40 protein-coding genes (2 of these 40 only partly in view) are annotated in these 57,671 nt (G+C 47.1%); 30 read left to right on the top strand and 10 right to left on the bottom strand.

The window, feature by feature from the left end; all coding sequences use genetic code 11:
• From HMPREF1536_RS08505 to HMPREF1536_RS08465, 9 genes are all read left to right on the top strand, one after another.
• On the top strand, nt 1–358 hold the 3' portion of the coding sequence (locus HMPREF1536_RS08505; protein WP_052349783.1) for a sulfatase family protein. The gene continues 1,091 nt to the left of window position 1, outside the view; 358 of the gene's 1,449 nt are visible here — the last part of the coding sequence; its start codon lies beyond the left edge, outside the window; the stop codon is at nt 356–358.
• Between the two features lie 10 nt (nt 359–368).
• Nucleotides 369–1,586: a glycoside hydrolase family protein gene (locus HMPREF1536_RS08500; RefSeq protein WP_044191474.1), complete on the top strand. Its 1,218-nt coding sequence runs from the start codon at nt 369–371 to the stop codon at nt 1,584–1,586.
• 3 nt (nt 1,587–1,589) lie between these two features.
• Entirely contained in the window at nt 1,590–3,926 is a 2,337-nt protein-coding gene (locus HMPREF1536_RS08495; protein ID WP_028726613.1) for a glycoside hydrolase family 20 protein, read from the top strand.
• An 11-nt stretch (nt 3,927–3,937) separates the two neighbouring features.
• Nucleotides 3,938–5,452 carry a sulfatase family protein gene (locus tag HMPREF1536_RS08490; protein WP_081693260.1) on the top strand — a complete coding sequence of 505 codons (1,515 nt, stop codon included), beginning with the start codon at nt 3,938–3,940 and terminating at the stop codon, nt 5,450–5,452.
• A 50-nt stretch (nt 5,453–5,502) separates the two neighbouring features.
• Nucleotides 5,503–6,921, top strand: a complete 1,419-nt coding sequence (locus HMPREF1536_RS08485; RefSeq protein ID WP_028726611.1) for a sulfatase family protein — start codon at nt 5,503–5,505, stop codon at nt 6,919–6,921.
• Nucleotides 6,922–6,925: 4 nt separating this feature from the next.
• Nucleotides 6,926–8,512 (top strand): sulfatase family protein, encoded by a 1,587-nt coding sequence (locus tag HMPREF1536_RS08480; protein ID WP_028726610.1) that lies wholly within the window; start codon nt 6,926–6,928, stop codon nt 8,510–8,512.
• A gap of 29 nt (nt 8,513–8,541) precedes the next feature.
• Nucleotides 8,542–9,852 (top strand): sulfatase family protein, encoded by a 1,311-nt coding sequence (locus tag HMPREF1536_RS08475; RefSeq protein WP_028726609.1) that lies wholly within the window; start codon nt 8,542–8,544, stop codon nt 9,850–9,852.
• Between the two features lie 109 nt (nt 9,853–9,961).
• Nucleotides 9,962–11,494, top strand: a complete 1,533-nt coding sequence (locus tag HMPREF1536_RS08470; RefSeq protein ID WP_028726608.1) for a sulfatase family protein — start codon at nt 9,962–9,964, stop codon at nt 11,492–11,494.
• Between the two features lie 38 nt (nt 11,495–11,532).
• On the top strand, nt 11,533–13,002 hold the full coding sequence (locus HMPREF1536_RS08465; protein WP_028726607.1) for a sulfatase: 1,470 nt from the start codon (nt 11,533–11,535) through the stop codon (nt 13,000–13,002).
• Here HMPREF1536_RS08465 and HMPREF1536_RS08460 read toward each other — a convergent pair.
• Entirely contained in the window at nt 12,982–13,557 is a 576-nt protein-coding gene (locus HMPREF1536_RS08460) for an RNA polymerase sigma-70 factor (RefSeq protein WP_028726606.1), read from the bottom strand. The two genes, HMPREF1536_RS08465 and HMPREF1536_RS08460, sit on opposite strands and share 21 nt — an antisense overlap.
• Before the next feature lie 140 nt (nt 13,558–13,697).
• Here HMPREF1536_RS08460 and HMPREF1536_RS08455 point away from each other — a divergent pair, with 140 nt between their 5' ends.
• From HMPREF1536_RS08455 to HMPREF1536_RS08415, 9 genes are all read left to right on the top strand, one after another.
• Nucleotides 13,698–14,714: a FecR family protein gene (locus HMPREF1536_RS08455; protein ID WP_028726605.1), complete on the top strand. Its 1,017-nt coding sequence runs from the start codon at nt 13,698–13,700 to the stop codon at nt 14,712–14,714.
• A gap of 149 nt (nt 14,715–14,863) precedes the next feature.
• Nucleotides 14,864–18,187 carry a TonB-dependent receptor gene (locus tag HMPREF1536_RS08450; RefSeq protein ID WP_081693259.1) on the top strand — a complete coding sequence of 1,108 codons (3,324 nt, stop codon included), beginning with the start codon at nt 14,864–14,866 and terminating at the stop codon, nt 18,185–18,187.
• 12 nt (nt 18,188–18,199) lie between these two features.
• Nucleotides 18,200–19,654 (top strand): RagB/SusD family nutrient uptake outer membrane protein, encoded by a 1,455-nt coding sequence (locus HMPREF1536_RS08445; RefSeq protein WP_028726603.1) that lies wholly within the window; start codon nt 18,200–18,202, stop codon nt 19,652–19,654.
• Between the two features lie 212 nt (nt 19,655–19,866).
• A complete protein-coding gene (locus tag HMPREF1536_RS27850; protein ID WP_181988988.1) occupies nt 19,867–21,894 on the top strand; it encodes a glycoside hydrolase family protein in 2,028 nt (675 codons plus the stop codon).
• A gap of 8 nt (nt 21,895–21,902) precedes the next feature.
• The gene (locus tag HMPREF1536_RS08435) at nt 21,903–22,838 is read left to right on the top strand and encodes an endonuclease/exonuclease/phosphatase family protein (protein WP_157395704.1); all 936 of its coding nucleotides are present in this window, start codon (nt 21,903–21,905) and stop codon (nt 22,836–22,838) included.
• Nucleotides 22,835–24,319, top strand: coding sequence for a sulfatase (locus tag HMPREF1536_RS08430; RefSeq protein ID WP_028726601.1), 1,485 nt, complete (start codon nt 22,835–22,837; stop codon nt 24,317–24,319). Before HMPREF1536_RS08435 ends, HMPREF1536_RS08430 begins: the two co-directional genes overlap by 4 nt.
• A 43-nt stretch (nt 24,320–24,362) precedes the next feature.
• Nucleotides 24,363–25,754 carry an alpha-L-fucosidase gene (locus HMPREF1536_RS08425; RefSeq protein WP_081693258.1) on the top strand — a complete coding sequence of 464 codons (1,392 nt, stop codon included), beginning with the start codon at nt 24,363–24,365 and terminating at the stop codon, nt 25,752–25,754.
• Between the two features lie 30 nt (nt 25,755–25,784).
• Nucleotides 25,785–27,371 carry a sulfatase gene (locus tag HMPREF1536_RS08420; RefSeq protein WP_087880976.1) on the top strand — a complete coding sequence of 529 codons (1,587 nt, stop codon included), beginning with the start codon at nt 25,785–25,787 and terminating at the stop codon, nt 27,369–27,371.
• A 10-nt stretch (nt 27,372–27,381) separates the two neighbouring features.
• Nucleotides 27,382–28,245 carry a sialate O-acetylesterase gene (locus HMPREF1536_RS08415; RefSeq protein ID WP_028726598.1) on the top strand — a complete coding sequence of 288 codons (864 nt, stop codon included), beginning with the start codon at nt 27,382–27,384 and terminating at the stop codon, nt 28,243–28,245.
• Nucleotides 28,246–28,259: 14 nt separating this feature from the next.
• Here the strand turns inward: HMPREF1536_RS08415 and HMPREF1536_RS08410 are convergent, their stop codons facing one another.
• The gene (locus tag HMPREF1536_RS08410; protein ID WP_028726597.1) at nt 28,260–29,147 is read right to left on the bottom strand and encodes an AraC family transcriptional regulator; all 888 of its coding nucleotides are present in this window, start codon (nt 29,145–29,147) and stop codon (nt 28,260–28,262) included.
• A 69-nt stretch (nt 29,148–29,216) separates the two neighbouring features.
• On the opposite strand from HMPREF1536_RS08410, the gene HMPREF1536_RS26580 reads away from it, so the two are divergent.
• From HMPREF1536_RS26580 to HMPREF1536_RS28350, 8 genes are all read left to right on the top strand, one after another.
• Complete coding sequence (locus HMPREF1536_RS26580; RefSeq protein ID WP_081693257.1) at nt 29,217–30,065, top strand: LytR/AlgR family response regulator transcription factor; 849 nt, start codon at nt 29,217–29,219, stop codon at nt 30,063–30,065.
• Between the two features lie 134 nt (nt 30,066–30,199).
• A complete protein-coding gene (locus HMPREF1536_RS08400) occupies nt 30,200–30,559 on the top strand; it encodes a hypothetical protein (RefSeq protein ID WP_028726595.1) in 360 nt (119 codons plus the stop codon).
• Nucleotides 30,560–30,699: 140 nt separating this feature from the next.
• Entirely contained in the window at nt 30,700–32,073 is a 1,374-nt protein-coding gene (locus HMPREF1536_RS08395; RefSeq protein WP_028726594.1) for a sugar porter family MFS transporter, read from the top strand.
• Between the two features lie 10 nt (nt 32,074–32,083).
• Nucleotides 32,084–35,374 (top strand): DUF5107 domain-containing protein, encoded by a 3,291-nt coding sequence (locus tag HMPREF1536_RS08390; RefSeq protein WP_028726593.1) that lies wholly within the window; start codon nt 32,084–32,086, stop codon nt 35,372–35,374.
• A gap of 11 nt (nt 35,375–35,385) precedes the next feature.
• Entirely contained in the window at nt 35,386–38,178 is a 2,793-nt protein-coding gene (locus HMPREF1536_RS08385) for a glycoside hydrolase family 2 protein (RefSeq protein ID WP_044191466.1), read from the top strand.
• Nucleotides 38,179–38,196: 18 nt separating this feature from the next.
• Nucleotides 38,197–40,341 (top strand): alpha-galactosidase, encoded by a 2,145-nt coding sequence (locus HMPREF1536_RS08380; RefSeq protein WP_028726591.1) that lies wholly within the window; start codon nt 38,197–38,199, stop codon nt 40,339–40,341.
• Between the two features lie 15 nt (nt 40,342–40,356).
• Nucleotides 40,357–41,454: an aldose epimerase family protein gene (locus HMPREF1536_RS08375; protein WP_225607973.1), complete on the top strand. Its 1,098-nt coding sequence runs from the start codon at nt 40,357–40,359 to the stop codon at nt 41,452–41,454.
• A gap of 385 nt (nt 41,455–41,839) precedes the next feature.
• Nucleotides 41,840–41,965, top strand: a complete 126-nt coding sequence (locus HMPREF1536_RS28350; RefSeq protein ID WP_259323224.1) for a hypothetical protein — start codon at nt 41,840–41,842, stop codon at nt 41,963–41,965.
• A gap of 112 nt (nt 41,966–42,077) precedes the next feature.
• Here the strand turns inward: HMPREF1536_RS28350 and HMPREF1536_RS08370 are convergent, their stop codons facing one another.
• A complete protein-coding gene (locus HMPREF1536_RS08370; RefSeq protein ID WP_028726589.1) occupies nt 42,078–43,247 on the bottom strand; it encodes a C1 family peptidase in 1,170 nt (389 codons plus the stop codon).
• 31 nt (nt 43,248–43,278) lie between these two features.
• Nucleotides 43,279–44,889, bottom strand: coding sequence for a dipeptidase (locus HMPREF1536_RS08365; protein WP_028726588.1), 1,611 nt, complete (start codon nt 44,887–44,889; stop codon nt 43,279–43,281).
• 107 nt (nt 44,890–44,996) lie between these two features.
• Between HMPREF1536_RS08365 and HMPREF1536_RS08360 the strand changes: the two genes are divergently transcribed.
• Nucleotides 44,997–46,571 carry a beta-N-acetylhexosaminidase gene (locus HMPREF1536_RS08360; RefSeq protein WP_044191465.1) on the top strand — a complete coding sequence of 525 codons (1,575 nt, stop codon included), beginning with the start codon at nt 44,997–44,999 and terminating at the stop codon, nt 46,569–46,571.
• 60 nt (nt 46,572–46,631) lie between these two features.
• On the opposite strand, the gene HMPREF1536_RS08355 is transcribed toward HMPREF1536_RS08360, so the two are convergent.
• The 4 genes from HMPREF1536_RS08355 to HMPREF1536_RS08340 form a co-directional block, all read right to left on the bottom strand.
• Nucleotides 46,632–48,431 carry a DEAD/DEAH box helicase gene (locus HMPREF1536_RS08355; protein WP_044191517.1) on the bottom strand — a complete coding sequence of 600 codons (1,800 nt, stop codon included), beginning with the start codon at nt 48,429–48,431 and terminating at the stop codon, nt 46,632–46,634.
• A gap of 123 nt (nt 48,432–48,554) precedes the next feature.
• Nucleotides 48,555–49,631, bottom strand: coding sequence for a tyrosine-protein phosphatase (locus tag HMPREF1536_RS08350; RefSeq protein WP_044191463.1), 1,077 nt, complete (start codon nt 49,629–49,631; stop codon nt 48,555–48,557).
• Nucleotides 49,632–49,689: 58 nt separating this feature from the next.
• The gene (locus HMPREF1536_RS08345) at nt 49,690–50,613 is read right to left on the bottom strand and encodes a carbohydrate kinase family protein (protein WP_028726584.1); all 924 of its coding nucleotides are present in this window, start codon (nt 50,611–50,613) and stop codon (nt 49,690–49,692) included.
• 21 nt (nt 50,614–50,634) lie between these two features.
• Complete coding sequence (locus HMPREF1536_RS08340; RefSeq protein ID WP_028726583.1) at nt 50,635–51,246, bottom strand: SIS domain-containing protein; 612 nt, start codon at nt 51,244–51,246, stop codon at nt 50,635–50,637.
• Between the two features lie 193 nt (nt 51,247–51,439).
• On the opposite strand from HMPREF1536_RS08340, the gene HMPREF1536_RS08335 reads away from it, so the two are divergent.
• Entirely contained in the window at nt 51,440–52,660 is a 1,221-nt protein-coding gene (locus HMPREF1536_RS08335) for a M16 family metallopeptidase (RefSeq protein WP_028726582.1), read from the top strand.
• A 34-nt stretch (nt 52,661–52,694) separates the two neighbouring features.
• Here the strand turns inward: HMPREF1536_RS08335 and HMPREF1536_RS08330 are convergent, their stop codons facing one another.
• Complete coding sequence (locus HMPREF1536_RS08330; RefSeq protein ID WP_028726581.1) at nt 52,695–54,095, bottom strand: alanine/glycine:cation symporter family protein; 1,401 nt, start codon at nt 54,093–54,095, stop codon at nt 52,695–52,697.
• 198 nt (nt 54,096–54,293) lie between these two features.
• Here HMPREF1536_RS08330 and HMPREF1536_RS08325 point away from each other — a divergent pair, with 198 nt between their 5' ends.
• Nucleotides 54,294–56,621 carry a TonB-dependent receptor gene (locus HMPREF1536_RS08325; protein WP_028726580.1) on the top strand — a complete coding sequence of 776 codons (2,328 nt, stop codon included), beginning with the start codon at nt 54,294–54,296 and terminating at the stop codon, nt 56,619–56,621.
• A gap of 40 nt (nt 56,622–56,661) precedes the next feature.
• Nucleotides 56,662–57,168, top strand: coding sequence for a flavin reductase family protein (locus HMPREF1536_RS08320; RefSeq protein ID WP_028726579.1), 507 nt, complete (start codon nt 56,662–56,664; stop codon nt 57,166–57,168).
• Between the two features lie 2 nt (nt 57,169–57,170).
• Here the strand turns inward: HMPREF1536_RS08320 and HMPREF1536_RS08315 are convergent, their stop codons facing one another.
• A protein-coding gene (locus HMPREF1536_RS08315) for an AAA family ATPase (protein ID WP_028726578.1) crosses the window boundary here: on the bottom strand, nt 57,171–57,671 show its 3' portion. It continues 267 nt past the right edge of the window; the window shows 501 of its 768 coding nt (coding positions 268–768); its start codon lies off the right edge, out of view — the gene reads right to left on this strand; its stop codon occupies nt 57,171–57,173.

The following is a 57,671-nucleotide window of genomic DNA, read 5'->3' as shown; positions in this document are numbered from 1 at the left end:
GACCGGAATAGCTTATCCCACCGGACGCGAGTTGGATGGTGAGTCTTTCTGGTCGTTGATAACAGGAAAGGCACAGGCTAAAAAGAAAGAGCTGGTATTCTGTTCGGGACACCAGGGGGCTGTGATAGAAGGGAACTATAAATTATACTATTCGGAAGGTCAATATGAATTGTACGATATAGAAGATGATCCGTATGAGAAGCATAGCCTGGCGGAACAGTTACCTGATATCACCAAACGATTACGTAAAGTTTTGTTGGCACAACTGGAAAGTTACGAAAGCTCGTTTTCCGGAAAAGAATACGGCCGTGAGTCTTATGACAAAGTAGGGCAGGACTGGTGGAATATAACGAAGTAACAATATAAATATGTATAAACAATTAATAGGTATTAGTATTATCACCTTGCTTGTCGGTTGCCGGGAAGCAAATGTACCCCATTGCAGTTATGAGGCATCGTCGGTCGACATCGGGATTGTTCAAAAGGGAGAAAGCCTGATCGGCAAAGGTCCTGCCGCATTCAGTGTCGACGGACATTTTATGTGGGGCGCTTCCGTCCTGAAATCAGAAGAAGACGGGAAATATTATATGGTTTATTCGGCGCCTGAAGCCGGAGAGTATCCGTTCAATAACGCCTGGGTGTATGGTTCCAAGATGGGACTGGCTGTATCTGATCGCCCTGACGCCGGTTTCAGGCAACTGGGCTTCTTCCTGAATGCGGACGGTTTTATGCCCGACACCTCTTCCTGGGATGCACAGACCGTTATGAACCCGCATCTCCGCCGCTTCGGCAATAAATACTACCTCTATTATGTAGGAGGCAAAGACGCCGGCGACCTGCCTGTAAAATCGAAGGCCGACACATTAGACCAGCGAAGCCGCATCCAGCAGATGCTCCGGATCGGTGTCCTCGAGTTCGATTCGTTCGACAAATTACTGAAAGGCGAGTTCGTGAAAAGCAAAACCCCACTGCTCTCGCCCCGAACAAGGGTTAAACCTAACGATATAGTCGACCCGTCTCCCGAAGGAACCCAGCCGAAGCCGGACAACATCATCGTGGTAAACCCATCGGTGGTCTATCGTCCGTCCGACAGGAAATACCTCCTTTACTTCAAAGGAAATATGTACGATCCGCATTGGCGCGGAGTACATGGAGTTGCGCTCGGCGACTCGCCGGCAGGGCCTTTCGTTCCGCTGGATACCGTCGTGTTCGACTTGCCTTCGACCGACGGACAGAAACTTTCAGCCGAAGATCCCTACGTTTGGTATAACCGGAAAGACCATCTTTTCTATGCCGTATTCAAAGACTTTACCGGACATTTTACGCAGTCGGGCCCCTGCCTGGCCATCATGTATTCAGAAGACGGCATCGATTGGAAGCTACCCGAAAACTCCCTGTTCATGAAGAAAGAACTGGTTTTGACCTCGGGTGATACAGTGAAGGTTCACCGCCTCGAACGTCCGCAGCTGTTCCTGGATGAAAACGACGACCCGCAGGTATTATATTCCGCTTGTTCCATCGGAGACGTGAACAAGAAATACGACGGAAGCTCGTTTAACGTACAGATACCATTAAAGAAAAAGTAAACTATGGATATACGAATAAAAGTACTTGCACTTCTCTCTGCGGTCGTTTTGCTTATAATAAGTTGTTCACCGCAAAAGCCTGCCTCGGGCAATTACGAAGTTGTCCCCCTGCCTAAACAGATCGCTATAAAACAGGGAAATCCGTTTCTCCTGACCGGTAAAACGTCCATTGTCTACCCATTGGGAGATTCCGCCCTGTCTCATAATGCCCAGCTTCTATCCGGCTATATCGAAGAAGCTACCGGTTTCCGCTTACAGGTTAAAGAAGAAGGCGGTGCATCGGGAAAGCTTATCCGCCTGTTGACGGATAAACAGATAAAAGAGAAAGAAGGATATCGACTGGTAGTGACAGAGAATACGGTTGAAGTAGCCGGTTCCACCCCTGCAGGTATATTTTATGGGATGCAAACCCTGCGTAAGTCCTTACCCGTTTGCGACCGGATACCGATAGAACTGCCGGCAGCCGCAGTTAACGACCATCCTCGTTTCGCTTACCGCGGCATGATGCTCGATGTCGGACGCCATTTCTTTACCGTCGACTCCGTGAAACGCTTTATCGATATGCTTGCCCTGCATAATGTCAATACGATGCATTGGCATCTGACCGACGACCAGGGATGGCGTATCGAGATAAAGAAATACCCACGCCTGACAGAGGTCGGTTCGATCCGTAAAGAGACCGTTATCGGACGGAATACCGACGGATATGACGGCAAACCTTATGGAGGCTTTTACACACAGGACGAAATACGTGATGTGATCGCCTATGCCGCCGAGCGGTATATCACGATCATTCCCGAGATAGATTTACCCGGGCACATGAGTGCGGCACTTGCCTCTTACCCGGAATTGGGATGTACCGGAGGCCCCTACGAGGTCGGTACCCGTTGGGGAGTAAAAGACGATGTGCTGTGTGCCGGCAACAACCAAACACTGTCGTTTGTGGAAGATGTATTGGCAGAGGTAATCGACCTGTTCCCTTCCGAATATATCCATGTGGGAGGAGACGAATGTCCGAAGGTACGTTGGGAGAAATGCCCGAAATGCCAGGTCCGCATTAAAGCCGAAGGGTTGAAAGCCGACAAGAAGCACACGGCCGAGAACCGTTTACAGAGCTATGTCATGACCCGTATCGAACGTTTCGTGAACAGCAAAGGACGGCAAATCATCGGTTGGGACGAGATACTGGAAGGAGGTCTTGCCCCGCAGGCAACCGTCATGAGCTGGCGCGGCATGGGAGGCGGTATCGAAGCCGCCCGGCAAAAGCACCCGGTCATTATGAGTCCGAACGGCTTTGTCTACTTCGACTTCTACCAGACCGACCGTGTGGAAGAAGAACCCCTCGCCAACGGCGGTTACCTGCCTGTCGAGAAGGTTTATTCTTTCGAACCCGTCCCGGCCGACCAGCTGACTGCGGAAGAGCAAAAATACATCGTCGGTGCACAGGCCAACCTGTGGAGCGAATACATGACCACCTACAAGCAGGTCGAATACATGACTCTGCCCCGTATGGCAGCCTTGGCGGAAGTACAATGGCTGAACCCGGGGCAGAAGGACTTCAGCGGGTTTATGTCTCGCCTATTCCGTTTTGTGAAGCTATACGACCGCATAGGATACAACTATGCCCGCCATATCGAGGATGTGCAAGCCGCCTTTACACCTGTGCCGGAAGAAGGAAGCCTGAAAGCCGAATTGACAGCGCCGGGTAGCGATTACCGGATTGTCTATACGGTAGACGGAAGCGACCCCGCCTCAGGTAGCACGACATACGAAGCTCCCCTGAAACTGGCACCCGGAACCATCTTGAAAGCCCGTGTGATCCGTGAAGGACAACCCGGACGCGTTTTCACGGAACAAGTCAACGAAGGATTGTCGGTGCTTCATCCGGTCAGCCTGCTGACGAAACCTAGCGGACGTTATGCCTTTAACGGCGGACCGGAACTGACCGACGGCTTGTTCGGCAACACCAACTATAAGACCGGACGCTGGCTTGGCTTCATCGGCAACGATCTGGAAGCGGTAATCGACCTTGGGACCTCACGGAAGATAAGCGAAGTGACATTCCACTCCCTGGTTATGAAACGGGACGGTATATGGGACGCCGCCGGGATCTCCGTACATATTTCCGATGACGGCAAGACATTCCGGGAAATAACCTCTGCTGCCATCCCTTCGGAAGGAAATGCCGGAGCAGACGGGATCAAGACCCATACGACCGGTTTCGCTCAGGTAGATGCCCGCTATGTCAAAGTCTTCATCCGTTCGGCGTGTGTGCCTGAGGGAACGAAGAATGCCGGACAAAGCGCATTCCTTTTCATTGACGAGATTATCATTAAATAAAACGACATATCATGAGAACAACACTCACATTGGCCGCCGGTTCCGCCCTTCTGCTCCTGCCGTCCTGCAACGGACAGAAGAAAGCCCCGGCCGGCGAGGAGAAAACAATTCCCAACATCGTCTACATCCTGGCGGACGACATGGGGTATGGCGACATTCGTGCCTATAACCCCGCATGTAAAATACCTACCCCGGCTCTCGACAGCCTGGCTGCCGAAGGTATTGCATTTACCGATGCACATACCAACTCGGCCGTCAGCACGCCGACCCGCTATGGGATACTGACCGGCCGTTATGCCTTCCGTTCGCGCCTGAAAAACGGCGTATTGGTAGGTCACGACCCCTCACTGATCGAACCGGGACGCGAAACGGTCGCCACACTGCTCCGTAAGGGCGGCTATCATACGGCCTGTATCGGGAAATGGCACCTGGGACTCGACTGGGCGCGTCACGACACGACGAAGCCTGTTTTTACCGGCAATCCCTGGGACATAACGGATACCGGCAATATCGATTACGCCGGTCCCGTCCACGGAGGTCCGTCCGACCACGGATTCGATTACAGTTATATCTTGCCGGCCTCGCTCGATATCGCCCCTTACGTCTATGTGGAAAATGGGCAGGTGAACAGTCCGGTCAGTACCCATACTCCCACCTGGCGCAACGACAAAGCGCGCGGGATGTGGTACCGTCACGGCGATAAAGCAGATAACTTCGATCATGCCGACTGCCTGCAACATTTCACCCGCAAAGCTGTTGAATATATCACCGGTTCTGCCGGACGCAAGGAACCGTTCTTCCTCTATTTCCCGCTTACCGCCCCGCATACCCCTTGGCTACCCTCGGCGGAGTTTGAAGGTAAGTCGGGAGCAGGAGTTTACGGTGATTTCGTTTGTATGGTCGACGACGTTGTGCGTCAGGTACGGCAGGCGCTCAGGGAAAGCGGACAGCTGGAAAATACCATCATCGTTTTCACCAGTGACAACGGCTCGAGCTGGAATCCGGAAGATATCGAAGAGACAGGCCACCGGGCAAATGCTCATTTCTCAGGCAAGAAGTCCGATATCTGGGAAGGTGGCCACCGCGTCCCCTTCATTGTCTCCTGGCCTCAGCAGATAAAAGAAGGCAAGCAATGTGACGAGGTCATCTGCACGACTGACCTGATGGCTACCTGCGCTGAGATGACCGGTCTGTCTTTGGCTGACAACGCAGGCGAAGACAGCTACAGCTTCTGGAAAATCCTTACCGGACAACCTTACACGTCACCGCTGCGCGAAGCCACAATCCATCATTCCATCGAAGGTTATTTCGCCTTGCGTCAGGGTGACTGGGTCTATCTGGATGCACACGGCTCGGGCGGCTGGTCGCTTCCGGAGAAGCAGGCCGCGCATCTTCCGGCGGAACAGTTATATAATCTGAAGGAAGACCCTACCGAGCAATTTAACCTGATAGCTTCCCATCCCGACAAAGTACGTTCGATGAAACAACTGCTCGACCGGTATGTATCTTCGGGAAGAAGCCGCTGACGGAGAGTGAAGCAGATAATACAACTAACAATAAATAACAACAAAATAAAATGAAACATACACTTTCTTTATTGATGGTCGGTGCCGCCCTTCCTGTATGTACACAGGCTACCGGCCCTACGAACTTTATAGTGATCAACCTCGATGATGTAGGGTATGGCGATTTTTCTTTCAACGGAGCCATCGGTTATAAAACCCCCAATATCGACCGGATGGCAGCCGAAGGGATGCGCTTTACCCACTTTCTGGCGGGGCAACCTATCAGCGGGGCTTCCCGTGCCGGGTTGCTCACCGGTTGTTATCCGAACCGCATTGGCTTTTCCGGTGCACCGGGTCCCAACAGCCCCTACGGTATCCATGAAGACGAAGTCACCCTGGGAGAATTGGTGAAGCAGAAAGGCTATAGCACCGCTATCTTCGGAAAATGGCATCTGGGCGATGCCCGACAGTTCCTCCCTTTGCAAAACGGGTTCGACGAATACTACGGATTACCTTACTCAAACGATATGTGGCCCTATCACCCCCAGCAGGGAGAAGTGTTCAACTTCCCCGACCTGCCGACCATCGACGGAAATGAAGTGGCAGGCTACAACACCGACCAGACGAAGTTCACGACCGACTATACCACCCGTACCGTCGACTTTATCCGCAAGAACAAAAATAATCCCTTTCTGATCTATCTGGCACACTCCATGCCGCACGTGCCGCTAGCCGTTTCCGACAAATTCAAGGGGAAGAGCGAGCAGGGACTTTACGGGGATGTGATGATGGAGATCGACTGGAGTGTAGGAGAAGTTTTAAAAGCCCTCCGTGAAGAAGGTCTGGAAGAAAACACGCTGGTGGTACTAACCTCCGACAACGGCCCTTGGGCAAACTACGGCAACCATGCCGGTTCGGCCGGCGGACTGCGCGAAGCCAAAGCGACCACTTTCGACGGTGGCAACCGCGTGCCCTGTGTGATGTACTGGAAAGGACAGATCGAACCGGGTACAAGCTGCAACAAGCTGGCCTCCAACATCGACCTTTTCCCGACAATTGCCGAGATCAGCCAGGCATCGCTTCCTGCGCATAAGATCGATGGAGTCAGCCTGCTGCCTCTCATCAAAGGTGAGAAGGATGCCAATCCGCGTACCTCTTTCGTCTACTACTTCAATAAGAACGACCTCGAAGCCGTTACCGACGGAACATTCAAGCTGATTTTCCCCCACAAGCATGCCACTTACGAAGAGTATGTGCCGGGCAACGACGGTCAGCCGGGCAACCTGACCGTGAAGGAAATCCGCAAGGCCGTGCTCTACGACCTGCGTCGTGATCCGGGTGAGCGCTACGACGTGATCTCCCAATATCCCGAAGTGGCACAACGCCTGATGAAGATAGCCGACGATATGCGCGCCGACCTGGGCGACAACCTGACCCGCCGCAAACCGACCGGACAACGTCAGCATGGTTTAGTCGATAAAAAGAAATAATGATATGGAACAACTGAAAGATTTATTCCTGGCGGGAGCCGGCCTGTTATCGGTCGTGCTCCCCGCTCCGGCATCGGCTGCCGGAAATCAGCCGACTGCGAAAGAAAGCCGTCCGAACATCCTCTTTATCCTCTCCGACGACCATACGGCCCAGGCATGGGGTATCTACGGAGGCGTGCTGGCCGATTACGTGAAGAATGAAAACATCCGCCGTCTGGCCGCCGAGGGCTGCGTACTGGACAACTGTTTCTGTACGAACTCTATATCCGTGCCCAGCCGGGCAGCTATCATGACCGGAGCTTACAGTCATCGCAACGGTGTTTATACCCTGAGCGATGCCCTCGACCCGCAGGCTGATAATATCGCCAAGCAGATGCAGCAAGGCGGCTACCAAACGGCACTGATAGGGAAGTGGCACCTGAAAACACAGCCGATGGGCTTCGATTACTTCAGTGTTTTCCATGATCAGGGCGATTATATCGATCCGGTATTCAAGACCGCCGACGGATGGATAGACGATAACAAAGGAAGAAGCGGCAAAAAAGAAAAAGGCTTCTCCACCGATCAGGTAACCGACAAGACAATCCGTTGGATACGTGAACGCGACAAAGAGAAACCTTTCATGATGTGCTGCCATTTCAAGGCAACACACGAACCCTGGGATTTCCCGGAACGGATGAAGCATCTCTACGACGATGTTGTTTTCCCGGAGCCGGCAAACCTGATGGAATTCGGTCGTGAAGCCTCCGGACGTACTTTCGACGGACAACAATTAGAGAATATGGCTGTCCGTTGGGAAACAGCCTCCAAAGACCCCGATAAATGGTGGTGCAAATACCCGGAACTGCCTTTCTCACGTGAAGGAATGGACAAGGAAACAGCTCGCCGCGAAACCTATCAGAAACTTATCCGCGACTATCTGCGCTGCGGGGCTACGATAGATGATAATATCGGCCGTCTTCTACGTTTCCTCGATGAAGAAGGGCTGGCTGAGAATACGATCGTCGTCTACGTCTCCGACCAGGGTTATTTCCTCGGCGAGCATGGCATGTTCGATAAACGCATGATGTACGAAGAACCTCTGCGCATGCCGTTCGTAATCCGTTACCCGAAAGAAATACCTGCCGGTACGCGCAACCACGATATCATCCTGAACGTCGACTTTGCCTCATTGTTGGCCGATTATGCCGGAGTAGATGCTCCCGATAAATCGCAGGGACGCAGCTTTCGCGATAATCTGAAAGGACAAGCCCCGGCCGACTGGCGGCAAACGATGTACTACCGTTACTGGACGCACCACGGCATCCGGCCGGCCCACATGGGGATTCGCAACCACCGCTATAAGCTGATGTTCCTCTATGCCGATCGCCTGAATGCTACCGGATCGGAGAAAACGCCCGGCACTCCGTCGTGGGAATTCTACGACCTGTTGGCCGACCCCAAAGAGGATCACAACCTCTACGGTGCCCCTGGATATGAAGAGGTAATCGATGAAATGAAACGTGAAATGATTCGTCAGCGCCGCGCTCTGGGCGACACAGACAGTGAGACGCCGCGCATGAAAGAGATTATGGACAAGTATTACTGGTAACATTGTTTGATTTATAGCTGTAACATAATATGAATAATAGAACAACGTTTATCGGGCTGCTTGCCCTTTGCTCCGCTACCTTGTATGCGGAAGAAGCCGGCCATCGTCCGATGAATATCCTTCTGATCATGGCCGACGACTTCGGGTACGAATGTCTCAGTGCCAACGGTTCGGACACCTATTCGACTCCTAACATCGACCGGCTGGCCAACCGGGGTATCCGCTTCAACCGTTGCTATTCCAACCCGTTGAGTACCCCCAGCCGGGTACAACTGATGACCGGCAAGTATAATGTGCGTAACTATGTCGCCTTCGGGCAACTGGATCGTAAAGAGGTGACCTTCGGCAACTTGTTACAGAAGAAAGGATATGCCACCTGCATCGCCGGTAAATGGCAACTGGGCAAAGAGCTCGACTCTCCGCAGCATTTCGGCTTCGAACAGTCTTGCTTGTGGCAACATGCAGCAGGTGCTTATGCACCCGGAGGAGGCGACTCCAGGTATGCCAACCCGGTGATGGAGTACAACGGCCGTTCGGTAGAGTATACGCAAGGTGAATTCGGTCCCGATGTGGCTTGCGACTTCATCATAGACTTTATGCGGGAAAACAAGGAACAGCCCTTCTTTGCCTATTACCCGATGATTCTGACACATTGCCCTTTCGTCTCCACGCCCGATTCGAAGGATTGGAAGGTCGAACGGTCGAAGACGTATGCAGGCAATCCGATCCACTTCCCCGACATGGTGAACTATACGGATAAGTTGATCGGTAAGCTATTGGACGAACTGGATCGCCTGGGGCTGACAGACAACACCCTGATCGTCTTTACGGGCGATAACGGTACCGATCGTACGGTCGTCTCCTCCCGGCTGAACGGCAAACCGTATCCCGGCGGTAAAGGACTGACCACCGACGCGGGCGTGCACGTTCCCCTTATAGTCTCATGCCCGGGTGGTCTGAAAGGAGAAGTGAACGACAATCTGGTCGACTTTACCGATTTCTTGCCGACACTGTGTGAGGCTGCTTCCGTTTCCGTCCCTGATTCGATTCAGTCGGACGGCAAAAGCTTCTATCCCCAGCTGCTGGGGAAAAAGCATAAAGCAAGAGAATGGGTCTATTGCTGGTATGCCCCCCGGGAAGTAGACGACAGGAAGGCGAAAGCCTTCGCCCGCGACAAGCAATACAAGCTATACCGCTCAGGCGAATTCTACGATGTGTCTCAGGATTTCGAAGAAAAAGCACCCCTGTCGCTGATAGCCCTCACCAAGAAACAGCGCAACGTATACCGGACATTAAAATCAGTCATAGACCGTTACGATGCAGCACGGAAGACTCCGTAACGCACCACTCCGATAACGGATTATGCAAAATAAAGCACGGATAGTGTAAAGGTCATATCTCCCGCAAACACTACCTTTACACTATCTGATTTTAAGACATTCACACATCATGAAAGCACAAACGATTCTACTCTCATGCCTCGCAGCCGGCATGTCCCTGAACATGGCTGCACGTGACAAGAAACAACCGAATATCATCTTCATCCTGGCCGACGACCTGGGTTACGGAGACCTCTCTTTCCTGAACGAAAAGGGGAAGATCCAAACGCCCCACCTCGACAGGATGGCGGCCGAAGGTGTCGTCTTCGGTGATGCCCATTCGAGTTCGGCTGTCAGTACCCCAACACGCTACGGCGTACTGACAGGTCGTTACAACTGGCGGTCGACGTTGAAAAACGGCGTCCTCCATTGGTACGACACCCCGCTCATCCCTACCGGACGCACCACGATGGCAAGCATGCTCCGCAACCAGGGATACAACACCGCCTGCATCGGCAAATGGCACTTGGGCTTCCACTTCCCCACAAAAGACGGAAAGAAGCCGGTGGACAAGCCGGACGAATACAACCTCGACTTCACGAGAGAGATTACCGGAGGCCCCCGCGACGTCGGCTTCGACTATTTCTTCGGCGTGGATGCCCCCAATTATCCCCCGTACTGCTTTATCGAAAACCGCCGCACAGTGGGACTGCCCGATACGTATTACCCCGTCAGCCAGGCAATGGACAGCCGTGCAGGTAGAGGCCTCCCCGGATGGGAGATGAAGGAGATACTACCCGAGCTGGAGAAGAAGGCCGTCGACTACATCGACCGGTCGGCAGCCGGCGACAAACCTTTCTTCCTCTATTTCCCCCTCACGTCGCCCCATACACCGATCGTACCGACCGACGAGTTCCGCGACCAGTCGAAACTCAACGAGTATGCCGACTTCGTCATGCAGTCGGATGCCGTGGTTGGAAGTATCCTCGAAGCATTGGAAAAGAACCGGATTGCCGACAACACGATCGTCGTCTTCACCTCCGACAACGGTTGCTCGCCGCGTGCCGACTTCGAATTGCTGGGACAGAAGGGTCACGACCCCAGCTACATCTTCCGCGGCATGAAATCCGACCTCTTCGAAGGTGGCCACCATGTTCCCTGTATCGTCCGCTGGCCGGCACAATCTGAACCCCGGCGTGTGAAGCAAACCGTTTGCCTGACCGACTTCATGGCGACCTTTGCTGCCCTCACCGGTTATTCGTTGGCCGACAACGAGGCGGAAGACAGCTATAATATCCTTCCCCTCCTGACCGCTCCCGAAACGGGAGAGAAGATCCGCGAAGCCACCGTGCATCATTCTATCGACGGCTCCTTCGCCATCCGCCAGGGTAAATGGAAACTTCTCCTTTCTTCCTATTCAGGAGGTTGGAGCGAGCCGCTCAAACCGCAGGAAGGTACCCCAGAATACCAGCTCTACGACCTGGAGAAAGACCCCGAAGAGACTTGCAACGTCTATGAGGCAAACCCTGAAATAGCTAGTCGCTTGCGTGACCTGCTCGTCCGCTATGTGGAAGAGGGAAGAAGTACCCCGGGACTGCCGCAAAAGAACGACGGAGCATATCCGTGGAGGCAATTGCCGTGGATAACGGAAGAGTCTCGCTGAAAAAGCGTATCTTCACCTCCTAAATAATAAACTATACCATGAAGCATAGAATAACAAACAGCTGGGGTATCCTGGCAGGTACCCCGTTTCTCCTTGGAGCTTGTACGGCTGAAAAGAAAGAAGCTCCGCGTCCGAACGTTGTATTTATCTGCGTGGACGACTTGCGGCATGAACTGGGGAGCTACGGCTCCGTCGTCAAGACACCCCATATGGATAAGTTGGCATCAGAAGGGAGCCTTTTCTTCAATCATTATACTCAGATCCCGACTAGCGGAGCATCGAGGGCGAGTATGCTGACCGGCATGTTGCCACGGGACAAATCGGACCTGACAAACGAGGCTTGCCATATCCGCCTGTCGGACAAGGCGGAAGGTGAACATCCCGAAACGATGTTTCATCATCTGAAACGTAACGGCTATTATACGGTAGGCATAGGCAAGATCAGCCATGCAGCGGACGGGATGTTGTATGCCTACAACGATCCGGTGGGCACAAAACCGGAACTACCCTACAGTTGGGATGAGATGCTTTTCGATGCCGGACAATGGAAGACCGGATGGAATGCCTTTTTCGGCTATTCGAACGGCACGAACCGGCAAAGCGAGAAGAGGCAGGTGAAACCTTACGAATGTGCCGACATCCCGGACGAAGGCTTGCCCGACGGACTGACAGCCAATCTGGCTGTCGGTAAACTGAAGGAACTGGCGGGGAAAGGAGAGCCTTTCTGTCTGGCGGTAGGATTCTTCAAGCCTCACTTGCCGTTCACGGCTCCAAAGAAATATTGGGATATGTATGACGAGGAGGCTATCCCTTTATCTCCAACACCGGATATTCCGGAGGGGTGCCATTTGTCTACGTTACTGAATAGTGGAGAGTTTAATGGGTATGAGCTGGGAGAAGAGAAAGCATCGCTGGAGAAGAGGCTTTCCGACCCGTATGCTCGTAAAGTCCGCCACGCTTATTTTGCCTGTGTCAGCTATGTGGATGCCCAGATCGGCAAAGTGCTGGATGCATTGGAAGAGTCAGGGCTGGCCGATAATACGGTCATTATCTTGTGGGGCGATCATGGCTGGCAACTGGGCGACTACCGGGTGTGGGGCAAACACACGCTGCATGATGTTTCGCTGAGCAGTGCGCTTATCGTTAAAGCCCCGGGGACGAAACAAGGTGTTAAAAACAGGCGGATCGTCAGTTCGGTGGACATCTATCCGACATTGATGGAACTTTGCGGTGTGGATTGTCCGGAGGGACTGGATGGCCGTAGCTTCGTAAAACAACTGACATCGCCTGAAGATGCGGATTGGGAAGATATTGCTTACAGTTATTTCGGGAATGGCATCAGCGTGAGGACTCCTCGCTTCCGCCTGAGTCGTTATATAGGGAAAAAGGATACGATTATGGAGTTGTATGAATACGATAAAGATATCTTTGAGCGCAAGAATATTTACGAGGAAAAGCCGGATGTCGTGGAAAAGTTATTCCCGTTACTAATACATCAAAAAAGGTAATATTATCGGTAAATAATCCTTTAATTCGATACGTAATAATTTGAGGGCTTGTTGTATGCGGTAATCGACAGTCTTGTGGGATATGCCTAGTTGTGTACCGATTTCTTTATAACTCATGTTTTGGAATCGGTGCATGACGAATGATTCCCGGTAACTTTCAGGTAGTTTGTCGATGGCTTCTTTTATGCGTTTCGTTAATTCTTCAATTTGATAGTAGTCGGTATCCTGTAGCATCTCTTGCATTTGCTCGTAAAACAGGGTGTCAGCCCGGTTTTGAGCCTGTTTGCTTTCAAGCCTGTTCATGGCCCGGTGGTAGACCGACCTGAATAGATATTGGCTGAGGGATGTCTCGATTTGGAGAGTTGTGCGGTTTTCCCATAACCATAACATGACATCTTGTACGATTTCTTCTGCATCTTTCAGTTCGATAAACTTATTGCCGTAAGCACAAAGGATCGGGTAATATTTCTTGAATAAAAATGCGTATGCATTTTTGTCCGCTATCCGGATAGCGGACAAAAGCTGTTTATCTTCTAAAAAATGATTTTTATTCATGATGCTATTTCTCTTTCCTGTAATACAAAAGTAGGCTTTTTTTATATGGAAATAGCCCTTATACTATTTTTTTCTAAAAAAGTAAGTTCTTGTTTAGGAATCCCTGTCATCTCTCCTGTCTAATATATAAACGAGGATAAATGAAGCAAGAATATTCAGATATAGTTAATGAGTTACTTCCACGTTATTGTGAAGGAGCTGTTTCTCCGGAAGAGAGAAAGATCGTAGAGGTGTGGATAAAGCAATCAGACGAAAATAGGCGGATTGCCAAGCAAATACATACCATTTATCTGGCGACCGATACGATAAATATACTGGAAAAAGTTAATACGGAAAAAGCGTTAGAAAAGGTTTTTTCCGGTATGGAGACAAAAAGAAGGTACATTTGGTGGAATCGGATACAGCGTATTGCTGCTGTATTGCTTATTCCCGCATTAATTACAATTGTGGTACAGAATATGGAAAAGGAGTCTCCACGTGAAGTCAGGATGGTAGAGGTTAAGACCAACCCGGGAATGACTACTACACTGGATTTGTCGGATGGAACGACTGTTTGTTTGAATTCGGAGTCAACATTACGATATCCTTCTTCTTTTGAGGGAGATCAAAGAATGGTAACATTAATGGGAGAAGCCTATTTCAATGTAACGAAGAATGAAAAGCAGCGTTTTATAGTATCTACCCCTCACAATGCACAAATAGAGGTCTTGGGCACATCCTTTAATGTAGAAGCCTTTGAAAAAGATACCATGATTGCTGCGACTTTGATGGAAGGTAAAATTCGTTTTGCTTATTCCGGAGGTGACCAATCGAAAAGCATAGTCATGGAACCCGGACAGAAACTGGTCTATGATTCAAACAGGATGCAAGCCCGGGTATATAAAACAACCGGGGAGTCGGAAGTAGCCTGGAAAGACGGACGTATTGTTTTTCTGGATACTCCGTTCCAACAAGCTTTGCGAATGTTGGAAAAACGATATAATGTAGAGTTCGTTGTCTCTACTATAAGGTATGAAAGAGATTCTTTTACAGGATCTTTTACTAACCAACGTTTGGAGCGCATATTGGAAGTGTTTAAAATATCATCTGATTTAAGATGGCGATATATCGATACAAAAGAAACTTCTAAAGAGAAGACGAGAATAGAAATTTATTAAAAACAGTATGTATCATGAAAAGCATTCCACCTTAAAAAACATACGGAATAATATTGGCGTATTATCCCGTATGAAATGAGTTAACTTTAAATGCTTGTTTGGCGACAAGCATAGTAATCAACTATTTTTTTACTTAGCACAACAAAATTATGCAAAATTATTTTTGTACCCAATTATTATGGGTGACAAAGTCACTTTGGGTAACTTTAAAAAAGATTCCATTCGTTATGAGGCTATTATTTGTTTTTATTATCAGCTCTATAGGGTTGGTACAAGCCACGAACAGTTATGCCCAGAAGGCCACGGTGAGTCTAGAGGCTCGTAATCAGACAGTCAAAGATGTTCTGAATGAGATCGAAGACCAGTCTGAGTTTACTTTCTTTTTTAATAATCGGCACATTGATTTGCAGCGTCGGGTATCTGTTTTTGAAAAGAAAAGTGACATATTCAAAGTTCTTGACCAGATATTTGCAGGAACGAATATCGGGTATTCGGTGTTGGATAAGAAGATTATTCTTTCTGCAGAAGGAATGGCATTACAGCAGCTTGGAAAAAAGATAACGGGTATTGTAGTAGATAAAAGCGGGGAACCTGTGATCGGGGCTAATGTGGTAGTAAAAGGGACTACCAATGGGACAATCACGGATGTGGATGGTAAGTTTGCTTTGGAGGTTCCTGGTGGAGCGGTCTTACAGGTTACTTATATCGGTTATAATCCGGCAGAAGTAAAAGTTGGGAAAGATAGTATAATCCGGATTGTTTTACATGAAGATACACAAGCTCTAGATGAAGTCGTTGTGGTAGGATATGGAACACAAAAGAAAGTAAATTTGACTGGTGCTGTCGGTTCTGTCCGTCCGGAGGATATGGGAGATATACAGACTAATTCGGTTTCGTCCATGATCAAAGGACATCTGTCAGGAGTTCAGATTACCCAAAATAACGGAAAGCCTGGAGCCGGTTCTACCATCCGTATACGCGGTATGGGTACGTTAGGAGTTAATGAAGATAATTCTAATACAAAAAATAATCCGCTTTTGGTTGTTGATGGGCAGGCTGTTGATTATGGCATCGAGACAATTGATCCGAATGATATTGAGTCCGTCAGTGTATTGAAAGATGCTTCTTCTGCAGCGATTTATGGAGCTCGTGCCGCTAATGGCGTTCTTTTGATAACGACTAAACGGGGAACGAAAGGTATTGGAAAACTAAGTGTTAATGCCTATGTGTCTGTACAGACATTAATGAAGGATTATGATGTATTGAATGCAGAGCAGTTTGTAATGTTGCAAAATGAAGCACGGGCAAATGCTGGTATGGAATCAATGTTTTCGCATGAACCTGCTTATTATGGAAAAGGGACAAATTGGGTAAAAGAAGTAACTCATTTGGCACCTGTTCAAGAATACAATGTGAATTTCTCAAAAGCAACGGATGAAACTAATTATTATGTTTCGGGGACATTTTTTACCCAGGAAGGTATTGTTAAGAATACTGGATATGACCGTGCCAGTTTTCGTTTCAATGGGGATAGTAAGATTTTGCCAAAATTAAAAGTGGGTAATTCTGTAACGTTAACATGGAATGAGTCTTATGGGAATTCCCAACCTTTAAGTGCAGCTGTTATAGCCGCTCCAACTATGTCGGTGTACAAAGAAGATGGCTCTTGGGGAACCAGTACGGAAAATGGAGAAGGCAATTCTGCCAATCCGATGTATTTGACAGAACTATATAAGGGACATAAAGAGAGTATGTGGCGTGCATTGGCTAATGTTTATGCTGAGTATCAAATATTGGACGAGTTAAAGTTTAAAGTGACGGGAGGTATCGACTTTGCGGCCCAAAATTCAAAAAAGTACTATCCTAGAGTTGATATCTACGGTGATTATCTTGATTTTACAGATCAGAAACTGAATGATAATATGTCTTTAGGATATACATGGCAAAACGATTATCTGCTTTATTTCAATAAAGACTGGAGTAAGCATCATGTGGATGCTATGCTTGGAATGTCATTGCAAGCCAGCCAGAAAAAGAACAATGACTCAGTGGTGAAAGGCTTTTTGAATGATAGTGAATATTTGCAGGTCTTAGATGCCGGACAACGTGATTGGCGTGCAACCGGTGGCCTGAAACGTTGGTCTATGTTATCTTATTTTGGTAATATTAATTATAATTTCAATTCACGTTATTTACTGTCTTTCAATTTGCGTGCAGATGGTTCTTCCCGGTTTGGTAAGGAAAATAAGTTTGGATACTTCCCTTCCGGATCAATAGCATGGCGTTTATCGGAAGAAGAGTTTATGAAAGATTTAAGTTGGTTATCCAACCTGAAAGTACGTGCAAGTTATGGTTCATTGGGTAATCAGGAGATTGGATTATATTCCTTCTCAGACCAACTTGATGTAAATCAATGGTATTTGTTTGGTGATGGAACGAGCCGTGTACCAGGGGTCTCTTCTGTTAATTTAATAGATCCTACTATTAAATGGGAAACGACAACGATAACCAATATCGGTTTGGATATGGGGTTCTTAAATAATACTCTTTCATTGGTTTCAGAGTTCTATGTGAAGAACACTCGTGATATATTGTTATCTTATCCTATTCCTTCAACGGTAGGTAAGGGATCTCCGACAGTAAATGCAGGAAAAGTTCGTAACACTGGGTTTGAATTGGAAGTTCGTTATAATAATACTTTCGGAGGTTTATGGTTAAATGCTGCGCTGACTTATGGATATAATAAGAATGAAGTAAGAGGATTGATCGGAGAACAGGATTTCATAACTCATAACTATAGTTATAATGTAGTTGCCCGAAGTGAAATAGGACATCCGATAAATTCAATTTACGGATATGTGTTTGATGGAATTTATCAGACGGAAGAGGAAATAAAGAACTCTCCGGAATGGTCGAAGGCTGAAGTGGGAACACCTAAATTTAAAGATTTGAATGGGGATAATAAAATCACGTCTGAAGATAGAACGTATATCGCAAACGCAATGCCAACATCTACTTTAGGTCTGAACTTATCAATGAAATATAAGAACTTTGATTTTTCAATGTTTTGGCAAGGAGACTTTGGTAAGGATTTGTTCTGGGGGTATTTTGGTGGAATGTTTCCTATGTGTGGTTTAAGAAATGTAAACTCGATTTGGCTTGACAGATGGACAGGGCCAGGTTCAACTAATGAAATGCCCAAAGTGAAATATAATGCTGAATATCCGGATGTATCCTCTTGGCAAATTAAAAGTGCCGATTATTTAAGATTGAAGAATTTATCGGTCGGATATACTTTTAGAGTAAAAGATACAATGTCTGCACGTGTATATGTGGCCGGCCAGAATTTGCTGACAATTACTCCTTACCCTGGATTTGATCCTGAAATTAATGGTATAGCTAACTGGAATTCATGGGGAGACTCTTATCCGCAGTCTCGTTCATATACGATTGGTTTGAATCTTAATTTTTAAATAAAATGTCTTATGAAACAAATAATATATATATTGGGAGCTTCAACGCTTTTGTCCATATTGCCTGCTTGTTCTGATTTCTTAGAAGAAAATCCTTATGGAACGGTTACTCCGGATACTTTTTACAAAACGGAGCAGGATGCAATTATGGCAGGAACATCCTGCTATAAACAAATGAATGATCCGACTAATTTTTGGGCTCCGGGATTGGATGCTGTTGGGGATATGCAGTCTGATGATATATTTCCATTTTTAGGATGGACTGGTTTTATGCCTACTTATCAGTTTGACGAAAACCATGAGGCAGTAAAAGGTGTATGGAATGCTGCTTACAAAGGTATTTCTCGTTGTAATACCTGTATAGATAATGTTGCCCCTATGGAAATTCAGGAAAAAGTAAAAAATGAAGTTTTGGGGCAAGCTCATTTTATTCGTGCTTACTGGTATTTCAGATTAGTACGTTTATATGGAGGCATTCCATTGGTAACTCGTGAATATACGTCTTTGGATGATTTGTATCCTGAACGTTCGTCAGTAGATGAGGTTTATAAATTGATTTTGGAAGATTTGATGTTTGCATCAGAAAACTTACCACTGCAATGGTCTTCTGCAGAAGCCGGACGTGTCACAAAAGGAACAGCTATGGCTCATTTATCACTGGTCTATCTTAATATGAAAAACTGGCAGGAGGCTGAAAAGTGGGCCGCCGAAGTGATGAAACTGGAAGAACAGGGAGTATATGAATTATTAGCGGATTATTCTGCTATCCATCTTGAAGAAAATGAAAATAATAAAGAGTCGATATTGGAAAGACAATACTCGACTGAATTTTCAACAAACTGGAGACCTGTTTATTTTGGGCCACGTGGTGTAAATCTGGCTCGTCATGCAGGTTATGGCTGGATACAGTGTTCCAAGAGTATCGTGGAAGAGTTTGAACCGGGAGATAAACGTTTTGCCGCAACCTTTTTTCAGGACGGAGAGATATTGACAGTAGGAGGTAAAGACTTGGTATATAGTGGAGAGATGGCTTCCGCTTATGGCCCGACTCCCCATGATGTAAAAAAGGGAAATCTTTATTATGGAGATGTTCGACAGATAGGAATTAACACGATTGTAATGCGTTATGCTGAAGTAATCTTATTCCGCGCCGAAGCTTTGAATGAATTAGGACGGACAAGCGAAGCGATACCTCTATTGAAACGGATAAGAGATCGTGCCGGATTGGAAACGAAAGCATCCTATAGCCAGGATGAAATGAGAAAAGCAATTCGTCACGAACGTAGAGTTGAATTTGCTTTCGAGGATATCCGGGGATGGGATATTATTCGTTGGGGTATACAAGATGAGGTTATGTCTGGTATTCCTGGTTCTAAATGGGTAAAAGGGAAGTGTGAATTGTGGCCATTGCCTGCGTTTGTATTGGATGAAAATCCGAATATAAAAGAAAATAATCCAGGGTGGTAATATCAATTAAATTTATGAATCAGAAGAGTTTTTACTCTTCTGATTTAAACATTATCATGAGGAATATTATTTGTTGTTTTGATATCAAGAAGTCTGTAAACGAGTAGGTGAATGGTTTGAGTTTATACTTGTAACGTATGGGGTGTAAAAAAGATGACGATGCTTATATAGTGATGGTTTCTTTAAAACAATAAAAATAAATACATTTTACCATGAAAAGAAAATATCTTATATCAACTCTTTTAGCTTCTATGCTAAACATCGTGGCTTTTGCCCAATCGACCGACGACCTCAACTTGTCGGCTATGATGCAATCGGCCGATCCGGCATTGTTCGTGCATGATTCCACGTACTATAACTGGTGTAATTCTATCATCAAAGATGATGCCGGAATTTACCATCTGTTCTATTCACGATGGCCTAAATCCATCGGTTTTTACTCTTGGTTGACACACTCTGAAATAGCACATGCTACAGCCTCCAAACCGGAGGGACCTTACAAAATGGGCAAAACCGTCCTGAAGGCCAGAAAAAGGTATTGGGATAACGTCACGGCCCATAATGTAAAAGTAAAGAAGTTCGATTACAATTATTATATGTATTATACTTCCACCAATACCGGTAAAGAAAAGTTGTCGGAAAACGACCTGGTTGAAGCTGCTAAAACAGGATATTCACACAAATACTGGCCTTTGTTGCGTTCTAACCAACGGACTGGTGTCGCTACGGCACAATCGCTGGAAGGGCCTTGGGAAAGAATGAACAAACCTATGATAGAACCTCACGGTCCTATCGGAACCGTAACCGTCAATCCCGCAATATGCCGGGGAGAAGATAGTAAGTATTACCTGATTATTAAAGGTGACGATGTAAAATCCAGTAAACCTCGTTTAATACAGGCGATAGGAACTTCCGATAGTCCTACCGGTCCATTTCGATTGGAAGACAAACCGGCTTTTGCTGATATACCTACCGAAGATGTATCTATGTGGTACGACAAAAACCGGAAACGTTATTATGCCATTTTTCATGCGCATGGAGGTAATTTTATCGGATTGATAACTTCCGAAGACGGCATCAACTGGCAAAAGGCCAAACATTATGAGGTCTGTAAAAAAGAAGTCCCGTTGAAAGATGGTACAGTCATGAAAGTGGAGCGGATGGAACGTCCTTTTGTGTATGTGGAAAACGGAGAACCGACGTTGCTTAGCTTCGGTGTCAAGAAAGGAAATGATGCGTTTATCGTATTCTTTAAATTAACGGAGCCAAAAGATAAGCAGAAGGTTTTAGCCGACCGGTGGGAGTTCCGGGGGATAGCCATCGACGACCCCGGTTACCACGTATGGGGTTCATCGCCCATTAAAGGTGAAGACGGTAAGATACATCTGTTTGCCACCCGTTGGAAAATAGAGCACAAGTTTGATCCCGGGTGGCGTTCACATAGCGAAATAGCCCATTACATAGCCGATAAACCGGAAGGTCCTTTTCGCTTTTTGAATGTCGTGCTTACCGGAACAGGGAAAAAAACTTGGGATAAATGCGGCATACATAACCCGGCCATCCATAAAGTGGGAGACAAATATGCTTTACTCTACATTTCTAACGATAATTACAAACAACCGCCTCATCCTAAAAACCAAAAGATAGGCATGTTGATCGCTGATCACTTGAACGGTCCGTGGAAGAAAGTCGGAAAAGACGGTTGTATCCTTTCTCCTTCCTCTAACCCGGATCATTGGACGAATAATGCCGGTAACGGTGTTGTCAATCCTGCCCTGCTGGTACATCCCAAAGGGGGATACTTGCTTTACTTCAAATCGAATAAGTCTCAAATGGGAGTTGCCTTTGCCGAACATATTGAAGGTCCTTATGTGATGTATCCCGAACCTGTCACCCGTAACAATTTAGCCATAGAAGACGGATATGCCTTTATCTGGAAAGACAAGATCTGTTTACTGACTACCGACAACCATGGTATACTGAACGAAGGAGGAGGTATCTTGTGGAGTTCGGATGATGGCATTACTTTTGACAGGAAAGAAGCCGGTTTTTATCCGTTCGAATATTATGTAGGGAAAGACCGATTGAAAAAAGCTAAAGGTCTTTATGGGAAAATGCCTAAATTTGAACGTCCGCAGGTATTAATGGAAAATGGGGAACCCTCTTGGTTGTATGTTCCTTCCGGCTTCAATATGAATGGAGATGATCATACAATTGTACATGTGTTGAAATTGAAATAATTATGTTTATGAAAAATATCATTTGTATCTTTTTTTTAGATGTCTTTTTGGGGATATCACTAAAAGCCCAAAATGAAATTCAACGGACTTATGAGCGGCATTGGGAACAAGGGTATGAAAAAATAAGGATTATTTCATACAATGTGTTTAATGGCTTTGACTGGAAAAAAGACAAAGACCGGCAGAACCGTTTTGTGGAATGGATCAGAAAACAAGATCCTGAGATATTAGCATTACAGGAATTGTGTGGCTTTACTCAGGAAAGTTTATTGGCAATGGCACAACAATGGGGACACCCTTATGCTGTTATATTGAAGGAGAATGGTTATCCGGTCGGAATTACTTCGAAGAAACCGATAAATCTTAAAGCAAAATTGCTGGAAAACTGTGGACATGGTTTATTGCATGTGGAAACTTATGGATATGATATTTTGGTTACTCATTTGAATCCGGGAGATACTGATAAACGTCGTGCAGAGGCTGGGTTTATTGTTCAATATATAAAAGAAAAGACATTGGATAAATGCCTTTTGATGGGAGATATGAATGCTCATTCTCCATTTGATGCAGATTATATGGAAGCGAATGCTATTGAGTTGTTAATGAAATACGGAGGAAAACAAAGTCATAATTTATTGGATGGAAATTTTGATTATTCTGTTATTTCAAGATTTTTGTCATTGCCATTCATTGATGTTTGCCGATGTTATGTCCCCGAAGATAAGCGAACAACATTTCCAACCGCTATATTGATGTATTTATCTCGGCATCAGGAAGTCCGAAAACGAGTAGGTGAACGGTTAGATTTTATACTTGCAACGCCTTTGATTGCTAAAGAGGTAACAGATGCGTTTATTTATAATGAAAAAGATACGGATTATTTGTCGGATCATTATCCGGTAGGTATTGATTTGTGTATAAAAGATAAACAAGATAAAATATGAAGAAAATTTGTACGGGATTGATATTTTCGATGATGGAGGTTTCTTCTTTGATGGCTCAGGAGAAACCCAACATCATTTTCTTTCTGGTGGATGATATGGGTTGGCAGGAAACCTCTGTCGCCTTCCACACGGAAAGAACTTGGTTGAACAACCATTACCATACACCCAATATGGAACGTTTGGAATTGCAGGGGATAAAGTTTACTCAGGCGTATGCTTGTCCTCTGTCTTCACCTAGCCGTATAAGTTTGATGACCGGGCAGAATGCGGCACGGCACAAAGTGACGAATTGGACATTGTTTAAGGATAAATCTTCCGACCGGCATACAAAGAATGAAGAGGTGGCCGTGTCGGAATGGAACGTAAACGGCATGTCCATGGTTCCCGGCGTTAAACATACTTTATGCGTGCGTGAAACACTGCCTTCCGTCTTGAAAAAGGCAGGTTATAAAACGATACATGTAGGAAAAGCTCATTGGGGGGCTATCGGGACACCGGGTGAAGAACCATTGAACTTGGGGTTCGATGTTAATATTGCAGGGCATGCAGCCGGAGGGCCGGGTAGTTATCATGGGACACGTAATTTCAGTGCCGCTTTCCGAAAGGGAGGTACCGAATGGGATGTCCCGGGATTGGAAAAGTATCATGGCAAAGATATCAATCTCACCGAAGCACTGACTTTGGAGGCTACCCGTGAGATGGAAAAGGCGGTAGATGAGAAAAAGCCGTTTTATCTTTATATGTCCCACTATGCTATCCATGCCCCGTGGGAAGAAGACAGCCGTTTTCTGGATAAATACAAGCAGATGGGCTTGACGGATTTCGAAGCTATTTATGCTTCTATGTTGGAAAGCATGGATAAGTCTTTGGGCGACCTGATGCAACATGTCCGCCGTTTGGGGATTGAAGACAATACGATAATCATATTTATGTCGGACAACGGCCAGCCGCGTCAAGCTAAAAAATATCCTCCGCTTAGAGGGCATAAGATAACGCCTTATGAAGGCGGGATCCGTGTGCCGATGTTGGTAAAGGTACCGGGTATGACGAAGGCGGGATCGGTTTGTGACGCTCCGGTTATCATAGAAGATATTTATCCCACTATTTTATCTTTGGCTTCGGCAACGGAATTTGCAGAAAATATAGGAACGGTAGACGGTCGTGATTTCTCTCCTTTATTGAGAGGGAAGAAGTCTATGGACAAGAACCGATCTTTCTTTTGGCATTATCCGCATATTTATGACATAAACGACCCGTACAGTGTCATCCGTAAAGGAGATTGGAAGTTGATTTGGCATTATGCCGACCAACGGGCGGAGTTGTTCAACTTGAAAGAGGATATAGGTGAGACGACCGATCTGATAGAAAAGGAACCGGCGAAAGCGGAGGCTTTGCGGAAAGAGTTGCGTGAATACCTGCAATCGGTGGATGCCTCTATTCCCTTGTCGAAGTCGACCAATAAGTCTTTAGGGTTGCCTTGATTCTGAAAGATATAGATGAAATAAAAAAACAAATAAATAGTATATGAAGAAAATTGAATTATTGTTCTTGTTGTTGTTCTTGGCTTTGTCTGTAAACGGGCAAGTGAAAGAAAGAATGCTTCCATTACCGACCCAAGCTCAATTGAATTGGCAAGGCGCAGAATTAGCGGTTCTTGTTTCTTACGACTTGCATGTGTTCGACGGAGTCAAATATAACCAGGCTTACAACCGTATCACTCCGATTCCTGATATAAATATATTTAATCCGGAACAGTTGGATACGGATCAGTGGATTCGTTCGGTAAAGGCGATGGGGGCTGGAATAGCAATCCTTACGGCTACCCATGAAACCGGTTTTGCTCTTTACCAGTCGGATGTGAATCCGTATTGCATGAAAGCCTTGAAGTGGAAAGACGGCAAGGGGGATATTGTCCGTGATTTCGTCAATTCTTGCCGGAAATATGGCGTTCAACCGGGTATCTATATCGGTATCCGTTGGAACTCTTTTCTGGGAGTACATGATTTCATAATGCCTAAAGACGGGACTAAATTTCAGGAAAACCGACAGATCTTCTATAATAAAATGTGTGAAGGAATGACGGAAGAGTTGATGTCCCGTTATGGAGATTTGGCTATTGTATGGTACGATGGAGGCGGGCATGGACCGGAATTGGGAGGAGCGGATATCCTTCCGATTGTAGAGAAATACCAGAAGAATATAATCTTCTATCACAACAGCCAGCGTGCAGATATTCGCTGGGGAGGTTCCGAATCGGGAATGGTTTCTTATCCTTGTTGGGGAACATTTCCATTTCCTTATTCCCATTCCAAAAGTCAGGATATAATCTTCAAGGATAACTTTAAATTGTTGAAAACAGGTGATCCGGAGGGCAAATACTATATGCCAGCCATGTCGGATGCCCCATTGAGAGGCTATAATGGGCGGCATGAGTGGTTTTGGGAGCCGGGAGACGATGCACATGTCTTTCCGTTGGAGCATCTGATGAAAATGTATTATGGTTCGGTCGGTCGTAATTCGACATTGATTCTGGGAGTAACACCGGATGACAGGGGATTGCTTCCGGATGTGGATGTCGCTCGCCTGAAAGAGTTTGGTGATGAAATACAACGTCGTTTTGGGAACCCGATAGCTACAACCCAAGGAGAAGGAAAGCGTTTACAGTTGAAATTGCCTGCAACGATAAAGATCAATGCAATTGTCATTGCAGAAGACATCCGCCAAGGCGAACGTGTCCGTAGTTATAAGGTGGAAGGGAAAGTGAATGGGAAATGGAAAACATTGGCTACGGGAAGTTGTATCGGACATAAACGGATCGAGGAGATAGAGCCCATAGAGGTTTCTGCTCTCAGGTTACAAATCGGAGAGTCGTTGGATCTTCCTGTCATTGCCGGTTTTTCCGTTTATTCATACTAACGTCTTACTTTGAAAAATATAATGAATGTCATGAAAAACAATTTATTCGTTTTATGTTGTACAGGTGCAGGGCTTCTGTCGGCATCTGTTATGCAAGCCAAAGAGAAACCTCGTAATGTCTTGTTTATTCTTGTAGACGATTACGGTTGGAATGATACCTCCTGTGGGGGCAGTCGGTTTTACGAAACCCCGAATATCGACCGGATTGCCCGGCAGGGAGTGATGTTTACCCAGGGCTATGCTGCCTGCCAGGTGTCCAGTCCGTCACGTGCCAGTATCATGACCGGTAAATCGCCAGCCCGCCACGGTATCACCAACTGGATCGGAGAAGCTTCGGGAGAGGCATGGCGTAAAATGGGTCGCCATTCCAAACTGCTTCCGGCTGAGTATGCCTGGAAAATGTCCCAGGAAGAACAGACATTGCCGGAAACATTAAAACAACATGGTTATAAAACCTTTATGGCAGGCAAGTGGCATATCGGAGGGGAAGGATCTACTCCGGAAGATCATGGCTTTGAAATCAATATAGGTGGTTTCGAAGCCGGTAGTCCTGTCGGAGGTTACTTCTCTCCTTATAAGAATCCTAAATTGCCGGATGGTCCGAAAGGTGAAAATCTTTCCATGCGGTTGGCACAAGAAACATCTAAATTTATAGGAGAACAAACGAAGAAAAACAAAAAGCAGCCTTTCTTCGCTTATTTGTCTTTTTATGCCGTGCACGGTCCTATCCAGACTACGGAAGAAAACTGGAATTACTTTCGGAATAAAGCCGACTCGATGGGGATAGCTCCGGAAGGTTTTAAGGTAGACCGCACATTACCGGTTCGTCAGAAACAGGATAATCCAATCTATGCCGGTCTGATCAAACAAATGGATGACGCGGTAGGCGTGGTATTGGATAAATTGGAAGAATTGGGACTGATGGAAAATACATTGATTATTTTCACCGGTGACAATGGTGGTGTGTCTTCCGGTGATAATTATTCGACATCGTGCTTGCCGTTGCGTGGTGGAAAAGGCCGTCAGTGGGAAGGCGGTTTGCGTGTCCCGTTTATTATTCAGGATCCGGACTGTCCGCTTCATGGAACGACGACGGATGTTCCTGTAATCGGTACAGACTTTTATCCGACTATCCTTGAGTATGCAGGTTTGCCGTTATTGCCGGAGCAACATGTCGATGGGCGGAGTCTGATACCTGTATTGGAAGGTTCAGAACTTCCGTCGAGGGCACTGTATTGGCATTATCCTCATTACGGGAATCAAGGTGGTGAACCCTCTTCCGTAATTCGTGACGGTGATTGGAAACTGATTCATTATTATGAAGACGGGAGAAACGAATTGTATAATCTGAAGATAGATGAAACGGAATCGGAACCGTTGAATGCCCAATATCCGGATAAAGTGGAGTTTTTGAGTCAGAAGTTATCCGTATGGCTGACAGAAGCCGGAGCCAAATATCCGACACCTGACTCTCAATATGATCCGGTCAAAGAAGCCGCTTATAAAAAGAGAGTGCAGACCGATAACTTGTTGAGGTTGGAAAAAGAACGCAAGCAGCAACTTTCTCCGGGCTTTGAACCGAATAAGACGTGGTGGGATAGTAAAGTAATTGATTAAGACGAGAGTTATGAGAAGGTTCGTTTTATTCTTTTTGTCTGTTTGGGCAGTGGTCTTGTCTCTTTCCGCCCAAGAGGTAGATGTTTTTTTAATCGGTGGGCAGTCGAATGCAACGGGGCAAGGATACGTCAGGAATATTCCGGCTACTTTTAAGGTGGATACAACGGTTCGGTTCTATTATTCCCGTTTTCTCAATCAGGGGGAAGGCGGTGGACAGTGGACGGCTTTGTGCCAGGCATCTGAAACAAAAGACAAGTTCGGTGTGGAGCTGAGTCTGGGTACAAAGTTGCAATTTTTATATCCCGAACGTCGTATCGCATTGATAAAACATGCTTTGTCCGGTTCTAATCTGTATAAACAATGGAATCCGGGTAATCGTTCGGGAGATATCCGAGGAGAAGAATATGTAAAGTTTGTCGAGACGGTAAAGAATGCACTTGTTGATCTGAAGAAGCAGGGATATCGTCCCATTATCAGGGCGATGGTCTGGCAACAGGGAGAAGCGGATGCCCGTGATATCGCCGGTATGGATCAATCCCGTCGGTATGGCCCGAATCTGAAGAATTTTATAGAACAGGTACGGGAAGAGTTCGGCTGTAAAGAGATGTTATTTGTCTACGGAACGGTTATGCCTTTGGCTGCTCTGCGTTTTACTGGTCGTGAGTTGGTGAAGGAGGCTCAGGCGGCAATTGCCGAAAATTCAGGCTCCGAACTGTCGGTAAAGAATGCCTTGTTAGTTTCTGCGGATGACTTACAAATGAGGTGCAATGATTATCAAACACCTATGCCCAAGGATGATGTACATTTAGGTACCTATGGTATCCTGACATTGGGTGAACGGTTTGCAGATGCTATTTATCAAAAGTTGAAATAAGGAGGGGGAGTATTTCACCCTTTCTTCTGCTTCTTATACTCCCTCGGTGACATCCCCATCACCTTGCTGAACAGGCGGGAGAAGTAGTAGGTGTCTTCGATTCCTATCTTAAAGCAGATCTGGTTTACTTTCATATCGGTGAAGTCCAGCAGCTGGCAGGCCTGCTGTATCTTCAGTTGGTTGAAGTAGGTGAGCGGGGCATAGCCGGTGCGTTTGCTGAACAGCACGGAAAAGTGGGAGGGGGAATAGCCGGTATGGGTTGCCAGGTCGGCCAGTGTGAGCCGTTTCTCCAGGTTCTCTTTCATGAAGTGGATGGCGGCCGTTACGATGTCGTTTTTGTCGGATTCGCTGCGGGCGGCTTCGCGGTATTGTTGCAGGTAACGTAAAGAACCCAGGTAATAGTGGAAAGCGGAACAGGCATACAACAGGTTTTCGTGGCTGTAACCCATTTCCAGCGTGCGGAATATCTCTTCAAAAAGATCGTTGCGGTTGCTGATCCGGGACTGCACGCTCGGCTTTATCTCGACCGGGCGGGCAGCCTGTCCTGCAAAATAAGAAGCCAGCTTCCCTTTGAAATGGATCCAGTAGATCGTCCAGGGATTCGTTTCGTCGGAACCGTAAGCATGGGGCACGCCGGCCGGGAGGATGAAATACTGGTTGGCCGTAACCGTAAATTCCTGATCACCGATGCGGAACCATCCGGCACCTTCTATGCAATAGATGAAAACGAACTGGCTGACCGGCTCCAGGCGTTCGCGAAAATGATGCAACGCCTTTGGATAATAGCCGATGTCTGTAATGTGAAGGATCGATGAAAGCGCATCTTTCTCCATCTCCTGTACGACCGATTGGGGAAGTACAAGCGCGCGTTCGCCGCTAAAACCGTCTTTTCGTTTGATCATGGTACCGGATTTATAGATGTGTGCAAAGATATATTATTTATCTTTATCCCCGATTAATAAAAGAGAAGAATGAAGCCGGTTATACGACTATTGAATAAACCATTCGACTTGTTGGAGTCTTTGCGGATGCGGATGCTTTTTGCTATCGGCATGGGGATATTCTGTACCTTTTTTCTCTATCTCTTCTCTCCGTTCAATATAATCTCCTGGATCGGATACCTGTCTCCTTTCCGGTCGTTCGCTTTAGTCGGCTTACTGGCTATCGGATGCCTGGCCATCCTGTTTTCACAGTTGTTGCAGGCTTTTCTTTGGAGAAAGCAACCGATGATAATGCTTCATCTTCTTCTGGGATACCTCTTGGATGCGCTCTTTCTGATCGTCTCTTTGGGGATCTTATACCGTAGTCCGGATAATCCCTGGATAACGAATCTGTTCCAGACAGCCCGGATGGTTATACCCATCCTGTTCCTATATTATCTGGTCGGGCTCAACCTGCTGGCTTTGCTGAAGCTGAGGAGGGAACAGAAGGCTTCTTTGCAGAAAGCCGAGTCGTTCAAAGAAGAGCCGGTTTTGCCGGAAAGGATCAATATTACCGATGAAAACGGCCAATTACGTCTTTCTCTCAAGCCGGACGACCTGCTGTATATTGAATCGGCCGACAACTATGTGCTGGTTTATTTCAGAAAGGAACAGCGGATCGTCAGGGAGCTGATCAGGAACTCATTGAAGAATATGGAGGAAATGCTGGCACCTTTGGGTAGCCTTCGTTGCCACCGTTCCTATCTGGTGAACAGGGAAGCCATACATTATCTGCGGAAGTCAGGGCGTACCTATGAGATAGAGATCAGCGGGATGGAGCGTACTGTTCCGGTCTCCCGGGGGTATGTCGAACTGGTGAAGGAGGCGCTGGAGATATAGCCTGTTTGCCCCTTTGCCCATTCGTCCCGGAATGGTGCTGTTTACCCCGAAAACCTCTTCATTGCAGGAAAAGGCCTCTATCTTTGCCGCTGTTGAGTTCAACAAGATTAGTAATCATTAAAAAGTGAATTGTTATGAAACAGATCGTATGTATTTTATTTTGTATGTTATTCTCGCTGACCGTGTCGGCACAGGACAAAACAGACGGTTTATCCGGTAAATGGGAGTTTAGCGCCACAGATGTTCCTTACGGATATGAAACAGGGAATATCGAATTCCAGACGAAAGAGGGTAAACTGAACGTGATCCTTAGTATTAGTTATAATAAGATCACCATCGATCAGATAGAGCAAGCGGGGGATACTTACAAATGCGACCTGAATATCGAAGGCAGTGATGTGAACATCTCATTCAAGCAGAAGGCCGGAAAGCTGGAAGCTGACGTAACTGTGGACGGATCGCCGATAGGAATAAGCTTTAAGAAAATGGAGTGATCGGCTAGAAACAAAGACGCTCATTTTGGTACCGGCCTGGAGAGGAAAATCGTAAGATAATCCATCTTCAAGTCGGTTTTATCTATTTTGTAGTTTCCTGAAAGACTGTTTCTTTGCACCATAACTTTAATACTACTACCATGAAGCGTACAACTGCTTACTTATTACTTATCTGTCTGGTCTCAGCTATGGGAGGATTGCTATTCGGTTACGACTGGGTGGTGATCGGTGGCGCTAAAATATTCTATGAACCGTTTTTCGGCCTGGAAGGTTCTGCCGCTCTCCGCGGGTGGGCGATGAGTAGTGCACTGATCGGTTGTCTGGCAGGTGCTTTATTGTCCGGCGAATGGAGCGATAAGTACGGACGTAAAAAGATGCTGATCATCGCTTCTTTCCTTTTTGTATGGTCGGCCTACGGAACCGGGGCGGTCGATAGTTTCACCTGGTTTATAATCTATCGTATTCTTGGCGGTTTCGGCATCGGGATTGCATCGAATATTTCTCCTGTATATATTGCGGAAGTGGCTCCGGCATCGGTTCGCGGAAAGTTCGTTTCGCTGAATCAGCTTACTATTGTGCTGGGTATCCTGATGGCGCAGTTGGCTAACTGGCAGATCGGAGAGTACTTTACCAAAGGAAGTGAAGTGCTGAGTGCCGAAAGTGTGGAATGGGCTTGGCGGTGGATGTTCTGGGCGGAACTGGTTCCGGCCGGATTATTCTTCGTGCTTTCTTTTATTATACCGGAGAGTCCCCGCTGGCTGGCAACGGTTCAGAAGACGACCCAAGCCAGGAACATATTGATACGTATCGGCGGCGACCAATATGCCGACCAGACATTGAACGAACTGGCACAACTGACGGGTAAGCAGGAAGAGAAAGTCAACTGGAGCGCCTTGCTTCAGCCGGGAGTACGGAATGTGCTGATTATCGGGATCGTGCTGGCCATCTTCCAGCAATGGTGCGGTATCAATGTGATCTTTAATTATGCACACGAGATCTTTTCGGAAGCCGGTTATGCCGTATCCGATGTCCTGATGAATATCGTGGTGACGGGTGTCACGAATGTGATCTTTACTTTCGTTGCCATCTATACTGTGGATAAATGGGGCAGACGAAGCCTGATGTTTGTCGGCTCGGCCGGACTGGCGATCATATATGTTATTCTGGGTACCTGCTATTTCTTCGGGATAAGCGGTTGGCCGATGTTGCTGCTGGTGGTGATGGCCATTGCCTGCTATGCCATGTCGCTGGCCCCGGTCGTATGGGTCGTGCTTTCCGAGATATTCCCGGTGCGGATACGCGGAATGGCGATGGCGATCTCGACTTTCTTCCTCTGGGTGGCCTGCTTCGTGCTGACCTATACGTTCCCGATATTGAATGAAGCGGTAGGTGCTTCGGGTACCTTCTGGCTGTATGGTATTATCTGTCTGTCCGGATTTTTCTTTATCCGTGCCAAACTCCCTGAAACAAAAGGTAAGACTCTGGAAGAACTGGAAAAAGAATTAACAAAATAAATATACTGAAATGACTGAAAATGTGAAAGTTTGGGAAGAAGATATCCTTCTTCCTACCTACGGTATTGGCAAAGCCGAAAAGAATCCGATGTTCCTGGAGAAGCGTGTCTACCAGGGAAGCAGCGGGGTGGTTTATCCTTATCCGGTAGTGGAAAAGATAGAAGATACCTGCGAAGATAAGAGTTACCATGCCGTATGGATGGAAAACGAATATATAAAGGTAATGATCCTGCCCGAGCTGGGCGGACGTGTACAGATGGCGTACGATAAGATCAAAAAACGCCATTTCATCTACTATAACCATGTTATCAAACCCGCTTTGGTCGGTCTGACCGGGCCGTGGATCTCCGGTGGTATCGAGTTTAACTGGCCGCAGCATCACCGTCCGAGTACGTTCCTTCCGATCGACTTTACAATCGAACGTTGTGCCGACGGCAGTGCCATTGTCTGGGTGAGCGAACGCGAACGTATGTTCCACCAGAAAGGAATGGCCGGTTTTACGTTGCGTCCGGGCCGTGCCGTGCTCGAGATACAGGGTAAACTGTATAATCCGACTCCGATGCCCCAGACGTTCCTTTGGTGGGCGAATCCGGCGGTGGCTGTGAACGATGCCTATCAATCGGTATTCCCTGCTGACGTAAATGCGGTGTTCGATCATGGCAAACGCGATGTGTCCCGTTATCCGATTGCAACAGGCACATATTATAAGATGGATTATTCGGCGGGTGTGGATATCTCCCGTTACAAGAATATCCCGGTACCTACTTCCTATATGGCGATCCGTTCCGATTACAACTTTGTGGGCGGTTATGAGAATGACACCCGTGCCGGTGTATTACACGTGGCGAACCATCATATCTCACCGGGTAAGAAGCAATGGACTTGGGGAAATGGCGACTTCGGCCAGGCCTGGGATCGTAACCTGACAGACTCGGACGGCCCGTATATCGAGCTCATGACCGGTGTCTATACCGACAATCAGCCCGACTTCACCTGGTTACAGCCTTACGAAGAGAAAACCTTTACCCAATACTTCATGCCTTACCGCGAACTGGGTGTGGTGAAGAATGCTTCTTCCGAGCTTTTGATGAATATCGAACCCGATGGAAAGGGGGCCTTGCTAAAAATATTTGCTACTTCCGTACAGAAGGACTTGCATATCGTAGTGGAGAAATCCGGCGAGATCTGCCTGGATATGACTGGCGACATCACCCCCGAAAACATCTTCGAAGCGTTTGTCCCTATCGACAGCCTCACAGATGTAAAAGTGTGTATCTCCAATGCCAAAGGAAAGCAGATGCTTGCCTGGGAGCCGGAGCCCGATGTGATCAAGGAAGTGCCCGAACCGGCCAAAGCAGCGCTCGATCCGGCAGATGTCCGTACCACGGAACAATTGTACCTGACAGGTTTGCACCTGGAACAATATCGCCATGCCACTTATTCGGCCACTGATTATTACGCGGAAGCTATCCGCCGTGACCCAACCGATGTCCGCAACAATAATGCGATGGGCTTGTGGCTGATCCGTAAAGGACAGTTCGCCAAGGCTGAACCTTATCTGCGCCAGGCAGTAAAGACTTTGACGGAACGGAACCCGAACCCTTATGACGGCGAACCGTTGTATAACCTCGGCCTTTCTCTGAAATACCAGGGCAAGACGGAAGAAGCTTACGACTCTTTCTACAAGGCTTGCTGGAACGCAGCCTGGCAGGATGCCGGATATTATTCGCTGGCACAGTTATCCGCCGCCCGTGGTGATTGGGAAGAAGCACTCGATGAAATCGACAAATCTTTGCTCCGCAACTGGCATAACCTGCGCGGACGTCATTTGAAAGCCGCTATCCTTCGCCACCTGGGAAGAAAAGAGGAAGCCCTGTCACTAATTGAGGAATCGCTTCGTATCGACCGTTTCAACTTCGGTTGCGGTTTTGAGAAGTTCCTGCTCACCGGTAGTGATGCCGACTGGCAGGCTTTGGTCTCCCTGATGCGTCCGGAAGCCCATAATTATGAAGAACTGGCACTCGACTATGCTTCGGCCGGTTGTTGGGAAGAAGCACTGGCAGTAGCTGACAAGGCGATCCGCCTGAATGTATCGGGCCAGACAATGCTGCATTATTACAAATCCTGGTTCCTGATCCGTCTGGATCGGAAGGAAGAGGCATTGGCCGCTATCCATGAGGCAGAGCAACAGATTCCGGATTGTTGTTTCCCCAATGTGCTGGAAGCTATCCTTGCTCTTCAGGCGGTGATCGATTTTGCCGCTGAAACACCGAAGGCACTCTATTACCTGGGTAACTTATGGTACGATAAACGCCAGTACCCGGAAGCAATTGCAGCCTGGGAGACTTCCATGAAACAGGATGATACCTTCCCGACCGTATTGCGTAACCTGTCGCTGGCTTACTTTAACAAGCTGGACAGACAGGAGGAAGCCGTAACATTACTGGAGAAAGCTTTCGCCCTGGATACAACCGACGCCCGCATCCTGATGGAGCTCGATCAATTATATAAGCGGTTGAATCGTCCGCATGCCGAACGGTTGGCGTTCCTGGACAAATATAAGGATATAGCCTTTGGTCGCGACGACCTGTATCTGGAATACCTGACCTTGTTGAATCAGCTCGGTCGTTATGAAGAAGCGATCCGCATGATCGATGCCCGTAAGTTCCATCCGTGGGAAGGGGGAGAAGGAAAGGTGCCGGCACAATATCAACTGGCACGTGTCGAACTGGTTAAGAAACTATTGGCTGAAGAAAAATATACGGAAGCATTATCCCTGATTGAAGAATGTTTCGTCTATCCGCATAACCTCGGAGAAGGAAAACTGTACGGTGCCCAGGAGAACGACTTCAATTATTATAAGGCCTGTGCACTGCAAGGTCTGGGTAAGAAGGCAGAAGCCGAAACTCTCTTCCTTGAAGCCAGCGTAGGAAACAGCCAGCCGGCTGCCGCCATGTATTACAATGACCAGAAGCCGGATAAGATATTCTATCAGGGATTGGCCTTGCGCAAACTGGGACGTGAGGAGGAGGCCCGCGGCCGTTTCAATAACCTGATCTCTTACGGAGAGAAGCATTTGTATGATGTCTTTAAGATGGACTACTTTGCCGTTTCTTTGCCCGACTTGCAGATATGGGAAGATGATATGAACAAGAAGAACCGTATCCATTGCAACTATCTGATGGCACTCGGACATCTGGGATTGGGGAATAATGAAAAGGCTATGACCTATTTCAATGCCGCTGCCGGGATGGATAATAACCATCAGGGCGTGCAGATACACCGGGAAATGATTAAATAAGGGTTTGAATTATGAAAAGTAAGACGAAGCAATTTCTGTTTGTATGTATAAGCTTGTTGATGTTTTCTGCTTGTAAGGAAACATCACCGGTGATCTCTTTGGCCGGGGAGTGGCAGTTTGCGATGGATAGTACGGATGTCGGTCTATCGGAGAAATGGTTCGACCGTTCGTTTGCCGATAAAATCCGGCTACCGGGAACGACCGATGAAGCCGGGTACGGTATCCCTAACAGCTTGCCGCCTTCGGTAGAGAAACCGCAGATCCTTCATCTTACCCGTAAGAACAGTTATATAGGGCCGGTCTGGTATTCGCGTGAAGTAACGATCCCGTCCGGCTGGAAAGGCAAATCCGTCGAGTTGAAACTGGAACGTGTTATCTGGCAGACCTCGGTCTGGGTGGACGGAAATCCTGTTCCGGGTAGCTGCGAAAGCCTGATCAGCCCGCATTATTTTGACCTGACAGGCTATCTGACACCCGGTAAACATCAGTTGACCGTTCGTGTAGACAACCGGAAACGATATGATATTACCGTCAACGATATGGCTCATGCCTATACCAACGAAACACAGATCATGTGGAACGGTATCATTGGCGAAATATCCCTTACAGCAAAAGAAGCCCTTTCCATCGAGGATTTACAGGTTTATCCGGATGTTACCGGCCGGCAAATCCATGTGAAAGGAAAGATAAGCAACCGGGGAGAAGCTGCGAAAGGTATTTTACAGGCTGTAGTACAAAAACAGGAGAATAACCCTATTACAACCGTAACGCGTGATATGGATTTTCCGTCGGGAGAAACACTGGTGGATATCACTTGTCCGATGGGTGACTCGATGCAGGTATGGAGTGAGTTTACCCCGACATTATATCAATTGGATCTGAAGGTGGAGGCCGGTTTGGTGAAGGCAAAAGGGAGTGCTAAGTTTGGTATGCGCGAATTCAGCCGAAACCAATCAGATCTGTTGTTAAACGGAAAGAAGGTCTTTCTGCGCGGAACGCTCGAATGTTGTATCTTCCCGCTTACTGGATGTCCGCCGATGGAGCCGGAAGGATGGAAGAAAGTGTTCCTGACTGCCCGCGAATGGGGGTTGAACCATCTGCGTTTCCATTCCTGGTGTCCGCCCGAAGCGGCTTTTCAGGTGGCTGACTCGTTGGGTTTTTATCTGCAGGTAGAGCTTCCGCTCTGGTCGGTAAATGTTGGACGGGATAAGAATATGAATGAATTTCTGTATGCCGAAGCCGATCGTATCCTGGCTGAATATGGCAATCATCCCTCTTTCAGTTTCTTCTGTCTGGGGAATGAGTTGCAGCCTGACTTTAATTTCCTGTCTCAGTTGTTGGGTTATGTAAAAGCAAAAGACTCACGTCACTTATATACAACCACCGCTTTCACTTTTGAGAGTGGGCATGGTGACTGGCCTGAGCCGGGCGACGATTTCTTTATCACCCAACGAACGAAGAAAGGGTGGGTACGTGGTCAGGGGGTATTCGACAGTGAGTCTCCTTCGTTCGACAAAGATTATGTGGCTTCCGTAGAAGGAATGACCGTTCCGCTGGTAACGCATGAGATCGGTCAGTATTCGGTGTACCCTAATCTGAAGGAGATCGATAAATACACCGGTGTACTCGATCCGTTGAATTTTAAAGGAGTGAAGCAGGAACTGGAAAAGAAAGGCCTGCTGGATAAAGCCGACGATTATTTGAAAGCGTCCGGTTACCTGGCAACTATTCTATATAAAGAAGAAGTTGAACGTGCGATGAAAACGGCCGGATGCAGTGGTTTCCAGTTGCTCGACCTGCATGATTTCCCCGGACAGGGAACGGCTTTGGTCGGTTTGTTGGATGCTTTCTGGGATAGCAAGGGGGTAACGGATGCGGCTACGTTCCGTCAGGCCAGCTCTCCGGTAGTTCCTCTGGTGCGTTTCCCGAAAGCAGTATATACCAATAACGAGTCTTTTACGGCTGCGGTTGAGGTTGCCAACTTTACAGACCGGGAATTAAAAGATCAGACCCTTTCCTGGTCATTGAAGGATGAAAAGGGAAAAGAAGTGAATAAAGGGACGATTGCCTGTCCGTCACTCTCTATCGGTTTGAACAAATTGTCCGGAACGATCGTCAGTCCGTTGGATCAGCCTGAAGCAACACGGTTAACCTTATCGCTTGCTTTGGAGAATACTCCTTACAAAAATGAATGGAGCGTATGGGTATATCCGGCTCAACTGAGTCCGGATAAAGGGGAAATCGTTGTTACCCGTGATCTGAATGAAGCCCGGAAAGCATTGGCTAGTGGAAAGAAAGTATTGTATAATCCGGATTATAAGAAGACCGCAGGTCTGGAAGGAAAATTCGTTCCGGTATTCTGGAGCCCCGTACATTTCCCGAAACAAGCCGGTTCGATGGGCATCTTATGTGATGCCAACCATCCGGCATTCGGCCGGTTCCCGACAGGAAACTATACCGACTGGCAATGGTGGTCGCTTCTGAAACAGTCTAAAACAGTCGTACTGGATAGTCTTTCTTCCGTAACCCCGCTAGTAGAGGTTGTCGACAACTTCGCTAACAACCGCCGACTGAGCAATCTCTTTGAGGCAAAAGTGGGAGAGGGTAAACTGATCTTCTGCTCTATGGATCTGCTGTCCGATTGGGCACAACGTCCTGAAGCACGGCAATTATACTTCAGCCTGCTGGAGTACATGAAAAGTGACGCTTTCCATCCGTCATCTGCGATGGAATCGGATGTTTTATCTCAATTACGTCTGGGTGGAGCACCTTCGGGTGTGAGCAAACCGGAAGATATTTATTAATATTAAGAATGAAGTTATATGAAAAAGCTCTTAGTTGTGTTATTTGTTTTTGTGACAGGAATTACCTGGGCGCAGAAGTCGCCTGTCACAGTCGGCAATGATGGGAAATCCTGGACGTTGACGACAAATTCGTTTATTTATCAGATCCGTGTTTCCAACCAGGGAGTGGTGAATATGTTTTATTTTGGTGATAAGAACCAGAACCCGGATATGCTCAATAACCCGTTAGGTGAAGAAGTAACTGTACGTGGTGGCTATTCTGCTACAACCCCTATGCTGGAAGCGATCTTTAAAGATCGCGTGCGGGATATCGAATTGACTTATGCAGGTTCTGAAATACAGACGCAAGATGGATATACAGTGTTGGCTATCCATCAGAAAGATAACTTTTACCCGTTGTCTGTAACGGAATATATCCGTGTTTTGCCGGAATACGACCTGTTAGAGAAATGGGTGGAGATTAGCAATACGGGGAAGAAGGGGGATATTGAAATAGAGAATGCCCAATCGGGAACTTTCTTCCTTCCGAAAAATGCTTACGAACTGACGCATCTGTCCGGTAGATGGGGATATGAGTATCAGCAGAATGTAACAAAATTAACACAGGGACTGAAAACGCTTCAAACAAAAGATCTGCGTTCGTATGGTTCTTCTTTCTTTGCGATACGCCCCGAGGGGGAACAGGAAGAGACTTGTGGCGAAGTATGGTTCGGTACGTTGCAATACAGCGGTAACTGGCGTGTTGACCTTGAAAAATTCGCACCGGGTGAACTTCAGGCTACCTGCGGTATCAACTTCTGGGATCAGACGTTGATGCTCAAACCGGGTAAGAGCTTTACTACTCCTAAAATGATCATCGGCTATTCTGATCGTGGAATGGAAGGCGCTTCTCAGAACCTAGCTTCCTATACTCGTGAAAAAGTTCTTTATCCGTCGCATCGTGACCAGGTTCGTCCGGTTTTATATAACAGTTGGTATGCCACTACTTTCGATGTAAACGAAGAGCATCAGTTGGCACTGGCTAAGATTGCAAAAGATCTGGGTGTGGAGATCTTTGTGATTGACGATGGATGGTTTAAAGGCCGTGTCAACGATAAAGGCGGTCTGGGTGACTGGACAGTAGATAAGAACAAGTTCCCCAATGGTTTGCAGCCCATGATCCAGAAGATCAATGATATGGGACTCGATTTCGGGATCTGGATAGAGCCGGAAATGGTTAATCCCAACAGCGACCTGTATCGTCAGCATCCGGACTGGGTGTTCCATTATCCGAACCGTACCCGTCATGAAACGCGTAACCAGTTGATGCTGAACCTTGCCCGTGAAGATGTCTATCAGTATTTATATACCTGTTTCTCTACATTATTGCGTGAAAACAATATCAAGTTTATCAAATGGGATATGAACAGGGGCGTTACTGAGCCCGGTTTCCTTGCTGCTCCGACTGATGAACAACGTGCTGTCCGTATTAAGTATGTCGAGAACCTGTACCGTCTGCTTGAAACATTACGGTCGGAATTTCCGGAAGTATGGTTTGAGAATTGCGCCGGTGGAGGTGGTAGAGTGGATCTGGGTATGATGGCCCGTACTGATTTCTGTTGGGCAAGTGATAATACCGATCCGGTGGAAAGGACATTTATACAACATTCCTTCCTGAATGTTTTTCCCGCTAACTCAATGATCAGTTGGGTGACACAGGAAGATTGGCACGGCCAGAACCATCCGCTCGAATTTAAGTTCGATGTCTCCATGTGCGGTGTACTGGGTGTTGGCTATGACATAACGAAATGGACAGATAAGGAGAAAGAGGTGGCACGTGAGAAGATCGCCCGGTATAAAGAGATCCGTGAAACTGTTCACAAAGGGGATCATTACCGCCTGGTTTCACCTTATGAGAATAACCGGAGCGTACTTCAGTTTGTAAATAAGCCGAAGTCCGAATCCATCGTGTTCGTATATAATCTGGCAGAATATCCCAATAACGCGATACTGGAAACGAAACGTCCTAAAAACGTTAAGTTACGTGGACTGCAACCGGATGCTTCCTATCAGATCGAAGGAATGGAAGGTCTTTGTAAAGGTAGCCAGCTGATGAATATAGGTGTGGAATTCCCTTTGTATGGTGCATTCAAGAGTCGGATATTTAAAATAGTAAAACAATAAAGCATAGTCTCGTTGATGAAATTACTATCTGCATCAACCTTCAGCGGAGGAAGCCAGTCTTCTTCCGCTGAACTGGTTACATTAAGGAACCGTAACGGGCTTGTTGCCCAGTTTACCAACTATGGTGCCCGCTGGGTCAGTATGTGGACACCCGACCGTAACGGGAACCTGTCTGATATTATCCTCGGGTTCGATACGATCGATGGTTATCTGACAGCGGGCGAAAGGTATCACGGTGCTATTGTTGGCCGTGTTTGCGGACGGATCAGTAATGCCCGTTTCAAAATAAGAGAGCAGGAGTATCTGCTCGCTTCCAACGATGCATACGGTACACCTGTTCGTAACCATTTACACGGTGGAATCGATGCTTTTCACAACCGTTACTGGAAATCCCGTAAATATATTACTCCCTCTGGAGAGGAGGCTGTCGAGTTCACAAATAGTTCACAAAGCGGTGAAGAGGGCTATCCCGGCAACCTGCAAGTAAAAGTTACGTACCTGCTGAAGGAAGATAATACTCTCCGGATGGAATGTGAAGCAACGACCGATCGTCCGACCCCCGTTAACCTGACGAATCATGCTTTCTTCAACCTGCAATTCTCTTCCCGAATGTCCGGGAAAAAGAATGTCTTATCCCATCTGCTTACCCTCAATGCTTCTGCTATCATTGCCTGCGACAGCGAGTTGATCCCAACAGGCCGGCTGCTTCCGGTTGATAATACGTTGCTGGATTTCCGTGCCCCCCGTACCATAGCCTCGTCGTTAACGCAGGAACATTCGCAAATACAAAAGGGAAAAGGTTTCTCTCTGGCCTATGCTTTAGACGTAGCAGAGGATGGCGGATTAAACTTTGCTGCCCGCCTGTCGGATGAAATCAGCGGAAGAAAGATGGAGATTTATACCAATCAACCCTCTGTCCAGGTATATAACGGCTATTTTATGGACGGAACAGATATTGGAAAGGATCAAACTCCCTACTATGCCAGTGCCGGTATCGCCATCGAGCCCCAGGGTTATCCGGATGCTCCCAACCAACCCTCTTTCCCTTCCATCCTGATCGATGAAACGGAAGAGTACCGCCATATCACGGAGTATCGTTTTCCTTCGGATTGAGATTTACCCTTACTTTGTTCCTTTTTTGGGGCATATTTACCCCTACTTTGTGTCTGATAGAAGCATAATTTACCCTTACTTTGTGCTTTCAGTGTTCATTAGTGTCGTATCGTTGTTGATATTCAATAAAAGTGAGTATGAACCCGTACTTGGTGAACTTCTCCTTACAAGTACTATTATTAATCCCTGCTCTTATTAATACTAATGTAGGGACTAACTAATTCAAAGCTTACTACTCAGTATTGCCAGGGTGTACAGGGTAATAAACCAAGGTGTACACCGTAATCGGCTATCCTGTACACCCTGGTAGATTACCCTGTACACCTTAGTTTTACTGGATAAGGAGTCTTGAATTAGTTAGTCGGCACTTTACATTTAGTTGGATATGATGTTGCGATTAGTTGTTCAGGTGATGGGGGATGGTATTTCGGTTGTGTTGATTGGATTTGTAGGTATGTACCCTATGGATAAAGTCTCTTCCAGAGTATATGATGATGTTTCAGGAGTATGATTATGAACCCTAAAATGATAGCAGATGAAGGCACATCTATATAGTGCCTTCATCTGCTATACATTGATAATTAAGGAAAGATTCATTGAATGAACCCGATGAATGCGTTTCCTTATAAACCTAATTTTGTTTTGATTGCTTTTGGGATAGCATCCTTGTGTACCATTACATAAATAGTCTTGGCACGGACGAAGCTTTCCGACATATTCAGGTAACCACCGAACTTGTTGCGGTCTGTGCCCCAGGAGTTCTTGGTGATATAATATTTTGTGCCGTTCTGATCTTTAGCGATACCGGTCAGGTGCATCAGGTGGTCGTCGGTAGTGACGAATGCTTCGAAGCCATCCTGACGGACTTCGGGAGTTACTTGGATCTCCGGATAAGGCTGTTCGAATTTATATACTTCTTCCAGACGTTCTTTTTCGTCCATCTTTTCGAAACGGGCACGGTCGGTGTTCGAGAAGTCTTCCACCTTCTTTACTTCCGGGTTGATTGCTACGCCATTTTTGAAAGAGAAGCCTTTCTCGCTTACATCACCATCCCAGCATACGGTGAAACCGTTGTTTAAGGCATAATCTACCGTTTCCATCATTTCATTGAGCGGTAGGTTATACATCAGCGAATGTTCCCAGTTGTCGGGTACTTCCACGTCGAACTTTACGTAATACGGATGATGCGTGAAGCTGGTCAGCTCGATGTAGTCGTCCATATTCAGTCCCAGGGAAGCGGCAAACGACTTCGGGGTATATTCTTTCCCTTTGTAGGTGAACTTAGCCGGAAGTTTGCCCAGATAAGTATCGAACAGGTTTTCGATCAGCTTGTCGTATTCGGGGCTGCGTTTCTTGTTTTTTACGGCAACGTCGGCGATCGCTTTCATGTATTGAACCAGTTCGCTGTGGTTATGGCGTTCGGAATCGTAGTTGATACCTTTGTACACCTCTTCCGGCACGATACCGACCTGGCGGTAAGCGTTCATGAAGGTATGCGAAAGGCTTCCCTGTCCGATATTGCCTTCCCCGCGGCGCAGGTAGTTATCTTGTAGCTGGTTCATGTATTTCTGGCGTACGATAAACATTTCGGAAAGGTCGTATTCTCCTTTTCCCATGCGCAACAATTCCGACTCCATAAATGAAGTCGTGGCGAAGCACCAGCAAGTACCGGTTGCCGCCTGGTTCTTTACGGGAGTGGCCGGAACCGTTACCACTTCGGTAAACTGATAGCCTTGTGCAAATGCGCTTAAAGCGGAAAGCAGCAAGGCGCAGGAAATAAATAATGCTTTCATAAGATATGATTTAATTGTTTGTGTTTATAATTTAGAAACCTCTTGCGAACATCTTCCAGAATTCGTCTGCCATGTCTTCCCAGCGTTGCATGGTGGCTCCGGCAAAGTCGGAGGTGTAGCCTGTGAGGTATGCTTTGGCGGCATCATCGCCTTTTGCTTGCTGTATCTGTTTGTACTGGCTTTCTACGAAAGGCAATTCCCGCTGTCCTTTGTCTTCAAAATGCATGATTGCATTTTGCATAGTTTCTTTGGTTAGTCCCCAGCGTACGGTCGCCAGCTTGTTGGCTTCACGGAACGACCAGATCGCTGCATCGTCGCGGTGACGGTGCTGTCCGCAGATAGCAAAAGAGGGAGGAAGTGCGGTGGAACCGGCAAAAATGGGGAAACGCGGGCTTTGTCCCGGGTTGTCGAACGACATCCAGGCAATACCGCCGATAGCATCGGGCAACCAGCTGCGTAACTGGATCACGTGCGAATAAGAACACTGCGGCACAGCGACCAGGCGGTTGCGGGTTACTGTCCCCTCTTTCACACCGTTCAGCATATTGATCATATCGGTTGTCATCCACGGATTAGCCGACGCACTGGTAATCGAGTCTTTTTCCTGGCTGTCCTTCTTCTTGGCCAGCACTTTCAGGTTCTTCGTCACGTCCCATTCGGTACCTTCGTATGTTTCACGTAAAAGTGCCATTACATCGGTTACGGAAACGGCCTTGTCAGGCTTTACGCTTAACGGCAGCTCTTCCGAGTCGTAAGACAGATGCAGGGAGGGAGCCAGTTTGTTTAATATGAAGAACTCGCGGAGGCTGTACGATTTGAGTTCGCCGAAATAGTTTCCGCCGCTATATGCTTTCCAGAAGCGGAACGGTTCTTTTCCGTCCCAGAAGCCCATCTTTTTGGCTACGTCGAACACGTTGTCTGAAGCCATATAGTTATCCTTATCCTTTAAATCTAAGGTAGAAATGCGGGAAACGTTTGCCGATACGCTGACGTGGTCGTCCGGAATACGGACGGCAGCCCATACACCGCCGATCTTATCCGGCCCTTCTCCAAAGATCTCGAAGATCCAGACTTCGTTTGGGTCGGCAATCGTCAGGCATTCACCGGAGTCGCTGTAGCCATACTCCTTCACCAGTTTTCCCATCAGGCGGATAGCGTCGCGGGCTGTCGAGCAGCGTTGCAATGCGATCTTTTGAAGTTCTTCGATCATAAACATTCCCTTTTCGTTAACCATTTCCTTGCGGCCGGAGATAGTCGTCTCGCCGATGCCCAATTGCTTTTCGTTGAGACAAGGGTAGGAGGTATTCAGGAACTGATAGGTGGAACGGGCCTGCGGGATGGTTCCTTTCAGCCTGACGTTCGTTTCGTCACCCGGATATTCCGTGTGCATCCGGCCTGTGTAGATGGCAACGGTGGTGTCGCGGTCGTAAGTGGCGGCGGCAACGATATCCATCCAGGTTCGGTAGTTGGAGTCACAGGTGTGACTGGTCATTACGGAGCCGTCTGCCGAGGCTTTTTTACCGACCATAATACTAGTGCAACTCTCCGGGCTGTTCACCGGCTGGGAGTATTCTATCTCCTGCGCAGATGAGATCAGGCAGTGGCAGATAAGTGTAAGAGTTAAGATAAACAGTTTGTTCATGTGTTCGTCATTTGATTTATCCGTTAAAGATACAAACTGTATCGGAATAATTACATATATTTGCCCAAATCTAAGCTGTGTACGATAACACAACAACTATAATTACCATGAGAAAGCTATTTTCAGTCGTTTTATTGTCTGTATTCCTTATGTTGCCGGCTTTGGCACAGTTGGCGGTGTTTCCTACACCTGCCAGGGTGGTGGGGCAAAAAGGCTCGTTTACGGTAGGAATGAATCCGAAGATCAGCGGGAATGGCGGGTACGCCGATGTCCTCGCAAAGAAACTACAATCAGAATTGAAGGCCACAGGAAAGCAATCTTCCGCTACCGGAGGAGAGATCCGCCTGGTGCTGGACGAGAAGTTGAGGATGGCTGACGAAGCCTATTCCCTGAATATCTTACCGGAAACGGTTTTACTGGAAGCTTCTTCCGAGTCGGGTCTGTTCCATGCCAAAGAAGCCCTGTTGCAGTTGGTTCGTTTTGGCGATGGTAGCTTGAAAGCCTGCCGGATCGAAGACCAGCTGCGTTACGAATGGAGAGGGTTCATGCTGGACGAAAGCCGTCACTTCTTCGGGAAAGAAAAGGTAAAACAATATCTCGAAATTATGGCATCCCTCCGTATGAATGTCTTTCACTGGCATTTGACCGACGAACCGGGCTGGCGTATTGAGATCAAGAAATATCCGAAGCTGACGTCCGTCGGCGCTATCGGTAACTGGCACGATCCGGAAGCACCGGCACAGTTCTATACACAGGAAGATATCAAAGAGATCGTTGCCTATGCAGCCGACCGCCATATCATGGTCGTTCCGGAGTTCGATATGCCGGGGCATGCAACGGCTGTCTGCCGTTCTTATCCGGAACTGTCGGGCGGGGGAGAAGGTAAATGGGACGGTTTCACTTTCCATCCCTGTAAAGAGACGACTTACCAGTTTATCAGTGATGTGCTGGATGAAATCGTAGCCTTGTTCCCGTCTCCCTATATCCATATCGGAGGGGATGAAGTGCATTATGGTAATCAAAGCTGGTTCACCGACCCGGAGATTCAACAGTTCATTAAGGATAAGAAATTACAGAACGAGACAGGGCTGGAACATTATTTCGTAAGACGTGCAGCCGATATCGTAGCCTCTAAAGGGAAAACAATGATCGGCTGGGATGAAATCATCGATGCAGGCGTTTCTCCTGATAAAGCCGTTATCATGTGGTGGCGCCACGACCGCAAGCATCAGTTGGTGAAGGCGTTGGAGAACGGTTTCCGTGTGATTATGACCCCGCGTCGTCCGTTGTATGCCGACTTTGTACAATACAGTACCCATAAGGTAGGACGCCTGTGGAACGGTTACGACCCTATCGAGGATATTTATCGTTTCCCCGATCCGATCATTCACCTGACGAAAGATTATGAAGACCAGGTGATGGGTATGCAATTCTCTTTGTGGACAGAACGTGTAGCAGATGAGAAGCGGTTGGATTATATGACATTCCCTCGTCTGGCGGCTGTCGCCGAGTCGGCCTGGACACCTGCAAAAGCGAAAGAAAGCAGTCTCTTTATGAAGAAGTTGCCTTACTTCCTGCAATACCTCGATACATTCGGTATCTATTATTTTAATCCGTTCAATCCCGATTCTACTCCCGAGCCGGATGCGCCCGAGAAAGAAGATGTACTGCAGAACGGTTAAATGCAAATAAAAAGGGCGGAGTTCCGAACTCCGCCCTTCAGGCTTTATGTATAGTATAGATTAGTATCTTTTCTTACGGGCAGTACGGTCGGCCGTATCACGTCTCCAAGGCTTTTCGCCGTTACGTCTGTCGGTCGTGCTACCGCTGAAGCCCCCTTCGCGTTTACCTTTATAGCCGCCACCGCCTTTGTAACCACCTCTGGAACCGGCACCACCACCGCGTGTGCTACCTCCACCCCGGCTGAATCCACCGCCACCGCGGCTACCTCTGCCTTCGCTTTTACCTTGTGCAGGCTCTACGGAGATACGGCGTCCGTCTATTTCGAAGCCGTTCATGCTGTCCATTACGCGTTGTGCTTCGCCTTCTTCCACTTCGAAGAATGAGAAGTTGTCGCGCAGGTCGATCTTTCCGATACGTACTTTACCCGGTACGCATTTGTTGACCAGTTCGATCAACTGGTTCGGATACAAACCGTCAGCCTTACCGAAGTTGAGGAAGAAACGGGAGTAACCTTCTTCTGCCGTGAAAGTACGGTGTTCGCCACGTTCACCGCTGCGTTCAGAGCGATCCATACGGGCTGAGCGTTCATCCACATCCTGTATTTCGTCGGCATCTTTATAATAGTCGATCATACGGTTGAATTCCAGGGAAACAACACGTTTGATGATATCTTCCTTATCCAGCCATTCGAGCTTGCGATAGATCTGCGGCATCAGCGTTTCGATTTCCTCTTCGTTTACTTTTACCTTTTCGATCTGGTCGACGAGGTTGAACAGCTGCTTTTCGCAGATGTCGTGTCCGCTGGGCATAACGCCTTTCTCGAATTTCTTCTTGATGATATTCTCGATCTGGCGGATCTTACCTTTTTCCTTTACGTGGCAGATAGAGATAGAAATACCTGTCTTACCGGCACGTCCGGTACGTCCGCGGCGGTGTGTATAGGATTCTACTTCATCAGGCAGACCGTAGTTGATTACGTGTGTCAGGTCGTCTACGTCGAGTCCGCGGGCAGCCACGTCTGTAGCAACCAGCAACTGGATGTTCTTTACGCGGAACTTCTGCATTACATAGTCGCGCTGTGCCTGACTCAGTTCGCCATGCAGAGAGTCGGCATTGTAACCGTCCTGTATCAGTTTGTCGGCAATTTCCTGTGTCTCCTTACGGGTGCGGCAGAAAACGATACCGTAGATGTTCGGATAAAAATCGGCGATACGTTTCAGTGCAAGATATTTATCTCTTGCCTGTACCATATAATAGATATCCTTGATGTTCTTGTTACCTTCGTTCTTGTTCCCGATAACGATCTCTTTCGGGTTCTTCATGTACTTCTTCATGATGCTGGCAATACCTTGCGGCATGGTAGCGGAGAAAAGTAACATGTTACGAGCCGGCGGAACTTCAGCGAGGATAGCGTTGATGCTATCTGTAAATCCCATGTTCAGCATTTCGTCTGCTTCATCCATGATGACACTCTTCACGGTGCCCAGATCTACCGTCTTGCGGTTCATCAGGTCTAAAAGACGTCCCGGAGTCGCTACAACTACGTGTACGCCGCGTTTTAAAGTCTTGATCTGACTTTCAATGCTTGATCCTCCGTATACCGGCAGTACCTTCAGGTTGTCGATATATTTGGAGTAGTCATTCAGGTCGTCCGCAATTTGCAGACAAAGTTCCCTGGTGGGACAAAGTATAAGTGCTTGAGGCTGATATCTTGTCACATCGATCTTCTGCAGGATGGGCAGACCGAATGCGGCTGTTTTTCCTGTTCCCGTTTGTGCTAATGCAATTACGTCGTTGTCTTCTCCCAGCAAGAAAGGAATCACTTCTTCCTGTACCGGCATGGGTGATTCATAACCCATTTCTTGAATTGCCTTCAATATGGGGGCGGCAACTCCTAATTCTTCAAATGTTTTCAAAATGTGATATATGTATATATAATAAATTCAGAGGGCACAAAGGTAGATAAATTATTCGGATTCACATTAATATAATAAAATATCTTTTAATGTATCCCGTTTCTTGTCGGTCAGGTGTAAGCCTTTTGACAGATATTTGTCTACCGAACCGTAATCTTTCCTGATCCGTTTCAGAACCAGGTCGATAAGCCCGTCATTGACCGTGAGCAATGCAGTGATCGTTTCCTGCGCATTTGTACTCAGGTCGCGCGCCATATAGGCCAGGTGTCCGATGTTGATATTCTCGTTGGAAGCCATATAGTCTTTCACTACGGTTTCTTCCGGTACCCCGAGGGCGAACAGCAGCATGGCTGTCAGGTAACCCGTACGGTCTTTCCCCATCGAACAGCTTATCAGGATCGGGTAATTGTCCTTATCCAGAAAAACATCGAGAGCCTTGGCATATTGCTCGCTGTAATCGGTCACGTATTGTAAATAGGTGTCCTGCATAAACAGGATCCCGTCTCCTTTACGCATACGGTCTTCCTGAATGCGGGTGACCACGTTATCCATATTCTTGATGGGAATAGGGATGCGGACAATGTTGGCGTTGGAATAACGCAGGGGGTTGACGGCCACTTCATCGTTTCCACGCAGGTCTATAACAGTCTTTATATGCAGATTGTTCAGGCGGATAGAGTCCCATTCGCTCAGGGAACTGAGCTGTCCGGAGCGGTATACTTGTCCCCAGCGGGTTGTTTTATGGTTGTGGACGGTTCCGTAACCGCCTATCTCGCGTACATTCTGTATGCTGTCCATTCCGACGGAACGGGCACCGATTGTTTTGAAGTATTTATCGTTGAAAGACAGCAGGAAGTATTTACGCGACATATTGTCGTTGGTAATGTAGGTGAAAACGCCGTCGTTGATATTGGCGTATCCTGCCGGAAGGGATTTGTTGAATGTTTCCGGATCATCGGACACATACATTTTTAGGATGCCGTCTATCTGCGGTTCTGTTTCCCACTTGATAATATAGTTCCCTATACCATCGCGCAGGCATATCGTCCGTATTTCAGGGTTGTTGGACGAACAGCCTATCAATAGTGCTACACAGGCGAGCAATGATGAAACTCTTACAAATATTGTCTTTCTAGCATACATACTTTACAAAGATAATAAATCCAGCTCTTTATAGTACCAGAGTTAATGATATTTAAGACTACCGGCCGTATGAGGCGGCGAATTCTTTAGAAATGTAATTATCGTAGCTCTGGCATACTTCGGTGGCCAGGTCGATACCGCAACGGATGACCTTTGCCCAGGCTTCTTTGCTCATGGTTGAAAGATCATGGTATCCGATATTATATTTCAGTAGCCCGTAGATGATGCCTGCATTGAAATTATCCCCGGCTCCGATGGTGCTGACCGGTTGGATAGGTGCGGTATCGAAATGTTCTTCCAGCTTACCGGTATAAAGATTAATGCCATCGGCTCCGTGGGTGGAGATGAAACGGTCGCAATAGAACTTGATATGATCCGTATAGATCCGTTTGGCATCCGATTTACCGAAGATATTGAAGAAATCTTCATCCGAGCCGCGTACGATGTCGGCATATTCCAGATTATCCAGGATAGTAGGAGTGAGGTAGATCGCTTCGTGCGCATGCGCCTTGCGGAAGTTCGGGTCATAATAGATAATGGCCTTCCGCTCTTTGGCATATTCCAGGAATTCTACCATCCGTTCGCGTAAAACCGGATTCAGGGAATAATAGGAGCCGAAGATAAAGATGTCGTCTTCGTTGATGACAGGCAGGGGTACTTCCAGCCGTTGCTTCGGGTAATCCTTGTAAAATGTGTAATTGGCATTGTTCTCGTTGTCGAGGAAAGCCAGCGATATAGGGCTTTTCCCATCGGGGAAACGGTCTACGAATTCCGTAGAGATATGGTTCTCTTCCATAAACTGACGGATAATATCGCCGACGTGGTCGTTGCCGACTTCGCTGATAAAAGAAACCGGAATTCCCAGACGACCCAGCGATACTAATCCGTTAAAGACTGATCCGCCCGGCACAGCTGTATGCGGCTGGTTGTTCTTGAAAATGATGTCGAGAATGGTTTCTCCAATGCCAATAACTTTTCTCATATATGTTGGTTTGTTTATAGACTATTCGTGCTTGCTCTGTTCGCGGCTTTTCGAACCGAGGTAACCGCCGTGATGGCGTTTCGCATAATCTTTATTGTTGAAATTGATCCTTTTCATCGTACCGACTACCAGGATATCCCCGATAACTGTCATCACAGTCGTAGAAGTGGTAGGAGTAAGGCCCAGCGGACAAACTTCCTTGGGGGCTCCGGTAAGCAACTGCACGGTCGCTTCTTTGGCCAGCGGGCTGTCCGCATTGCTGGTGATAACGATAAATTTCATATCCGGCACGAGTCCGCGGGTCAGGTCTACCAACTCGATCAGCTCGCGTGTCTTTCCGGAGTTGGAGATCAGCAGCATGATATCGTTGTTCCGTACAATCCCGAGGTCGCCGTGTTGTGCTTCGCTGGGGTGCAGGAATGAGGTGGGTGTTCCCGTGGAACTGAAGGTTGTGGCAATATTCATTGCAATTTGCCCGGCTTTCCCCATTCCGCTGGTGATTAGTTTCCCCCCCAGTTCGTGAACATGTTTTACAATGAGGGTTACAGCTTCTTCATAGCCGGAGCTAACGGGAATATTCAGGACTGCTGCAGCTTCCTGCTGCAGGATGCAGGCGATTGCTTCGTTTGACATAGATACTTTATTAATTATACAATAATCTCTAACAGTTTGCAAAAATACGATTTTAATCGGTTGGTTACTGTATCTCGTTGTTTTTTTAACGCAGGTATGTAGTTTCAGTCGGTGACTTTGTCTAAAGCAGAGATAATTATCTGTTATCGAATATTTGTTGTACTTTTGCGGGTCAATTAAGCAAAAAGAAGCAATGCATTATTTCTCACATATCTTACCTAATGGTCTTCGTATGGTACACCTGCCGATGGAATCGCCGGTTTCATACTGTGGTTTTGCTGTCAATGCCGGAACACGAGACGAAGAAGCGAACGAGTTCGGCCTGGCGCATTTCGTAGAACATATGATGTTTAAAGGCACCGAAAAGCGTAAATCCTGGCATATCCTGAACCGAATGGAGAATGTAGGGGGCGAATTGAATGCCTATACCACCAAGGAAGAGACATTTGTTTATTCCATCTTTATGGAAGAACATTATCAGCGTGCTTTCGAACTGCTGACCGACCTGATCTTCCACTCCCAGTTTCCGCAGCAGGAGATCGAGAAGGAAGTGGATGTGATTCTGGATGAAATCAATTCGTATGAGGATAGCCCTTCCGAACTTATCTTCGATGAATTCGAGAATTTACTTTATGACGGACATGCTTTAGGCCATAATATATTGGGAGACGAGGCTTCCCTGCTGAGTTTTAATTCGGAATCGGGCCGTTCGTTCATGCGCCGTTTCTATGCACCGGAGAATATGGTATTCTTTTCGATGGGGCGTGTGGATTTTAAGAAGATCGTGAAACTGGCGGAAAGTCTGTTGTCGGATATCGCTTTCCCGATTGCTTCCCGCAACCGGGTGGCGCCTGCCGAAATCCTTCCGTGTGTGAAGAAGGTGCATAAGGATACGCACCAGGCACATGTACTGATCGGTAGCCGCGCTTATAGTATGCATGATGAAAAACGGATACCGTTGTTCCTGCTTAATAATATGTTGGGTGGCCCGGGTATGAACAACCGCCTGAATGTCTCACTCCGTGAGAAGCATGGATTGGTTTATAATGTGGAATCGAATGTTACTTCTTATACCGATACCGGTTTAGCCAGTATCTACTTCGGTACCGATCCGAAGAATATGGAGAAGGCGCTGAAGCTGGTTCATAAAGAGTTAGGTAAGATACGTGACGTTAAGTTGTCCACTACACAACTGGCTGCTGCCAAGAAACAGGTAATCGGTCAGTTGGGTGTTTCAGGAGATAACAAAGAAGGGCTTTTCCTCGGACTGGGAAAAAGCTTCCTCCACTACAACCGCTATGATACCCTCCCGGAAGTTTTCAGCAAGGTCGAAAGCCTGACAGCCGAAGAGATACAGGAGGTAGCGAATGAGGTATTTGCACCGGAGCGGTTGTTTAGCCTGATTTATCAGTAATATACGATATTTATCATACAAAATGTATGATGTTTTACCAACATTCCGCCTTGTCCTTCAGTTCCGGGATGCTGTCTTTTGTGAATACAGGGCTTGCTATTCCTTTTCGTTTCTGGGTGATGTAATCGTTGAGTAAGAGGAATGCCTGGCGGCTGAGCAGGGAGATGGCAATCAGGTTGCAGATCGTCATTAATCCCATTGTTATATCGGCCAGGCTCCAGGCCAGGTCGAGGCTTGCCAAAGCACCGAACATCACCATTCCACCGACTAACAGACGGTAGGTGAACAATACGCTTTTCTTTTGGGTGACGAACCGTATATTGGCCTCTCCGTAATAATAATTACCGATAATACTACTGAATGCAAACAGCAAAATGGCTACAGCGACGAAGATGCTGCCGATACTTCCTACTTCATTGGTCAGGGCATGTTGTGTCAGTTGCACGCCGTTCACGCTTCCGTCGAGCGGGGCACCACTGAAAAGGATGATGAAAGCCGTACAAGTACAGATGATCAGTGTATCGGTGAAAACGCCTAATGTCTGGATCAGGCCTTGTTTGACCGGATGAGACACGTCTGCTGTTGCGGCCACGTTCGGGGCGGAACCCATACCGGCTTCGTTGCTGAACAATCCTCGTTTGATTCCCTGCATCAGTGCTGCTCCGATACTGCCGCCGAGAGCCTGTTCCCAACCGAAAGCATTACCGATGATCAGTTCCAGTACAGCCGGAAGTTTTCCTATATTGAAAAGTACGATCCCTAATGCCAGCGCAACGTATCCGAGAGCCATCACCGGAACGATAATGCTGCTTACCTTGGCGATCCGCTGAATACCTCCGAAAATGATCAGGATAGTGAGTACGGTCAGTATTCCGCCGATGATCCGGTGGTCGAACCCGAATGCTCCTTCCCATGCTGCACAAATCGTATTGCTCTGTACGGAATTAAAGGCAAAGCCGAACGTGATAGAGATCAATACGGCAAAAAATACACCCATCCATCGCAATCCAAGTCCGCGTTCCATATAATAAGCAGGCCCGCCGATGAAAGAGTCTTTCCCTCTTTTCTTGTACAGTTGAGCCAGTGTGGATTCGACAAATGCACTGGAAGCTCCGAATAAGGCAATGATCCACATCCAGAATACGGCACCCGGGCCACCGACTGCAATTGCTGTGGCTACTCCGGCCAGATTGCCTGTTCCTACGCGGCTGGCCAATGAAACCGCAAAAGCCTGGAAGGAAGAAATATGTTTTTCACCGTTTTTAGTTTTTCCGGTGGAGTCGCCAAGCAATTTTATCATTTCTTTAATCATGCGGAACTGTACGAAACGGGTTTTGAAGGTAAACCATATTGCACAGCCCAACAGCATGATTATTAGTATGTACGACCATAATACATCGTTGATGGCGCTAATCCAGGTGTTTAATATATCCATGTGTTTTGTTCGTTTTGTCTCAAAGATACAGGTTTTCTTTTATTCTGTAGATTAAGATGTTAAACAGGTGTGAAAAAATAGTTGCATTTTTTCCTGCTGAATGGTGTAACCTTTTTCCTGTTTGCTTCGTCTTACTAGCAGAAACAAACAAAAAGGCAGGATAGGCCACCCTGCCAGAAAGAAATAAACAATAAACTTATGAAACGGATAATATTCGGGATCATGCTGCTCGGCTGCATGATGCAGGGAGCTTTTGCTCAAAATTTAGGGATAAAAGGTTTGGTGAAAGACGGCCGGAATAAAGAACCGCTTGAATTTGCCAATGTGGTTCTACAAACGCTAGACTCTGTCTTTATAACCGGAACAACTACCGATGGAAAGGGGCATTTTGCTTTGGATAAGGTGAAGGCGGGCGATTACCTGCTGGCTATTTCCAGCCTGGGGTACGAAACGCAATATGTTGCTTTGAAGGGATTTAATAAGAGTATAACACTGAACGATATCCCGATGGAAGATGCGGCCGTCTCACTGGATGGCGTTACTGTCAGTGCTTCCAACACGAGTAGCCGCTCCGACCGCAAACTGGTGTTTCCTTCCGACCGTCAGGTAAAAGCATCTACTAACGGAATGGATTTGCTGCAACAGTTGATGTTGCCGAAGATAACGGTAAACCCGATGTCGAATGAGATCAAAGTGCCGGGAAACGGAGAAGTTCAACTTCGTATCAATGGAGTGAAGGTGGAGTTGGATGAAGTCAAATCCTTGTTACCTGCTGATATTATTCGTATCGAATTCCATGATAATCCGGGCTTGCGTTATGGAAATGCCGAAGTCGTACTCGACTATATCGTTCGCCGGCCTGAAACGGGAGGAAGTCTCAGTGTGGATATGAGCCAGGGACTGAATGCTTTATGGGGCGAACACCGGGTTTCAGGAAAGATCAATCATAAGAAATCGGAGTTTGGTGCTTCTTACCGGATCGGGCCGCGCGATTTCTATGGCCTTTCCAGAGATAATGAAGAAATATTCCATCTGGCCGACGGCACTGTATTACACCGGAAAGAAAAAGGTGATCCGGCTCACGGGCGTATGTTCATGCATAACCTGAACCTGAATTACAGTGTGCAGGATCCTGAAAAGTATCTGTTCAACGCTACGTTCCGTTATTGGAATAACCATCAGCCGCACTGGGATTATCGCGGGGTTTTATCTAACCAGGATAATCCGGCGGATTATGTAGATATGGTCGACCTGAATAGCAGCGATAACCAGGTTCCGGCCCTGGATTTATATTACCAGCGTAATCTGAAGAATGACCAGACATTGGTGTTCAACGTGGTGGGAACTTACAACCGCACTTCTTCCCATCGTTTCTACCAGGAAAGCTGGGGTGAGGAATTACTGACGGATATCAATAACCGTGTTTCCGGAAATAAATATTCCCTGATCGGTGAAGCGATCTATGAAAAGAAACTGACTAACGGGAATCGTCTGAGCGGCGGTATCCGTCACACACAATCTTTCTCCGATAACGAATACCGGAACGGGCATGATTATGATACGCACATGGATCAATCGGAAAGCTTCCTTTACGGGGAATTTAAAGGAAAGGTTAAGAAACTGGATTATACGCTGGGCGTCGGCGTATCGCGTTCATTCTACAAACAGGAAGGGACGGACGACTCGTACCAGTATTATACCTTTAATCCCCGTTTTACTCTGCAATACGCTTTGCCTGGACAGTCATTTATCCGCCTGAGAGGTTATGTAGGTAATTCTTCTCCTTCCCTGGGTAACCTGAGTGCGATCGAACAGGTGATCGACTCCCTTCAGCTACAACGCGGCAACCCGCAATTGGAAGCCTATATGCGCTACCGTCTGGCACTTACTTACGAATATCAGAAAGGCATCTTCTATACGAACCTCGACGGTGCGTACGAATATCTGCCTAATCCTATTATGGATGAGAAATACCAGGAAGGGAACAAGATCATCCAAACCTGGAATAACCAGAAAAACTGGCAGCGTGTGACCGGTTCCGCCATGTTCCGTATTGGGCCGATCAAAGATATCCTGCAATTCTCTTTTACCGGCGGTGTAAACCATTATATCAGTAACGGGAATACTTATTCCCACCGTTATACCAACTGGTATTGCGAAGCACAGGCGTCGCTTACCTGGAAGAAGTTCATGCTGATGTATCAGATGAATACGAACTGGAACTGGTTCTGGGGCGAAACGTTGGAAGGAGGCGAGAATATCCAGCTGTTCATGGTGCGTTACAGCCATAAGAATTTATCGCTGGGTGTCGGTGCATTCAACCCGTTCTCCGATAACTATAAGGTGAAGACAGAGAACTGGAATCAGTATGCTTCCTACAAGAAAGCGATGTACATCAAGGAAAGCTCCCGTCTGTTCGTAGCTTCCGTCACGTATAACTTCTCTTTCGGCCGTACTTATAAAGCCGGGCAGAAGCGTCTGAACAATGCAGACAACGACTCCGGCGTAATGAGTACCGGTAAATAATATTCTTTGTATCTTTGGAGGAAATTAAAGCGTATAGAGTATGAAAGCAATTGAACCCAATCTGATAAAGGATAACTTTATTGAAATTATCGGGAAAGAGTGGATGCTGGTCAGTGCCGGCGACAAGGAGAAGTTTAATATGATGACAGCCAGTTGGGGCGGTGTCGGTTTCCTATGGAACAAACCGGTGGTATTCGTATTTGTCCGCCCGGAGCGTTATACCCGCGAATTCATCGATGAAAAGGGAAGTTTTACGCTCTCTTTCCTAGGTGAGGAGCACAAGGCAGCCCATAAGATCTGTGGCTCCAAGTCGGGCCGCGATATAGATAAAGTGGCGGCAACGGGGCTGACTCCCTGCTTCACCGAACAAGGAAACCCTTGTTTTGAGGAATCCCGGTTGACATTGGAGTGTAAGATTCTTTATGTGACCAAGATGGATAAGGATTCTTTCGTCGATCCGGCATTGTTTGAAAAATGGTACAGCGCTATGGCCGGTAATCCGCATAACGTTTATGTTGCAGAGATAGTAAATGCCTGGGAAAAGTAATTCTACTTTATTCCCAGTTCCCTGAGCATTTGCTCCGTATGGGTCAGGAAATACTTCGTTAACTGGTAATGTTGTGTTTCCTCATACGGGGTGATATATGCTCCGTCCTCTTCGATCGAATAAATATCCGCTTCCGGATAAGCCATGATAATGGGCGAGTGGGTGGAAATAATCAACTGACAGCCTTGTTCAACCAGTTCACGGATACGGACTAATAATGCCAGTTGCCGTTGAGGAGAAAGGGCAGCTTCCGGTTCATCGAGGATAAAGAGCGTGTTTCTTCCTGCATAATTCAGGAAGGTACTGAGAAAGCTTTCGCCATGCGACTGTTCCAGCAAGCGGTGCCCTCCGTAAGCTCCCATCGAATAATCGCGTCCGTATTTGAGTATGTCTTTCATCGATTTGGCATCTATTTCGGCTGCATGGTCGAAGAATGACTCGGCGCGGAAGAAGAAATGGTCGAAAGGTTTCCGTTCCTCAATCAGGCGAATGCATTGCGGCAG

Origin of the sequence: Parabacteroides gordonii MS-1 = DSM 23371 (assembly GCF_000969825.1) — a bacterium.
Classification (GTDB): Bacteria; Bacteroidota; Bacteroidia; order Bacteroidales; family Tannerellaceae; genus Parabacteroides; species Parabacteroides gordonii.
Note: the sequence above shows the minus strand (reverse complement) of the source record. Positions and strands in the feature narration are given on the sequence as shown.

What these genes read in the sequence shown, in the direction of transcription:
- HMPREF1536_RS08500 (WP_044191474.1), top strand. Translation starts at nt 369, where the DNA reads ATGTATAAACAATTAATAGGTATTAGTATTATCACCTTGCTTGTCGGT.
- HMPREF1536_RS08495 (WP_028726613.1), top strand. Translation starts at nt 1,590, where the DNA reads ATGGATATACGAATAAAAGTACTTGCACTTCTCTCTGCGGTCGTTTTG.
- HMPREF1536_RS08490 (WP_081693260.1), top strand. Translation starts at nt 3,938, where the DNA reads ATGAGAACAACACTCACATTGGCCGCCGGTTCCGCCCTTCTGCTCCTG.
- HMPREF1536_RS08485 (WP_028726611.1), top strand. Translation starts at nt 5,503, where the DNA reads ATGAAACATACACTTTCTTTATTGATGGTCGGTGCCGCCCTTCCTGTA.
- HMPREF1536_RS08480 (WP_028726610.1), top strand. Translation starts at nt 6,926, where the DNA reads ATGGAACAACTGAAAGATTTATTCCTGGCGGGAGCCGGCCTGTTATCG.
- HMPREF1536_RS08475 (WP_028726609.1), top strand. Translation starts at nt 8,542, where the DNA reads ATGAATAATAGAACAACGTTTATCGGGCTGCTTGCCCTTTGCTCCGCT.
- HMPREF1536_RS08470 (WP_028726608.1), top strand. Translation starts at nt 9,962, where the DNA reads ATGAAAGCACAAACGATTCTACTCTCATGCCTCGCAGCCGGCATGTCC.
- HMPREF1536_RS08465 (WP_028726607.1), top strand. Translation starts at nt 11,533, where the DNA reads ATGAAGCATAGAATAACAAACAGCTGGGGTATCCTGGCAGGTACCCCG.
- HMPREF1536_RS08460 (WP_028726606.1), bottom strand. Translation starts at nt 13,557, where the DNA reads ATGAATAAAAATCATTTTTTAGAAGATAAACAGCTTTTGTCCGCTATC.
- HMPREF1536_RS08455 (WP_028726605.1), top strand. Translation starts at nt 13,698, where the DNA reads ATGAAGCAAGAATATTCAGATATAGTTAATGAGTTACTTCCACGTTAT.
- HMPREF1536_RS08450 (WP_081693259.1), top strand. Translation starts at nt 14,864, where the DNA reads ATGCAAAATTATTTTTGTACCCAATTATTATGGGTGACAAAGTCACTT.
- HMPREF1536_RS08445 (WP_028726603.1), top strand. Translation starts at nt 18,200, where the DNA reads ATGAAACAAATAATATATATATTGGGAGCTTCAACGCTTTTGTCCATA.
- HMPREF1536_RS27850 (WP_181988988.1), top strand. Translation starts at nt 19,867, where the DNA reads ATGAAAAGAAAATATCTTATATCAACTCTTTTAGCTTCTATGCTAAAC.
- HMPREF1536_RS08435 (WP_157395704.1), top strand. Translation starts at nt 21,903, where the DNA reads ATGAAAAATATCATTTGTATCTTTTTTTTAGATGTCTTTTTGGGGATA.
- HMPREF1536_RS08430 (WP_028726601.1), top strand. Translation starts at nt 22,835, where the DNA reads ATGAAGAAAATTTGTACGGGATTGATATTTTCGATGATGGAGGTTTCT.
- HMPREF1536_RS08425 (WP_081693258.1), top strand. Translation starts at nt 24,363, where the DNA reads ATGAAGAAAATTGAATTATTGTTCTTGTTGTTGTTCTTGGCTTTGTCT.
- HMPREF1536_RS08420 (WP_087880976.1), top strand. Translation starts at nt 25,785, where the DNA reads ATGAAAAACAATTTATTCGTTTTATGTTGTACAGGTGCAGGGCTTCTG.
- HMPREF1536_RS08415 (WP_028726598.1), top strand. Translation starts at nt 27,382, where the DNA reads ATGAGAAGGTTCGTTTTATTCTTTTTGTCTGTTTGGGCAGTGGTCTTG.
- HMPREF1536_RS08410 (WP_028726597.1), bottom strand. Translation starts at nt 29,147, where the DNA reads ATGATCAAACGAAAAGACGGTTTTAGCGGCGAACGCGCGCTTGTACTT.
- HMPREF1536_RS26580 (WP_081693257.1), top strand. Translation starts at nt 29,217, where the DNA reads ATGAAGCCGGTTATACGACTATTGAATAAACCATTCGACTTGTTGGAG.
- HMPREF1536_RS08400 (WP_028726595.1), top strand. Translation starts at nt 30,200, where the DNA reads ATGAAACAGATCGTATGTATTTTATTTTGTATGTTATTCTCGCTGACC.
- HMPREF1536_RS08395 (WP_028726594.1), top strand. Translation starts at nt 30,700, where the DNA reads ATGAAGCGTACAACTGCTTACTTATTACTTATCTGTCTGGTCTCAGCT.
- HMPREF1536_RS08390 (WP_028726593.1), top strand. Translation starts at nt 32,084, where the DNA reads ATGACTGAAAATGTGAAAGTTTGGGAAGAAGATATCCTTCTTCCTACC.
- HMPREF1536_RS08385 (WP_044191466.1), top strand. Translation starts at nt 35,386, where the DNA reads ATGAAAAGTAAGACGAAGCAATTTCTGTTTGTATGTATAAGCTTGTTG.
- HMPREF1536_RS08380 (WP_028726591.1), top strand. Translation starts at nt 38,197, where the DNA reads ATGAAAAAGCTCTTAGTTGTGTTATTTGTTTTTGTGACAGGAATTACC.
- HMPREF1536_RS08375 (WP_225607973.1), top strand. Translation starts at nt 40,357, where the DNA reads ATGAAATTACTATCTGCATCAACCTTCAGCGGAGGAAGCCAGTCTTCT.
- HMPREF1536_RS28350 (WP_259323224.1), top strand. Translation starts at nt 41,840, where the DNA reads ATGATGTTGCGATTAGTTGTTCAGGTGATGGGGGATGGTATTTCGGTT.
- HMPREF1536_RS08370 (WP_028726589.1), bottom strand. Translation starts at nt 43,247, where the DNA reads ATGAAAGCATTATTTATTTCCTGCGCCTTGCTGCTTTCCGCTTTAAGC.
- HMPREF1536_RS08365 (WP_028726588.1), bottom strand. Translation starts at nt 44,889, where the DNA reads ATGAACAAACTGTTTATCTTAACTCTTACACTTATCTGCCACTGCCTG.
- HMPREF1536_RS08360 (WP_044191465.1), top strand. Translation starts at nt 44,997, where the DNA reads ATGAGAAAGCTATTTTCAGTCGTTTTATTGTCTGTATTCCTTATGTTG.
- HMPREF1536_RS08355 (WP_044191517.1), bottom strand. Translation starts at nt 48,431, where the DNA reads ATGGGTTATGAATCACCCATGCCGGTACAGGAAGAAGTGATTCCTTTC.
- HMPREF1536_RS08350 (WP_044191463.1), bottom strand. Translation starts at nt 49,631, where the DNA reads ATGTATGCTAGAAAGACAATATTTGTAAGAGTTTCATCATTGCTCGCC.
- HMPREF1536_RS08345 (WP_028726584.1), bottom strand. Translation starts at nt 50,613, where the DNA reads ATGAGAAAAGTTATTGGCATTGGAGAAACCATTCTCGACATCATTTTC.
- HMPREF1536_RS08340 (WP_028726583.1), bottom strand. Translation starts at nt 51,246, where the DNA reads ATGTCAAACGAAGCAATCGCCTGCATCCTGCAGCAGGAAGCTGCAGCA.
- HMPREF1536_RS08335 (WP_028726582.1), top strand. Translation starts at nt 51,440, where the DNA reads ATGCATTATTTCTCACATATCTTACCTAATGGTCTTCGTATGGTACAC.
- HMPREF1536_RS08330 (WP_028726581.1), bottom strand. Translation starts at nt 54,095, where the DNA reads ATGGATATATTAAACACCTGGATTAGCGCCATCAACGATGTATTATGG.
- HMPREF1536_RS08325 (WP_028726580.1), top strand. Translation starts at nt 54,294, where the DNA reads ATGAAACGGATAATATTCGGGATCATGCTGCTCGGCTGCATGATGCAG.
- HMPREF1536_RS08320 (WP_028726579.1), top strand. Translation starts at nt 56,662, where the DNA reads ATGAAAGCAATTGAACCCAATCTGATAAAGGATAACTTTATTGAAATT.